At 48.6% G+C, this 57,671-nt stretch carries 54 protein-coding genes, 2 tRNA genes and 2 other annotated features (1 of these 58 running past the window's edge); of the genes, 51 read left to right on the plus strand and 5 right to left on the minus strand.

The window, feature by feature from the left end; genetic code table 11:
• Positions 1 to 354 precede the first annotated feature (354 nt).
• From QJ036_RS09680 to QJ036_RS09715, 7 genes are all read left to right on the plus strand, one after another.
• Positions 355 to 425 (plus strand) — tRNA-Gly (locus QJ036_RS09680).
• A gap of 161 nt (positions 426 to 586) precedes the next feature.
• The gene (gene ispF, locus QJ036_RS09685; protein ID WP_283231186.1) at positions 587 to 1,165 is read left to right on the plus strand and encodes a 2-C-methyl-D-erythritol 2,4-cyclodiphosphate synthase; all 579 of its coding nucleotides are present in this window, start codon (positions 587 to 589) and stop codon (positions 1,163 to 1,165) included.
• Between the two features lie 55 nt (positions 1,166 to 1,220).
• Positions 1,221 to 1,467: a binding site (T-box leader), on the plus strand.
• A gap of 39 nt (positions 1,468 to 1,506) precedes the next feature.
• On the plus strand, positions 1,507 to 2,913 hold the full coding sequence (gene cysS, locus QJ036_RS09695) for a cysteine--tRNA ligase (RefSeq protein WP_283231188.1): 1,407 nt from the start codon (positions 1,507 to 1,509) through the stop codon (positions 2,911 to 2,913).
• Entirely contained in the window at positions 2,898 to 3,356 is a 459-nt protein-coding gene (locus tag QJ036_RS09700) for a Mini-ribonuclease 3 (RefSeq protein WP_283231189.1), read from the plus strand. Before cysS ends, QJ036_RS09700 begins: the two co-directional genes overlap by 16 nt.
• Before the next feature lie 2 nt (positions 3,357 to 3,358).
• Positions 3,359 to 4,102, plus strand: a complete 744-nt coding sequence (gene rlmB, locus QJ036_RS09705; protein ID WP_283231190.1) for a 23S rRNA (guanosine(2251)-2'-O)-methyltransferase RlmB — start codon at positions 3,359 to 3,361, stop codon at positions 4,100 to 4,102.
• Between the two features lie 15 nt (positions 4,103 to 4,117).
• Positions 4,118 to 5,134, plus strand: a complete 1,017-nt coding sequence (locus tag QJ036_RS09710; RefSeq protein WP_283231191.1) for a uroporphyrinogen decarboxylase family protein — start codon at positions 4,118 to 4,120, stop codon at positions 5,132 to 5,134.
• A complete protein-coding gene (locus tag QJ036_RS09715; protein WP_283231192.1) occupies positions 5,118 to 6,137 on the plus strand; it encodes a Gfo/Idh/MocA family protein in 1,020 nt (339 codons plus the stop codon). The genes QJ036_RS09710 and QJ036_RS09715 overlap by 17 nt, the downstream gene beginning before the upstream one ends.
• Positions 6,138 to 6,271: 134 nt before the next feature.
• On the opposite strand, the gene QJ036_RS09720 is transcribed toward QJ036_RS09715, so the two are convergent.
• Both QJ036_RS09720 and QJ036_RS09725 read right to left on the minus strand, forming a co-directional pair.
• Positions 6,272 to 6,344 (minus strand) — tRNA-Thr (locus QJ036_RS09720).
• 79 nt (positions 6,345 to 6,423) lie between these two features.
• Complete coding sequence (locus tag QJ036_RS09725) at positions 6,424 to 7,419, minus strand: LacI family DNA-binding transcriptional regulator (RefSeq protein WP_283231193.1); 996 nt, start codon at positions 7,417 to 7,419, stop codon at positions 6,424 to 6,426.
• Positions 7,420 to 7,621: 202 nt separating this feature from the next.
• On the opposite strand from QJ036_RS09725, the gene QJ036_RS09730 reads away from it, so the two are divergent.
• From QJ036_RS09730 to QJ036_RS09865, 28 genes are all read left to right on the plus strand, one after another.
• Positions 7,622 to 8,905: a galactokinase gene (locus QJ036_RS09730; protein WP_283231194.1), complete on the plus strand. Its 1,284-nt coding sequence runs from the start codon at positions 7,622 to 7,624 to the stop codon at positions 8,903 to 8,905.
• A gap of 57 nt (positions 8,906 to 8,962) precedes the next feature.
• Positions 8,963 to 9,955 carry a UDP-glucose 4-epimerase GalE gene (gene galE / locus QJ036_RS09735; protein WP_283231195.1) on the plus strand — a complete coding sequence of 331 codons (993 nt, stop codon included), beginning with the start codon at positions 8,963 to 8,965 and terminating at the stop codon, positions 9,953 to 9,955.
• A 10-nt stretch (positions 9,956 to 9,965) separates the two neighbouring features.
• Positions 9,966 to 11,456: a UDP-glucose--hexose-1-phosphate uridylyltransferase gene (gene galT / locus QJ036_RS09740; protein ID WP_283231196.1), complete on the plus strand. Its 1,491-nt coding sequence runs from the start codon at positions 9,966 to 9,968 to the stop codon at positions 11,454 to 11,456.
• 78 nt (positions 11,457 to 11,534) lie between these two features.
• A complete protein-coding gene (buk, locus tag QJ036_RS09745; RefSeq protein ID WP_283231197.1) occupies positions 11,535 to 12,641 on the plus strand; it encodes a butyrate kinase in 1,107 nt (368 codons plus the stop codon).
• A 36-nt stretch (positions 12,642 to 12,677) separates the two neighbouring features.
• Positions 12,678 to 12,924 (plus strand) — a binding site (T-box leader).
• A gap of 44 nt (positions 12,925 to 12,968) precedes the next feature.
• Positions 12,969 to 15,383 (plus strand): leucine--tRNA ligase, encoded by a 2,415-nt coding sequence (leuS, locus tag QJ036_RS09750; protein WP_283231198.1) that lies wholly within the window; start codon positions 12,969 to 12,971, stop codon positions 15,381 to 15,383.
• A 212-nt stretch (positions 15,384 to 15,595) separates the two neighbouring features.
• The gene (pckA, locus tag QJ036_RS09755) at positions 15,596 to 17,200 is read left to right on the plus strand and encodes a phosphoenolpyruvate carboxykinase (ATP) (RefSeq protein ID WP_283231199.1); all 1,605 of its coding nucleotides are present in this window, start codon (positions 15,596 to 15,598) and stop codon (positions 17,198 to 17,200) included.
• 267 nt (positions 17,201 to 17,467) lie between these two features.
• A complete protein-coding gene (locus QJ036_RS09760) occupies positions 17,468 to 19,180 on the plus strand; it encodes an ammonium transporter (RefSeq protein WP_283231200.1) in 1,713 nt (570 codons plus the stop codon).
• A gap of 86 nt (positions 19,181 to 19,266) precedes the next feature.
• Positions 19,267 to 20,253 carry an ornithine cyclodeaminase family protein gene (locus QJ036_RS09765; RefSeq protein ID WP_283231201.1) on the plus strand — a complete coding sequence of 329 codons (987 nt, stop codon included), beginning with the start codon at positions 19,267 to 19,269 and terminating at the stop codon, positions 20,251 to 20,253.
• Between the two features lie 175 nt (positions 20,254 to 20,428).
• Positions 20,429 to 21,583: a transketolase C-terminal domain-containing protein gene (locus QJ036_RS09770; RefSeq protein WP_283231202.1), complete on the plus strand. Its 1,155-nt coding sequence runs from the start codon at positions 20,429 to 20,431 to the stop codon at positions 21,581 to 21,583.
• 1 nt (position 21,584) lies between these two features.
• A complete protein-coding gene (locus tag QJ036_RS09775; RefSeq protein ID WP_283231203.1) occupies positions 21,585 to 22,394 on the plus strand; it encodes a thiamine pyrophosphate-dependent enzyme in 810 nt (269 codons plus the stop codon).
• A gap of 13 nt (positions 22,395 to 22,407) precedes the next feature.
• The gene (locus QJ036_RS09780) at positions 22,408 to 22,965 is read left to right on the plus strand and encodes a 2-oxoacid:acceptor oxidoreductase family protein (protein WP_283231204.1); all 558 of its coding nucleotides are present in this window, start codon (positions 22,408 to 22,410) and stop codon (positions 22,963 to 22,965) included.
• Positions 22,966 to 22,974: 9 nt separating this feature from the next.
• The gene (locus QJ036_RS09785) at positions 22,975 to 24,096 is read left to right on the plus strand and encodes an ATP-grasp domain-containing protein (protein ID WP_283231205.1); all 1,122 of its coding nucleotides are present in this window, start codon (positions 22,975 to 22,977) and stop codon (positions 24,094 to 24,096) included.
• 3 nt (positions 24,097 to 24,099) lie between these two features.
• A complete protein-coding gene (gene sucD / locus QJ036_RS09790; protein WP_283231206.1) occupies positions 24,100 to 24,969 on the plus strand; it encodes a succinate--CoA ligase subunit alpha in 870 nt (289 codons plus the stop codon).
• A 69-nt stretch (positions 24,970 to 25,038) separates the two neighbouring features.
• Positions 25,039 to 25,236 (plus strand): 4Fe-4S binding protein, encoded by a 198-nt coding sequence (locus QJ036_RS09795; protein ID WP_283231207.1) that lies wholly within the window; start codon positions 25,039 to 25,041, stop codon positions 25,234 to 25,236.
• Positions 25,237 to 25,292: 56 nt separating this feature from the next.
• The gene (gene cuyB, locus QJ036_RS09800; RefSeq protein WP_283231208.1) at positions 25,293 to 26,003 is read left to right on the plus strand and encodes a cysteate racemase; all 711 of its coding nucleotides are present in this window, start codon (positions 25,293 to 25,295) and stop codon (positions 26,001 to 26,003) included.
• A 19-nt stretch (positions 26,004 to 26,022) separates the two neighbouring features.
• Positions 26,023 to 27,207, plus strand: a complete 1,185-nt coding sequence (locus QJ036_RS09805) for a pyridoxal phosphate-dependent aminotransferase (RefSeq protein ID WP_283231209.1) — start codon at positions 26,023 to 26,025, stop codon at positions 27,205 to 27,207.
• Between the two features lie 31 nt (positions 27,208 to 27,238).
• Complete coding sequence (locus tag QJ036_RS09810; protein ID WP_283231210.1) at positions 27,239 to 28,855, plus strand: N-acyl-D-amino-acid deacylase family protein; 1,617 nt, start codon at positions 27,239 to 27,241, stop codon at positions 28,853 to 28,855.
• A 335-nt stretch (positions 28,856 to 29,190) separates the two neighbouring features.
• On the plus strand, positions 29,191 to 29,952 hold the full coding sequence (locus QJ036_RS09815) for an ABC transporter ATP-binding protein (protein WP_283231211.1): 762 nt from the start codon (positions 29,191 to 29,193) through the stop codon (positions 29,950 to 29,952).
• 3 nt (positions 29,953 to 29,955) lie between these two features.
• On the plus strand, positions 29,956 to 30,663 hold the full coding sequence (locus tag QJ036_RS09820; protein ID WP_283231212.1) for an ABC transporter ATP-binding protein: 708 nt from the start codon (positions 29,956 to 29,958) through the stop codon (positions 30,661 to 30,663).
• 58 nt (positions 30,664 to 30,721) lie between these two features.
• The gene (locus tag QJ036_RS09825) at positions 30,722 to 31,867 is read left to right on the plus strand and encodes an ABC transporter substrate-binding protein (RefSeq protein WP_283231213.1); all 1,146 of its coding nucleotides are present in this window, start codon (positions 30,722 to 30,724) and stop codon (positions 31,865 to 31,867) included.
• Between the two features lie 82 nt (positions 31,868 to 31,949).
• Positions 31,950 to 32,789 carry a carbon-nitrogen hydrolase family protein gene (locus QJ036_RS09830; RefSeq protein WP_283231214.1) on the plus strand — a complete coding sequence of 280 codons (840 nt, stop codon included), beginning with the start codon at positions 31,950 to 31,952 and terminating at the stop codon, positions 32,787 to 32,789.
• Between the two features lie 52 nt (positions 32,790 to 32,841).
• Positions 32,842 to 33,714 carry a branched-chain amino acid ABC transporter permease gene (locus tag QJ036_RS09835; RefSeq protein ID WP_283231215.1) on the plus strand — a complete coding sequence of 291 codons (873 nt, stop codon included), beginning with the start codon at positions 32,842 to 32,844 and terminating at the stop codon, positions 33,712 to 33,714.
• A gap of 18 nt (positions 33,715 to 33,732) precedes the next feature.
• A complete protein-coding gene (locus QJ036_RS09840) occupies positions 33,733 to 34,764 on the plus strand; it encodes a branched-chain amino acid ABC transporter permease (protein WP_283231216.1) in 1,032 nt (343 codons plus the stop codon).
• A gap of 104 nt (positions 34,765 to 34,868) precedes the next feature.
• Entirely contained in the window at positions 34,869 to 35,549 is a 681-nt protein-coding gene (locus tag QJ036_RS09845) for a GntR family transcriptional regulator (RefSeq protein ID WP_283231217.1), read from the plus strand.
• A 32-nt stretch (positions 35,550 to 35,581) separates the two neighbouring features.
• On the plus strand, positions 35,582 to 36,541 hold the full coding sequence (locus QJ036_RS09850; protein WP_283231218.1) for an aminopeptidase: 960 nt from the start codon (positions 35,582 to 35,584) through the stop codon (positions 36,539 to 36,541).
• A 331-nt stretch (positions 36,542 to 36,872) separates the two neighbouring features.
• Positions 36,873 to 37,376 (plus strand): flavin reductase family protein, encoded by a 504-nt coding sequence (locus tag QJ036_RS09855; RefSeq protein ID WP_283231219.1) that lies wholly within the window; start codon positions 36,873 to 36,875, stop codon positions 37,374 to 37,376.
• Positions 37,377 to 37,412: 36 nt separating this feature from the next.
• Positions 37,413 to 38,303, plus strand: a complete 891-nt coding sequence (locus QJ036_RS09860) for a YitT family protein (protein ID WP_283231220.1) — start codon at positions 37,413 to 37,415, stop codon at positions 38,301 to 38,303.
• A gap of 309 nt (positions 38,304 to 38,612) precedes the next feature.
• Positions 38,613 to 39,311 (plus strand): flavodoxin family protein, encoded by a 699-nt coding sequence (locus QJ036_RS09865; RefSeq protein ID WP_283231221.1) that lies wholly within the window; start codon positions 38,613 to 38,615, stop codon positions 39,309 to 39,311.
• A gap of 85 nt (positions 39,312 to 39,396) precedes the next feature.
• Here QJ036_RS09865 and QJ036_RS09870 read toward each other — a convergent pair whose 3' ends face one another.
• Complete coding sequence (locus tag QJ036_RS09870) at positions 39,397 to 39,654, minus strand: pyridoxamine 5'-phosphate oxidase family protein (RefSeq protein ID WP_283231222.1); 258 nt, start codon at positions 39,652 to 39,654, stop codon at positions 39,397 to 39,399.
• Between the two features lie 809 nt (positions 39,655 to 40,463).
• Between QJ036_RS09870 and QJ036_RS09875 the strand changes: the two genes are divergently transcribed.
• From QJ036_RS09875 to QJ036_RS09920, 10 genes are all read left to right on the plus strand, one after another.
• On the plus strand, positions 40,464 to 41,210 hold the full coding sequence (locus tag QJ036_RS09875) for an N-acetyltransferase (protein WP_283231223.1): 747 nt from the start codon (positions 40,464 to 40,466) through the stop codon (positions 41,208 to 41,210).
• Positions 41,211 to 41,332: 122 nt separating this feature from the next.
• Positions 41,333 to 42,037, plus strand: coding sequence for a hypothetical protein (locus QJ036_RS09880; RefSeq protein WP_283231224.1), 705 nt, complete (start codon positions 41,333 to 41,335; stop codon positions 42,035 to 42,037).
• A 72-nt stretch (positions 42,038 to 42,109) separates the two neighbouring features.
• On the plus strand, positions 42,110 to 42,655 hold the full coding sequence (locus QJ036_RS09885; RefSeq protein WP_283231225.1) for a hypothetical protein: 546 nt from the start codon (positions 42,110 to 42,112) through the stop codon (positions 42,653 to 42,655).
• Between the two features lie 2 nt (positions 42,656 to 42,657).
• The gene (locus tag QJ036_RS09890) at positions 42,658 to 43,005 is read left to right on the plus strand and encodes a CDP-alcohol phosphatidyltransferase family protein (RefSeq protein ID WP_283231226.1); all 348 of its coding nucleotides are present in this window, start codon (positions 42,658 to 42,660) and stop codon (positions 43,003 to 43,005) included.
• Positions 43,006 to 43,083: 78 nt separating this feature from the next.
• A complete protein-coding gene (locus QJ036_RS09895) occupies positions 43,084 to 43,593 on the plus strand; it encodes a prolyl-tRNA synthetase associated domain-containing protein (protein WP_283231240.1) in 510 nt (169 codons plus the stop codon).
• Between the two features lie 350 nt (positions 43,594 to 43,943).
• Entirely contained in the window at positions 43,944 to 44,504 is a 561-nt protein-coding gene (locus QJ036_RS09900) for an RNA polymerase sigma factor (protein WP_283231227.1), read from the plus strand.
• Positions 44,501 to 45,670: a hypothetical protein gene (locus QJ036_RS09905; RefSeq protein WP_283231228.1), complete on the plus strand. Its 1,170-nt coding sequence runs from the start codon at positions 44,501 to 44,503 to the stop codon at positions 45,668 to 45,670. The genes QJ036_RS09900 and QJ036_RS09905 overlap by 4 nt, the downstream gene beginning before the upstream one ends.
• Positions 45,671 to 45,941: 271 nt before the next feature.
• Entirely contained in the window at positions 45,942 to 46,940 is a 999-nt protein-coding gene (dhaK, locus tag QJ036_RS09910) for a dihydroxyacetone kinase subunit DhaK (protein ID WP_283231229.1), read from the plus strand.
• Between the two features lie 30 nt (positions 46,941 to 46,970).
• On the plus strand, positions 46,971 to 47,615 hold the full coding sequence (gene dhaL / locus QJ036_RS09915; RefSeq protein ID WP_283231230.1) for a dihydroxyacetone kinase subunit DhaL: 645 nt from the start codon (positions 46,971 to 46,973) through the stop codon (positions 47,613 to 47,615).
• A 34-nt stretch (positions 47,616 to 47,649) separates the two neighbouring features.
• A complete protein-coding gene (locus tag QJ036_RS09920; RefSeq protein WP_283231231.1) occupies positions 47,650 to 49,371 on the plus strand; it encodes a sigma 54-interacting transcriptional regulator in 1,722 nt (573 codons plus the stop codon).
• Positions 49,372 to 49,435: 64 nt separating this feature from the next.
• Here the strand turns inward: QJ036_RS09920 and QJ036_RS09925 are convergent, their stop codons facing one another.
• A complete protein-coding gene (locus QJ036_RS09925) occupies positions 49,436 to 50,173 on the minus strand; it encodes a hypothetical protein (protein WP_283231232.1) in 738 nt (245 codons plus the stop codon).
• A 226-nt stretch (positions 50,174 to 50,399) separates the two neighbouring features.
• Between QJ036_RS09925 and carB the strand changes: the two genes are divergently transcribed.
• The 4 genes from carB to pdxR are packed head-to-tail and all read left to right on the plus strand — an operon-like array spanning position 50,400 to position 56,149.
• The gene (carB, locus tag QJ036_RS09930; RefSeq protein WP_283231233.1) at positions 50,400 to 53,627 is read left to right on the plus strand and encodes a carbamoyl-phosphate synthase large subunit; all 3,228 of its coding nucleotides are present in this window, start codon (positions 50,400 to 50,402) and stop codon (positions 53,625 to 53,627) included.
• Positions 53,624 to 54,103 carry a 23S rRNA (pseudouridine(1915)-N(3))-methyltransferase RlmH gene (gene rlmH / locus QJ036_RS09935; protein WP_283231234.1) on the plus strand — a complete coding sequence of 160 codons (480 nt, stop codon included), beginning with the start codon at positions 53,624 to 53,626 and terminating at the stop codon, positions 54,101 to 54,103. The genes carB and rlmH overlap by 4 nt, the downstream gene beginning before the upstream one ends.
• Positions 54,100 to 54,729, plus strand: coding sequence for an SGNH/GDSL hydrolase family protein (locus QJ036_RS09940; protein WP_283231235.1), 630 nt, complete (start codon positions 54,100 to 54,102; stop codon positions 54,727 to 54,729). Before rlmH ends, QJ036_RS09940 begins: the two co-directional genes overlap by 4 nt.
• On the plus strand, positions 54,722 to 56,149 hold the full coding sequence (pdxR, locus tag QJ036_RS09945; protein ID WP_283231236.1) for a MocR-like pyridoxine biosynthesis transcription factor PdxR: 1,428 nt from the start codon (positions 54,722 to 54,724) through the stop codon (positions 56,147 to 56,149). The genes QJ036_RS09940 and pdxR overlap by 8 nt, the downstream gene beginning before the upstream one ends.
• Positions 56,150 to 56,250: 101 nt before the next feature.
• Here pdxR and QJ036_RS09950 read toward each other — a convergent pair whose 3' ends face one another.
• The gene (locus tag QJ036_RS09950) at positions 56,251 to 56,619 is read right to left on the minus strand and encodes a hypothetical protein (protein WP_283231237.1); all 369 of its coding nucleotides are present in this window, start codon (positions 56,617 to 56,619) and stop codon (positions 56,251 to 56,253) included.
• Positions 56,620 to 56,887: 268 nt separating this feature from the next.
• On the opposite strand from QJ036_RS09950, the gene QJ036_RS09955 reads away from it, so the two are divergent.
• Together QJ036_RS09955 and groL are read left to right on the plus strand one after the other, a co-directional pair.
• Entirely contained in the window at positions 56,888 to 57,160 is a 273-nt protein-coding gene (locus tag QJ036_RS09955) for a co-chaperone GroES (protein WP_283231238.1), read from the plus strand.
• 26 nt (positions 57,161 to 57,186) lie between these two features.
• Positions 57,187 to 57,671, plus strand: the 5' end (the start) of a protein-coding gene (groL, locus tag QJ036_RS09960; protein ID WP_283231239.1) for a chaperonin GroEL. Its footprint extends 1,138 nt past the window's final position; only the first 485 of its 1,623 coding nucleotides appear in the window; its start codon is at positions 57,187 to 57,189; the stop codon falls past the right edge of the window.

The raw sequence follows: 57,671 nt of genomic DNA on the forward strand, positions 1-57,671 counted from the left end.
TTTTTATACCAAAAGATGCAGACTTGCTCAGAAATAGAAAAATTCATACAAAGAAACGCCAAAACCGACATTTGCCGGAGTTGGCGCTTCTTAATCAGGGACTTATTTTACAGCCCCTTTTTTTAAAATAAAGAGGGGTGCAGGGTATGATTTATGAGTTTTTTACGGGATCTTATGGGCTTTCAGGAAAACAGGGACTCTTACCTTTACAGATTGGAGCGCCGGCCTCGTGCGTCCTTGCTGTGTGTGCAGCTGCGGTGAGACAAGGGTCTGAAACATCTCCAGAATATAATTGATAAATATTAAATCCGCTGCTTGACTATTTGTCCGGCAGCGGATATAATACATTTGTGTGCGGATGTAGTTCATTGGTAGAACACCAGCTTCCCAAGCTGGATAGGCGGGTTCGATTCCCGTCATCCGCTTCAAGGGCCCGAAGAGTGAGGGCTTTTTTCTTTTGCAGCCGGTGAAAGAATGTGCAGATTCCGTCCTTGAAACCGGTTCTTTTTTAGGGGCGCCCTTGCCCAAGTATACCGGTATCTGGTATAATAGAAAAAACAGTCTGACCGGAAAGGATGGTTTTACTATGAGGATCGGAATGGGATACGATGTTCACCGGCTGACGGAGGGACGCGATCTGATATTGGGCGGTGTGAAGATTCCTTACGAGAAGGGGCTTCTCGGCCATTCGGACGCAGACGTTCTTCTGCATGCCATCATGGATGCAATTCTGGGAGCGGCGGCTCTGGGAGACATCGGGAAGCATTTCCCGGATACGGATGAGGCCTACCGAGGGATTTCCAGCCTGAAGCTTCTGGAAAAGGTCGGAGAGTTTCTGGAGGAGCACATGTATTTTGTGGGCAATATCGATGCGACAGTCATTGCCCAGCGGCCGAAGCTGGCTCCCTATCGGGAGGAAATGAGGAAGAATATTGCCGATGCGCTGCATATTTCCGTGAACCAGGTGAGCGTCAAGGCTACTACCGAGGAAGGGCTCGGCTTTACGGGAACAGGAGAGGGGATTTCCGCACAGGCGGTGGCACTTCTGGAGATGGCGGGCAATTACAGCTACGGCTATGACCCGATGGAACCGGAGACGGAGGGGGTTAGCGGCAGGATGGGCTGCCCTGGTGCAGATGGAGGCTGTCCCGGCTGCAGGCAGTGAGAAAATTGGGGTTGACAAATTCCAAAAAACTGCATAGACTGGAAAAAGAAACAGGTGAAAAGCTTTGAAGGAAAGAGTAATCCCGGAGGAAACAGCAGAGAGGATCCGTCACCGGCTGAAAGCGGATCTTGCAGAAACTGGGATGAAGTGCATTCCGGAGCTGGCAGGGCGATGGCAGTGCAGCGAGAAAGAGAGGCTGCAGCAGTAGTCCGGCACGGGTGGTTCCCGTTAAGAACCTTGAGTGAGACCTTTGACAGGTCTTATGAAGAGTGGAACCGCGGAGTTTTAGCTTCGTCTCTTTGGAGACGGAGCTTTTTTAATCATATGTAAGGAGGAAAGAAATGAAGATTTTCAATACGCTGTCAAAAACCAAGGAAGAGTTTGTCCCCCTGGAGCCGGGCAAGGTTAAGATGTATGTGTGCGGCCCTACCGTTTATAATTTCATCCATATTGGAAATGCCCGTCCCATGATCGTCTTTGATACGGTCAGGAGATATTTTGAGTATAAGGGCTATGAGGTCAACTATGTTTCCAATTTCACTGATGTGGACGATAAGATCATCAAGAAGGCCATTGAGGAGGGCGTGGATGCATCGGTGATCTCCGAGCGCTACATCGCTGAGTGCAAAAAGGACATGGAGGCCATGAATGTAAAGCCTGCCACCACCCATCCGCTGGCCACCCAGGAGATCTGCGGTATGGTCGAAATGATCGGAACTTTGATTGAAAAGGGTTATGCTTATGCCGTTTCTGACGGTACTGTGTATTTCCGGACAAGAAAATTCAAGGATTACGGCAAGCTGTCCCATAAAAATCTGGATGATCTTCAGTCCGGTTTCCGTGAGATCAAGGTGACCGGTGAGGAGAAGGAGGATTCCCTCGATTTTGTTCTCTGGAAACCCAAAAAGGATGGAGAACCCTTCTGGGAGTCTCCCTGGTGCAAGGGACGTCCCGGTTGGCACATTGAGTGCTCTGTTATGTCCAAGCGTTATCTGGGAGAAGAGATTGATATCCATGCCGGCGGAGAGGATCTGATCTTCCCTCATCACGAGAATGAGATTGCCCAGAGCGAGGCGGCCAACGGAAAGTCCTTCGCAAAATACTGGATGCACAATGCCTTCCTCAACATCGATAATAAGAAAATGTCCAAATCCCTTGGCAATTTCTTTACGGTCCGGGAGATCAGTGAAAAATATGACCTTCAGGTGCTCCGTTTCTTCATGCTTAGCGCTCATTACAGAAGCCCTCTGAATTTCAGCGCTGAGCTTATGGAGGCCTCCAAAAACGGTCTTACGAGAATCCTGACGGCAGTGGAACGTCTGAATGAGCTTCTGGCTGCTGCCTCCGGGGACGCGCTTACTGCAGATGAGCAGGCTGTCGCAGCACAGGTGAAGGAGTTTGTTGAGAAATATGAGGCAGCCATGGAGGATGACTTCAATACAGCAGATGCCATTTCTGCTGTCTTTGAGCTGGTGAAGCTTGCCAATACCTCTGTGGATGGACAGAGTACAAAGGCGCTGGTGGAATATGTGAAGAAAACCATTGATACGCTGTGCGATGTGCTGGGTATCATTACAGAAAAGAAGGAAGAGCTTCTGGATGCCGATATTGAGGCACTGATCGCAGAACGGCAGCAGGCGAGAAAGGATAAGAATTTTGCAAGAGCGGATGAGATCCGCGACACTCTGGCTGCAAAGGGTATTCTCCTCAAAGATACCAGAGAAGGCGTAAAATGGACGAGAGCATAAAAAACATGGATGGGATCCTGGCACAGGAAAGAGAACTGGTGGGCGGACGGGAGCTTGATATGCGGACCTATTCGCCCCTGACCCTGGCTTTTATCGGAGATGCCGTGTTCAGCCTGTATATCCGCACCGTTGTGGTGGGAAGAGGAAATACGGCTCCCGGAAAGCTTCATAAGCAGTGCAGCGAGCTTGTGAAAGCGGGGACCCAGTCGGCGATGATCCGCGGCATTTTTGAGGAACTTACCGATGAGGAGAAGAGCATTTATAAACGGGGAAGAAATGCTCAGGCCCCCAGCCGCGCCAAGAATGCATCCATGTCGGAATATCGTCACGCCACAGGTCTGGAGGCACTGTTCGGTTATCTGTATCTGACCGGACAGGGACAGCGGATGACTGAGCTGGTGGAAAAATGCCTGGAAAAGTATGAAAGCATTGAGGGAAAATGACTATGCGATACGAAGAGTTTGTAATAGAAGGAAGAAATGCGGTGCTGGAGGCGCTGCGTTCAGGAAAGACCGTGGATAAGCTGTTTCTTCTGAAAGGGTGTCAGGACGGTCCCATCTTAAGCATTGCCAGGCAGGCCAGAAAGGGAGACACCCTGATCCAGTATGTCCCCAGAGAACGGCTGGATCAGCTGTCCAGAACAGGAAAGCATCAGGGCGTGATTGCCTACGCGGCGGCCTACGAATACTCTACCGTGGAGGATATGCTTGAGCTGGCGAGGGAAAAGGGAGAGCCGCCCTTTTTATTCCTTTTGGACGGCATTGAGGATCCCCACAATCTGGGAGCCATCATCCGTACGGCCAATCTGGCCGGAGCTCATGGTGTGATCATCCCCAAACGGCGGGCAGCAGGGTTAACAGCAGTGGTTGCAAAGACCTCCGCAGGAGCCATCAATTATACACCGGTAGCGAAGGTGACCAACCTGACAGCTGTGATGGAGGAACTGAAAAAAACGGGGATGTGGTTTGTCTGCGCCGATATGGGCGGAGATATCATGTATGATTTGGATCTGACCGGTCCTATAGGACTTGTCATCGGCAATGAGGGAGAAGGAGTCAGCCGACTCGTGAAGGAGCGGTGCGATATGATCGCGTCCATTCCCATGAAGGGAGATATCGACTCTCTCAACGCATCGGTGGCAGCGGGAGTACTGGCCTATGAGGCCGTTAGACAAAGATTAAAAAAGTAGTGGGAGGAAAAACCAATGACACCTTATGAGAGAATTAGAGCCATGGTAAACAAGGAGTCGGTGGACAGACCCGGAGCCAGTGCCTGGAAGCATTTTCATGAGGAGGACCGTGTGGTAAACGACCTGGTCAAGAGAACGATTGCCTTTGAGGAGCAGAATCAGTGGGATTTTGTCAAGGTAATGGCCAATGGCGTGTATGTGCAGGATCAGTATGGAGCAGAGATCCAGTGGTCCAGAGACGGAATTGAATTTCCGGCGACGATCCGCCGGGTGATCAACAGCCCCAGAGGCTTCCGTGATCTGAAGATGGTAGATGTAACAACAGGCCCCATCCACAGAGAGGTGGAGGTCGTGAAGCGCCTGATGGATGTATACGGAGGAAAGGTGCCGGTGACGGCCACCGTTTTCACTCCTCTGACCTATGCGCAGGAGCTTTATAATGGCTGGCAGAATCCGTATCCTTTTGTGGATCTGGTCCGTTACTACGGCGATGATCTGAAGGAGGGCTTGAAGGTTCTGACTGAGCTTACATCAAAGATCATTGAAGAATTTGTGAAGGCCGGCGTGGATGGATTCTTTTATTCCACTCAGTTCGGCAACGACCTGCAGATGACACCGGAGCTCTATGATGAATTTGCGGTTTCCTCTGATCTGGAGGCTTTCCAGCCGGCTGTGGGCAACACCTGGTTTAATGTTCTTCATATTCATGGGGATTCCAACCTGTTCTTCGACAAATTCCTGGATTATCCCTTTGAAGCCTTCAACTGGCAGTCAACCATTTCCAATGTAACGTTAAAGGATGCGGCGGAAAAGACGGACAAGATCCTCATCGGCGGTCTGGAGAGAGAATATGATTTCCAGATCGAAGACAGAGACGAGTTAAAGGAGCATATCCGCAAGCTGGTAAAGGAAGCAGTGGCTTCCGTTCCTGCAAACCGTCTGATTCTGGCGCCGGGCTGTGCACTTCCCAACGATGTGCCGGAATTCCGCTTCAATGTGCTTCGTGAGGTGGTGGATGAGCTCTATGATTAATCTTGTGATCATCGGTACCGGCGACATTGCCCGAAAGCGCCATATCCCCGGTATTCTGCAGTCGGCGGATGCAAAGCTTTACGGCTTTTACAACAGAAGCGTAAAGAAATCCGAGGAGGCTGCAAAGACGTATGGAGGAAAGGCTTTTGCAAGTGAGGAAGAGATCTATGCTGATCCGGCGGTGGATGCGGTTTTGATCTCTACCCCGCCTGTTTCCCATAAGGCCCTTGCAGTGAAGGCCCTTCTGGCAGGACGCCATGTCCTCCTGGAAAAACCCATGTCTCTGACCGTGGAGGAGGCAGAGGCCATGAAGGAAGCCTCCGAAAAAACAGGGGCAAAATTGATGCTGCTTCATGTTCAGAGGTTCTATGAGCCTCACAGAAAAGCAAAAGAGCTTCTGGAACAGGGAGAGATCGGAAGGCTTTTGTCCATTCGGACATTTCTCGGGAACGGAGACGCCGATCCGGAAGCCTCCGTGGCAGTGCCGGGCTGGCAGGATGTGCTTTTCAATGTGGCGATCCATCGGATCGATCTGATTCGTTATCTGGTCGGCTCTGAGGTATCTCAGGTGTTTTGCCACAGAAGCAGCCTTCTGGGAATCGTATGTCCTGAGGACGGACAGAAGGAAGAGGACCATATGGTCGGACTTTTCCGGTTTGAAAACGGCGTGATGGGTACGATGATTTCAGCCAGGACCAGCTACGGAGGAGAAGACCGGTCCACGGTGCTTCTTGGTACGGAGGGGACGATTACCACCTATCTGGACGGCCACGGACTGGTGCTGGAAAAAAGGAACGGGGAGCGCAGGGTTTATGATCTGGAGGAAGGAAAAAATCAGAAAATCCTGGAGCTGACTGATATCCATGAACAGTTCTGCCGATGCATCGAGGAAGACACAGAGCCGGCTGTGACGGCAAAGGATGGTGTGGAATCGGTGAAGATTGCGGTGGCCATGGAAAGATCCGACAGGGAAAAACGCTGGGTCGGACTGGAAGAAGTATAAGAATTAATCGCATTGACGTTGTGCCTGCGGGATATCTCTTTTGAGATCGCCTGCAGGCATCTTTTCTCTGCACGAAAAAGACTTTTTGACAAAAAAATGGCACCCGGATTCTCCGGATACCATCTTCTGTACAGAGCTGGCGAGCAGACTCGAACTGCCGACCTCCTCATTACCAATGAGGTGCGCTACCACCTGTGCCACGCCAGCACTCTTTCCGCCGTTTCAGCGGCAACATGAATACTATACTATATAAATGAAAACTTGTCAACTATGAATTTGAGAAAAATTATTTTTTTTGACAGGAATCGCGGATCACCAGCCGGCAGGGCATTTTGATATGAAGAGCGGTGCCGGACGGTTCACGGAGAAGGTGGTAAACGATGCCTGCTCCGTACTGTCCCATTTCATAGGCGGGGGCGTGTACGGTTGTGAGCGGCGGGGATGTCATCTGGCATAAGCTGATGTCGTCAAAGCCGATCAGAGAAATATCGTCCGGTACCCGGAGCCCTTCTTCCCGCAGAGCCTTGAGCGCCCCCAGGGCAATGGGATCGCTGGCCGCAAAGACGGCGGTGGGAAGCTTTCCCGAGGAGATCAGCTCAAGCATCATCCGATAACCGGCTTCGCTGGAAAACTGTTCCTCCCTCAGATAGGGAACATAGCGGATGTCGTGGCTTTCGCAGTAATCGATAAAGGTCTTTTTGCGGCTGTCGGGAAAGAGCGTACCGTCGGCCAGATATTCCAGCCCGCCCAGATAGCCAATATCCCGGTGTCCCAGCTGATACAGATGATCAAGGGCATCTGTGACTGCCTGGTTAAAGTCCAGGGTAATGGAGGAGGTTTCCGGATCATGGGATGCCATGTCAATAAGCAGCAACGAATCAGTCAGCTTTTTAAACCGGAAAACCTCATCCTCGGTAAATTTTCCGATACAGATCAGACCATCCGCCTGGGAGAGCGATTCCATACAGTTCAGATCATTTTTGAAGGTGCGGATCACGTTCAGACAATTGGATGAGCAGAATTCTTCAATGCCCTGGCGGATGGAGAGGTAATAATTGTCCTCCAGCTCCTGCAGGGAAGAAAACCATTGGAGAATGCCCATGGTATAGGCAGATTTCATGCCGGCTTTCAGCTTTTTCCGGTAGCTTAACAGTCTGGCGGCTTCAAGCACCTTCTGTCTCGTTTCCGGGGAAACGGACAGGGACGGGTCGTTATTGAGGATTCTGGAGGCGGCGGCAGAGGAAACGCCGGCTTTGTCTGCGACATCCTTTAAAGTGGCCAAGGTGGCACCTCGCTTCCTTATATAGTGAGTAAAATATGGTCCTTTTCGATTATTATAGCAGAAGGTGAGAAAAATGCCAATGGAATTATTGAATTTTAGTAAAATACTGGAGTAAAATAAATAAAATAATTGGTAAATTAATGTTGAATATTTAGTAAAAATAAGATATACTGTTGGGAGAAGAGAACGCAGGAGGGTATTTATGAAGGAAGGAAAGGTATTTCTTGAGGAACTGAAAAAGGGAGCGTATGACGAACGTCTGCGGGCAATCTACGTGGATGAGACTTTGGTACCCGAACAGAGGGCACGGTATGAAAGGGCTGTTGAGAAATATGAGGAACTTTTCGGTCCCGGGGAGATCGAGATTTACAGTGCGCCCGGCCGCAGTGAGGTGGGAGGAAACCATACGGATCATCAGCATGGCATGGTCCTCGCCACTTCGGTCAATCTTGACGCGATTGCCATTGTGGGACTGAATGAAGACAACTGTATCCGGATCGTATCGGAGGGCTATGATATGATTACCGTAGAGCTTTCCGATCTGTCAAAAAAAGAGGAGGAGGAAGGAACCTCCGCAGGTCTGATCCGCGGTGTGGCGGCTGGTCTCCTTGAACAGGGGTTCCCGGTTAAGCAGGGCTTTCATGCCTACGTGACCAGCAATGTGCTCATCGGAGCAGGTCTGTCCTCGTCGGCGGCCTTCGAAGTCATCGTGGGGACTGTTATTTCCGGTCTGTTCCATGAGATGAAGATCAGTCCGGTGGAGATCGCAAAGGTTGCCCAGTTTGCAGAGAATGTATATTTTGGAAAGCCCTGCGGTCTGATGGATCAGATGGCCTGCTCTGTGGGAGGGCTGATCCACATCGATTTTGCCGATCCGAAGGCTCCTGTGGTCAACCGGGTTTCCGTGGACTTTGATTCATACCATTACAGCCTGTGCATTGTCGATACAAAGGGAAGCCACTCGGATCTGACGGAGGATTACGCGCAGATTCCCGGCGAGATGAAGGCGGTTGCCGCATATTTCGGAAAATCGGTTCTCCGGGAGGTGGACCGGCAGGAATTCTTTGCAAACATTGCGAAGATCCGACAGAAAACGGGAGACCGTGCGGTACTTCGTGCTATCCATTTTTATGCGGAGAATGAGCGGGCGCTGGCAGAGGCGGAGGCCCTTTCCGGAGGACAGTTTGATGAGTTCCTGAGACTGGTGAAGGAATCCGGCAATTCCTCCTTCCAGTTCCTTCAGAACGTCTATACCAGCCGTCATGTGGAGGAGCAGGGAGTTTCTATCGGTCTTGCAGTGAGTGAAAGCATTCTGGGGGATCATGGAGTATGCCGTGTCCATGGAGGCGGCTTTGCCGGAACTATACAGGCCTTTGTGAAAAATGATTTTGTCGGGGAATACAGGCGGGTGCTGGACAGCGTTTTCGGTGCAGGCTCCTGTCATGTGCTGAAGGTGCGGCCTTATGGAGGCATCCGTGTATTGTAAATAACGGTTTGAGGTTTATAAAAATATATGGCTTTTATTCGGGAAGGAAGGATAAGCATGAAGATTTTGGTATTAGGCGGTGCTGGCTACATCGGTTCCCACACGGTGTACGAGCTGATCGATGCAGGCAATGAGGTGGTTATTATTGATAATCTGGAAACGGGACACAGGGAGGCTGTTCATCCCCAGGCCAGGTTTTATCAGGGAGACCTGAGACACAGGGAGTTCGTGGATTCTGTTCTGGAGCAGGAGAAGAATATTGATGCAGTCATTCATTTTGCGGCCAATTCCCTGGTGGGAGAGAGCATGGTAAATCCTCTTAAATATTATGACAACAATCTCTGCGGCACCAAGGTCCTTTTGGAGAGCATGGTTGCCCACGGCCTTGATAAGATCGTATTTTCCTCCACGGCTGCCACCTATGGTGAGCCGGAAAAGATCCCCATTGAGGAGACGGACAGGACAGAACCGACCAACACTTATGGTGAGACCAAACTGTCCATGGAGAAAATGTTCAAATGGACCGGTCTGGCCCATGGGCTCCGATTTGTATCACTTCGGTATTTTAATGCGTGCGGTGCCCATGTGAGCGGAAGGATCGGAGAAGCCCATGATCCGGAAAGCCATCTGATCCCGCTGATCCTTCAGGTGCCCAACGGGCAGCGGGAGGCCATCAGCATTTTCGGTGACGATTACGACACCAAAGACGGAACCTGTGTCCGCGATTATATTCATGTGACGGATCTGGCTCAGGCTCATATTCTGGCCGTGGATTACCTGATGAAGGGCGGAAAAAGCGATATCTTCAATCTGGGCAACGGCGTAGGCTTTACGGTCAGGGAAGTGGTGGAGACCGCACGGAAAGTAACCGGAGATCCCATCAAGGCTGTTATATCTCCCAGGCGTGCAGGGGATCCGGCGAGACTGATCGCTTCCAGTGAAAAGGCAAAGAGGGTACTGGGCTGGAAGCCGGAACACGCGGATCTGGAGGAGATCATTGCGACGGCATGGAACTGGCACAGAAATCATCCTCACGGTTATGCGGAATAAGGAGGCAGTCATGATAAATGAAGCGGTGAAAAAGCTGGTGACCTATGGGCTGGAAACAGGTCTCATTGAGAACGAGGATGTCATTTATACAACAAATGCGATCCTGGAGACACTGGGGATTTCTGAGTATGAGGAGCCTGCATCGGAATGGCAGAATGTGGAGCTGGAGCCGGTTTTGAAGGAGCTTCTGGACTACGCCTGTGATGCGGGTCTGATTGAGAACAACATTGTCAGCCGGGATCTGTTTGATACAAAACTTATGTCCAGACTGGTGGCAAGACCAAGTGCAGTCATTGGAAAATTCCGGGAGCTTTATGAGGAAAGTCCGGAGAAGGCAACGGATTTTTATTACAGATTCAGTCAGGATACGGACTATATCCGTCGTTATCGGGTGAAAAAGGACTTAAAATGGAAATCAGATACTCCATACGGAGAGATGGACATTACCATCAATCTGTCCAAACCGGAAAAGGATCCCAGAGCCATCGCGGCGGCAAAGGCTGCAAAGCAGAGCGGCTATCCCAAATGTCTGCTCTGCATGGAAAATGAAGGCTATGCAGGACGCCTCAATCATCCGGCCAGACAGAATCACCGGATCATTCCGGTGACAGTCAATGGTCATCCCTGGGGTTTTCAGTATTCCCCTTATGTGTATTATAACGAACACTGCATTGTCTTTAATAAAGAGCATACGCCTATGCAGATCAATCGGGACACTTTTTCCAAGCTTCTGGATTTTGTGAGACAGTTCCCGCATTATTTCGTGGGCTCCAATGCAGATCTTCCTATTGTCGGCGGTTCTATCCTGAGCCATGATCACTTCCAGGGCGGCCATTATGAGTTTGCCATGGCAAAAGCACCTGTAGAGGAACCGGTGACGATTCACGGCTTCGGGGATGTGAAGGCAGGAATTGTGAAATGGCCCATGTCCGTCATCCGACTTCAGTCCACGGATACAACACGGCTGGTGGAGACGGCAGATCATATTCTGAGTGGCTGGCGGTCCTATACCGATGAGGAAGCGTTTATCTATGCAGAGACAGAGGGAGAGCCTCACAATACGATCACACCCATTGCAAGAAAACGGGGAGATCAGTATGAGCTGGATCTGGTGCTGCGGAATAATATTACCACGAAGGAGCATCCCCTCGGGGTTTATCATCCTCATAAGGAACTTCATCATATCAAAAAAGAGAACATCGGTCTCATCGAGGTGATGGGTCTGGCAGTGCTTCCTGCAAGACTGAAGGGAGAGATGGAGAAGCTGGCAGACGCTATCGTCACAGGACAGGATCTTCGGGCGGATGAGGCAACGGAGAAACACGCCGATTGGGCGGAGGAGTTTCTGAAAAAATATTCTGATGTAAACATAGAAAATGTCCATGAGATCCTTTATAAAGAGATCGGCATCGTCTTCAGCCGGGTGTTGGAGGATGCAGGGGTCTATAAGAGAACACCGGAGGGCAGAAGGGCATTTCGGAAGTTTATAGAAAGCCTGTAAGTATGCTTGACGGGAGGGGAAACGAGCGCTAAAATGAGTTGGGTAGATCTGGTATAACGGAAAGGAACGGATACGACTATGAATACTTACAGAATTTTAGTGATAAATCCCGGTTCTACGTCAACGAAGCTTTCCATGTTTGAAAATGAAAAGTGTCTCTTTACGCAGGATGTGTTTCATGATTCGTCAGTGTTGAAGGAGTTTCTGACGATCAATGATCAGCTCCCTTACCGGATGGAAGTGGTCAGAAGTTTTTTGAAGGATGGAGCAATCGATCTGCATGGAGTGGATGCGATTGTTGGAAGAGGCGGCGGATGCTATTCTGTGACCGGTGGCGTCTACAGGATCGACGACTGTCTCATTGAAGATACAAGGATGGCCAGAGGAGGGCTGTATCATTCTTCCATGCTGGGGGTTCAGATGGCAGCGGAGCTGAACCGGGAGTACGGAGGAATCATGCTGATGATGGATCCGCCGGTGGTGGATGAGCTCTGCGATCTGGCAAGAGTCACCGGAGTGGACGGTGTTTACAGAACAGCAGTTTCCCACGCATTGAATCTGAAGGCGACGGCCAGAAAGCATGCAGCCTCCATCGGACGGCGCTATGAGGACTGCAACTTTATTGTCTGCCATATTGATGGAGGTATTTCTGTTACAGCCCACCAAAAGGGACGGATGATCGACGGAAATGATGCCGGAGGCGGGGAAGGTCCCTTTACTCCCACGCGTATGGGATCCATGGCAGTGACGGATGTGCTCCGGCTTCTGGACAGTAAAACACGGGAGGAATTTAAATCTCTCTGCAGTCAGACCGGTGGCTTTGGCAGCTATTACGGGACCTCCAATTCGGACTATATCCATGAGCTGGTGAAAGCAGGAGATAAGAAGGCTGTGCGTATCTGGCGTGCAATGATTTATCAGGTGATCAAGTATATCGGATCCATGAGTACCGTTCTGAAGGGAGAGGTGGATGGAATTCTGCTGACCGGCGGTCTGCTCCGTTTCCCGGATGTGGAGGAGCAGATAAAGGAGAGCTGCCAGTGGATCGCGCCGGTAACTGCTTATCCCGGAGAGTTCGAGCAGGAAGCGATGGCTTTGGGAGCACTGCGGGTCCTGCGGGGCGAGGAAGAGGCCAGAACCTATACGGGAAAGCCAGTGTGGGATGGCTTTGAGGATGATGCTTGACAAATGAAAAGCCATGCGCTAATATTATTCCATATGAGAAAAACGCAGAAGAGAAGGAGTAGGGCTTTATAAGGCATCAGAGAGCTGCCGGGTGGTGAGAGGCAGTGCCGGATGAGTCTGAACTGGTCTCAGAGTTCCGCATCTGAACCGGCTGCGGCAGAAAACAGACTGCCGGAGGAGCCAGAGTAGGAGGCGGCGGGATTTCCCGTTACAGAATCAATGAGTGCACAGCACGAGGCTGTGAAGTAGAGTGGTACCGCGAATGAAGCCCTTCGTCTCTATGGCAGAGAGGAAGGGCTATATTTATTGAGAAAGGACGTAGTAACCATGGCAATCCCTTATAATCATAAGGAAATCGAAAAGAAATGGACGAAGAAATGGGAAGAAGATCCCATCAATGTCAATGACGGCAAAAAACCGAAATATTATTGTCTGGATATGTTCCCTTATCCGTCAGGCAACGGCCTTCACGTGGGACATTGGAGAGGCTATGTGATCTCTGATGTATGGAGCCGTTATAAGATGATGAAGGGATATTACATCATTCATCCCATGGGCTGGGATGCTTTCGGTCTTCCGGCGGAAAACTATGCGATCAAGATGGGCGAGCATCCGGCAAAATCTACTGCGGACAATATCAACCGGATCCGTGAGCAGATCAAGCAGATCGCAGCAGTGTATGACTGGGATATGGAGGTCAATACCACCGACCCCAGTTTCTACAAATGGACGCAGTGGATTTTTGTGAAGATGTTTAAGGCGGGCCTTGCCTATGAAAAGGAAATGCCCATCAACTGGTGCCCTTCCTGTAAGACAGGTCTGGCCAACGAAGAGGTCGTAAACGGCTGCTGTGAGCGCTGCGGTGCGCCGGTGACTAAGAAGAACCTGAAGCAGTGGATGCTCAAGATCACAGCCTATGCAGATCGCCTTCTGAACGACCTTGACAAGCTTGATTGGCCGGAGAAGGTAAAGAAGATGCAGACCGACTGGATCGGAAAATCCTACGGTGCTGAGATCGATTTCCAGGTGGACGGCAGAGAGGATTCCATCCGGGTTTATACCACCCGTCCCGATACTCTGTACGGTGCAACCTTTATGGTTCTGGCTCCTGAACACGCTATGGCTGCAGGCCTTGCAACGGCAGAGCAGAAGAAGGCAGTTGATGATTACATTTTCCAGGCTTCCATGAAGTCCAATGTGGATCGTCTTCAGGATAAGGAAAAGACCGGTGTGTTTACCGGAAGCTATGCCATCAATCCCATCAACGGTGCCAAGATTCCGATCTGGCTGTCGGATTATGTTCTGGCAGATTACGGTACCGGTGCCATTATGTGTGTACCTGCCCATGATGAGAGAGACTTTGATTTTGCTAAAAAATTCGGCATTCCGATCATTCAGGTTATTTCTCCTGACGGAAAGGAGAATTCGGATCTGAAAGAGGCTTATGTGAACCCCGGCGTGATGATCAACTCCGGCGAGTTCAATGGAATGAATTCGGAGGAAGCCAAGGCAAAGGTTCCCGACATTATGGAACAGAGAGGTCTTGGCAAGAAAACCACCCAGTACAAGCTTCGTGACTGGGTATTCTCCAGACAGCGTTACTGGGGTGAGCCGATCCCCATTGTACACTGCGAGAAGTGCGGCTGTGTGCCTGTACCGGAGGAGGAGCTTCCTCTGCTTCTTCCCGATGTGGAATCCTATCAGCCGACCGGTACAGGAGAATCTCCGCTGGCAGCCATTGATGAGTGGGTGAATACGACCTGCCCTGTCTGCGGACGTCCTGCCAAGAGAGAGACCAATACCATGCCTCAGTGGGCAGGTTCCTCCTGGTATTTCCTCCGTTATGTCGACAACAAGAATGATAAGGAGCTGGTTTCCAAAGAAAAAGCAGACAAGTATCTGCCTGTGGATATGTATATCGGCGGTGTGGAGCATGCGGTTTTACATCTTCTGTATTCCAGATTCTATACTAAGTTCCTCTACGACATCGGTGTAGTAGACTTTGACGAGCCCTTTAAAAAGCTGTTCAATCAGGGTATGATCACCGGAAAGAACGGTATCAAGATGAGTAAATCCAAGGGAAATGTGGTTTCTCCTGACGATCTGGTACGGGACTATGGCTGCGATTCTCTGAGAATGTATGAGCTGTTTGTTGGTCCGCCGGAACTGGATTCCGAGTGGGATGAGAGAGGCATCGACGGCGTAAACCGTTTCCTGAACCGTTTCTGGAACCTGGTTATGGATAACAAGGATGCAGATATGACTCCCACCAAGGAGATGGAGAAGCTTCGCCATAAGATGATTTACGATATCACCACCCGTCTGGAAAGCTTCAGCCTGAATACCGTAGTCAGCGGATTCATGGAATATAACAACAAAATGATCGATCTGGCAAAGAAGAACGGCGGCATGGATAAGAAGACCCTTGAGACAGCCGTGACCCTTCTGGCACCCTTCGCCCCTCATATCTGCGAAGAGCTGTGGAGCCAGCTTGGTCATGAGACCAGCGTATTTGTTGACAATACATGGCCGGAATGCGACGAAAGCAAGATGGCTGACGATGAGAAGGAGATTGCAGTTCAGATGAACGGCAAGACCCGCTGCGTTGTAACGCTTCCTGTGGATATTGACAAGGAGAGCGCTCTCAAGGCAGGTAAGGAAGCACTGGGAGATAAGCTGTCCGGAACGATCGTCAAGGAAATTTATGTACCCGGCAGGATCATCAACATTGTAGTAAAATAAAGATTGCGAACAAGAAGGGAAGCCGTTGCAAAACAAGCAATGGCTTCTTTTTTTGAGTCCATGATAAAAAGTTTGTGATTTTTTTGTTGATTTTCTTTGATAAACATGTATAATGTAATTTAGGTAAGTAGGGATTCTACTTTAGAAACCTATAACTCCTGCATTTGCAGCTAGTTATCATACAATCATCAAAGAAAAGAGGTAAATGTGAAATGGCAGTAATTGATTTAACCAAGTATGGCATTACCGGAACTACAGAGATTGTTCATAATCCTTCTTATGAGCTTTTGTTCGAAGAAGAAACAAAACCCGGTCTGGAGGGCTTTGACAAAGGTCAGGTCAGCGAGCTGGGCGCTGTTAATGTAATGACAGGCGTTTATACCGGACGTTCTCCTAAAGATAAGTTCATCGTTATGGATGAAAACTCCAAGGATACCGTATGGTGGACCTCTGATGAGTACAAGAATGACAACCATCCCGCAAGTCCTGAGACCTGGGCTGCTGTAAAGAAGATCGCTCAGGAAGAGCTGTCCGGCAAGAAGCTCTACGTTGTAGATGCTTTCTGCGGTGCCAACAAGGATACCCGCATGGCTATCCGTTTCATCATGGAAGTAGCTTGGCAGGCTCATTTCGTAAAGAATATGTTCATTGCTCCCACTGAGGAAGAGCTTGCAAACTTCGAGCCTGATTTCGTTGTTTACAATGCTTCCAAGGCTAAGGTTGAGAATTACAAGGAGCTTGGTCTGAACTCCGAGACTGCTGTTGTATTTAACATCACAAGCCGCGAGCAGGTTATTATCAACACCTGGTACGGCGGTGAGATGAAGAAGGGTATGTTCTCCATGATGAACTACTATCTGCCTCTGAAGGGCATTGCTTCCATGCACTGCTCCGCAAATACAGATATGAACGGCGAGAACACCGCAATCTTCTTCGGTCTTTCCGGTACCGGCAAGACCACCCTTTCCACAGATCCCAAGCGTCTGCTGATCGGTGATGATGAGCACGGCTGGGACGACAACGGCGTGTTCAACTTTGAGGGCGGCTGCTATGCAAAGGTTATCAACCTGGACAAAGAGTCTGAGCCCGACATCTACAATGCCATCAAGCGCAACGCACTCCTTGAGAACGTTACTCTGGATGCTGACGGAAAGATCGACTTCGCTGACAAGAGCGTGACTGAGAATACCCGTGTATCTTATCCGATCAACCATATTGAGAATATTGTACGTCCTGTATCCTCTGCTCCGGCAGCAAAGAATGTGATCTTCCTGTCTGCAGATGCGTTCGGCGTACTTCCTCCCGTATCTGTTCTGACTCCCGAGCAGACCCAGTACTACTTCCTGTCCGGATTTACTGCAAAGCTGGCTGGTACAGAGCGCGGTATCACTGAGCCTACTCCTACCTTCTCCGCTTGCTTCGGCCAGGCTTTCCTGGAGCTGCATCCTACCAAGTATGCAGAAGAGCTGGTTAAGAGAATGGAGAAGAGCGGTGCCAAGGCTTACCTTGTAAACACCGGCTGGAACGGAACCGGCAAGCGTATCTCCATCAAGGATACCCGTGGCATCATCGATGCGATCCTGAATGGCGATATCAAGAATGCACCCACCAAGAAGATCCCTTACTTCAACTTCGAAGTACCTACCGAGCTCCCCGGTGTTGATCCTGCAATCCTGGATCCCCGCGATACCTATGCTGATCCTTCCGAGTGGGAGACCAAGGCACAGGATCTGGCCGGCAGATTCATCAAGAACTTCGCAAAATACGAAGGCAATGCAGCAGGCAAGGCACTTGTATCCGCAGGTCCTCAGAAATAAAATATGCTTTTTTGAGAAGGCGGCGCCGTCAGGCGCCGTCTTTTGCGCCTGTAAATTTTGATGAAATTTTCGTGGGAAAACAGAAAAACCGGGGCGCATTTCACAAAAATGCGAAAAGGGACATAAAAATGATTGACGCGTATAATTTTATAAGGTAAAATGCACACAAATAACAAGGGCGTTACGGAAGCGATTCCGCAGCGTCCTTTTTGTTTTCGAGAGCTGCCATGGAAACTCTCAGATCAAAATGGTAGAGGAGGAACGAGTATGACAGAATTTATGGAAGCAGCGAGTGGTTTGACCTTCGGAGTCTGGTTTTTGATCGGTGCAGCACTGGTGTTCTTTATGCAGTGCGGGTTTGCCATGGTGGAGGCCGGGTTTACGAGAGCGAAAAATGCCGGCAACATCATTATGAAGAACCTGATGGATTTTTGTATCGGTTCTGTGGTCTTTGTGACTTTGGGTTCCGGGCTGATGCTGGCGGAGGATTATATTGCCGGCGTTATCGGTATGCCCAACCTTGATATTTTTACCAACTGGGAAAACTATAACTGGTCGTCCTTTGTGTTTAACCTGGTGTTTTGCGCAACAGCGGCTACCATCGTTTCCGGAGCCATGGCAGAACGGACAAAATTCAGTGCCTACTGTATTTACAGCGCCGTGATCAGCGCTGTGGTATACCCCATTGAGGCCGGCTGGGTGTGGAATACGCAGGGCTGGCTTTATCAGCTGGGATTCATTGATTATGCAGGATCAGCTGCCATTCATATGGTAGGCGGTGTTACCGCTTTGATCGGCGCCGCTCTTTTAGGTCCCCGAATCGGAAAGTATTATGTGGATGAAAGCGGCAAAAAGCAGGCGAGAGCCATTCCGGGCCACTCCGTTACCATCGGAGCCCTCGGTGTGTTTATTCTTTGGTTTGGCTGGTATGGCTTCAACGGCGCAGCGGCCACCGATATGGCGACCCTCGGAAAAATATTTGTGACAACCACATTGGCTCCGGCCTTTGCCTCCTGTGCTACCATGGCTTACACCTGGATCAAGAATGGAAAGCCGGATGTGTCCATGACCCTGAACGGTTCTCTGGCTGGTCTGGTAGCCATAACAGCCGGATGCGCTAACGTAGATGCCCTGGGATCCATCATCATTGGAATCGTGGCAGGTATCTGGGTCGTGGTCATTGTGGAAGTTCTGGATCTGAAGCTTCATATTGATGATCCGGTTGGCGCCGTAGGCGTACACTTTGGAAATGGACTTTGGGGAACTCTGGCTGTAGGCCTGTTCGCCACCGACGGCGGTCTTTTCTATGGCGGCGGGTTCCGGCTTCTGGGTATTCAGGCCCTCGGTGTGGCTGCCATTCTGTCTTATACGGTAGTACTTATGACGATCGTATTTCTTCTGATCCGGAAATTCCATGGTCTGCGTGTATCGGAGGAGGAAGAGATCGGCGGTTTGGATTCTTATGAGCATGGTCTGGAAAGTGCTTATGCAGGCTTTTCCTTTGTGGCAGAGCCTGTTCCCGGAGAAGCCATGCCGGAGACAGCTGCTGCGGCAGAGCCGAAGGTCACTGTTATTTCAAAATCAACAGAAGCTGTTTCGGAACAGGGCAGTGGCTGCAAGATGACAAAGATCGATATTATCTGCAAAGAATCGCGGTTTGAAGCGTTAAAGAGTGCCATGAACAGCATAGGAGTCACCGGTATGACGGTTACCAAGGTTCTCGGCTGCGGAATTCAGAAGGGCAAGGATACCTACTATCGTGGTGTTAAAATGGAATCCATGGATCTGAAGCCCAAGGTACAGATCGAGATCGTAGTATCCAGTGTTCCCGTAAGAACTGTGATCGAGGCTGCAAAGAAGGTGCTCTATACAGGTAAGATCGGAGACGGAAAGATCTTCGTATACGATGTGGAAAACGTAATAAAGGTTAGAACCGGTGAGGAGGGCTACGATGCTCTTCAGGGAGACGACCAGTTCTGATCCTGCTTTTCCTTGACAGATGCTTCGGAAAACGGCACAATATAATAGGAAGAAATCCGAAGCAAATGTAAGGGAGGAGAGTATTAATGGACATCGGGAGAGAGGTGCTTTATCTGAGTCAGGCTGACGTGAAGGCTGTGGGGCTCACGATGAAGGACTATATTGATACCATGGAGGAGGCGCACAGGGATAAGGGAAACGGAGACATCGTCATGCCTCCCAAGATTACCGTGCAGCCAAATCCGGATCTGTTTATGCTGGGCATGGGCTGTGCAGTGAACCGGACAAAGGCGGCAGGCATTAAGTGGCTGTCCGGCTGTGCCACAAACCGGGACAAAGGGCTTCCACGGTTCACTGGTTTCGTCATTATCAATGATATGGAGACAGGAGCTCCGGTCTGTATTATGGATGCCACTTATGTGACTGCTATGCGGACGGCGGCTGTCAGCGGCCTGGCTCTTCGGTATCTGGCCAATCAGGACAGTGAGACAGTGGGGGTTTACGGCTGCGGCATGGAGGGACGGACCAATCTGGAGGCCGCTCTGTGTGAATGCCCCGGGATCCGGAAGGTGTATGCCTGGGCGCCCAGAGCAGTGACAGTCGATGCCTATGTGAAGGAGATGAGCGAACGGTTCCCGGAGGTGTCCATAGAGGCCTGCCGGGATCCGGAGAAGGTCATGCGGGAAGCAGATATCTTTCTCGGAAGCTCGCCGGTGACACATGGGGATGAGTTTAAGCTGGTGAAGGCGGACTGGCTGAAGCCGGGGCTCACAGCAGTTCCCGTCAATGCAGAATCGCATTTTTACGATGAGGCAGTGGAACAGTTTGACAAGATTTATATCGACGATACGACCATGTATGATCTTTGCAGAAGCATCGGCCATTACAGGACCCTGAGGGAGACGCCGCCGGAGCTTTCTGCACTGGTAACAGGAAGGGCTCCGGGACGGGAGCGAAAAGAGGAGCGGATCATTACCTTTACCGAGGGGATCGGACTCAACGATGTGGCCTGCGGGGAGAAGATCTTCCGTCTTGCCATGGAAAAGAAAATCGGAACAATGCTTCCTTTATAGGAAGAAACTGGGATGCAGTCCATATTCTGGGCTGCATCCTGTCTGATTTGACGAAAGACGGAAAGATCTTTAAAAGAAAATTGTGAATAATGCTTGACGTGGAATTGTCGACAATATATAATGTACAAAAGAGAACAATTCGGGTGATACCCGTTAACGAGAAAGGAGAACTTATATGCCAGTCGTAAAAGCATCAAAGGATCGTGTAAAAACCGGTGTACATTTTATGCTGGGGAATTACGCACTTGTAGAAGGCGCCATCAGTGCCGGATGTAATTTCTTTGGCGGTTATCCCATTACACCTGCCAACGAAATTTCAGAGAGGATGTCACAGAGACTCCCGGAGGTGGGCGGCAAGTTTGTACAGGGCGAGGACGAGCTCTTTTCCATTTTTGCATGTACCGGTGCATCTTTGGCAGGCGGTAAGGTTATGACGGCTACGGCAAGTGCCGGTTATAACTATATGCAGGAGGGCCTTGGCTACGCTTACACCATCGAGGCTCCGCTGGTCGTGGCAGACGTACAGAGATGCCGCGGTGAGAACTATGCCAGCCAGGCAGACGTATATCAGATGAGATACGGCGCCAGCGGCGATTATGAAGCTATTGTTGTATGTCCTTCTTCTGTACAGGAGCTCTATGATTATACCATCTGGGCCTTCAACCTGGCAGAAGAATACAGAAACCCCGTTATCATCATGTCCGAGACGACCATCGCCCTGATGCGTGAGCGTCTTGATATTCCTGAGGCATCTCAGATCGACCTTTACAACAGAAATTATACTACCCTGTCACCGGAGGAGTATCAGCCCTTCGCAGCGCCTGAGTTTGGCTGCCCTGATTTTGCACCTCTGGGAGAGGGCTACAAGACGATCTACTCCCTGAATCCCCACGATGAAAAGGGAAGCATCGACTGGGATCCCGTTGTATTTGACAGACTGTATAAGAGAGTATGCGGAAAGATTCGTGAAAACGCGGACAAGATCTGCCGTACTGAGACCTTTATGATGGATGATGCAGACTATGCCATCGTTGCTTATGGCAGCGAGGTTCGTCCCTCCATCGAGGCTGCTGAAAAGGCAAGAGAGTGCGGAATCAAGGTTGGCGTTCTCAAGCTCTGCAACGTATGGCCCGTTCCGGAAAAGGCCATTGCTGAGGTGGCAAAGAATGTTTCCAAGATCTTTGCAGTGGAAATGAACATGGGCAAGTATGTCAATGAGATCGCAAGAGTGGCAAACGGTGCATGCGAGGTCATTCCCGTAACCAAGAATCTGGGTCTTGTACATACCGGCTATGAGATTTTAGAAGAGATCAAGAAGGGGGTTAAATAAGATGAGCGAGCTTAAAATCAATCCCAGAAGAAAATATTTAAGACCGGAAAAGCTTCCGCACTTCTTCTGCTCCGGCTGCGGCTGCGGACAGGTGCTGAATTATTACATGCAGGCTCTGGAAGAGCTTGATATGGACCCTCAGAAAATGATCCATATCGCAGGCGTTGGCTGCACAGCCAGAATTCCTGTTTATATTAAGACAGATATGTTCCACGGCGTACACGGAAGAACTCTGGCATGGGCTACCGGTGTCAAGATGATGAAGCCGGATACTCCCGTTGTGATCTTTGCCGGTGACGGCGACATCGCTTCTATCGGCGGAAATCATCTGATCCATGCGGCAAGACGTAATCTGGATGTGACCGTTGTGATGGTAAACAACATGAACTTTGCCATGACCGGCGGGCAGGTGGCACCTACCACTCCGGAAAAATCCAGAACGATGACGACTCCTTACGGAAGCGCAGAACCCAGATTTGACGTTTGTGCTCTGGCACAGGCAGCAGGAGCTACCCACGTGGAACGCTGGACAACGGCTCAGCCGGCACAGTGCAAAAAGGCCATGGAGAGAGCTCTGCAGCATAAAGGCTTCTCCCTGATCGAGATCGTGTCTCAGTGCCCGACTCATTTCGGACGTTATGCTCTTAAGACCGGCGATCCTGTGGCTGTACAGAAATGGATCAAGGAGCACACCTATACCGACGCTCAGGCCAAGAAGATGGCTCCCGAAGAGCTGGAAGGCAAGCTTCGCTGCGGCGAGTACATCTGTGTGGACAGGCCCATCTATGAGGGCACCAACGAGTTAATGTAAGGAGGACAAGAAAATGGTTGCATATCCCCAGAGAATTACCTTATGTGGTTTTGGTGGACAGGGAATCATTCTGTCCGCAGTGATCTTAGGAACGACTGCCGTTACAAAGGGAAACAAGTACGCCGTTCAGACCCAGTCTTACGGTTCCGAAGCCCGCGGCGGCCAGTGTCAGGCAGAGCTCATCATTGATGAGAGAGCCATCAATTCCCCGGTAGCGGAGAAGAAGAACCTGCTGGTAGCCATGTTCCAGACAGCCTATGAAAAATACATCCCCACCTTAGAGGAGGATGGTGTCCTTGTCATTGATCCCGGTCTGGTAACGAATATTACCCGTCCTATCAAGAACACCTTTGAAGTACCTGCAACCCAGATCGCAGTTGATATTGGAAACCGTATGGCAGCCAACATGGTTATGCTGGGCTTTTTAAGCGAGGCCCTCGGTATCATTGGTCATCAGGATCTTCTGGATGTGGTAAAGGATACTGTAAATCCCAGATTTGTAGAGCTTAACTTCAAGGCAGTAGAGGCCGGCGCCGCTTATGCCAAGGAGCATAACCTGTACTATAAATAAGGAGCAGCTATGAATTTATTTGAATATGAAGGCAAGCAGATGATGCGGGAATACGGGATTCCCGTGCCGGAAAGCCATCTGATCACTTCTGAGGACGCACCTGCGCCCATGGCCTATCCCTTCGTACTGAAGGCACAGGTCATGACAGGAGGAAGAGGAAAGGCCGGCGGCGTGAAGGTCTGCGAGAATGAGGCTGATTACAAGAAATATGCCCACGACATCCTGAATATGGAGATCAAGGGACACAAGGTACACGGACTTCTGGCGGAACAGATGATGAAGGCAGAGAGAGAGCTGTATCTTTCCATTACGCTCCAGGGAGTGGCAAAGCCCACCCTCATTGCCAGCCGCATGGGCGGAATGGACATTGAGGCGGTTTCCAGAGACAATCCGGAAGAAATCGTTAAAATGGAGATCGATCCCTTTACCGGGCTCAAGGGCTATCAGTTAAAATACCTGGCCAAGAAGCTTCAGGTGGAGGATAAACAGGACCTGTTTGCTCTTGTCAAGAAGGTACAGGATGCTTTCTTCAAGGCAGGGGCTCTTCTGGTGGAGATCAATCCTCTCGGCGTGGTGGACGGAAAGCTCGTTGCTATGGACTCCAAATTTGTCATTGACAATCATTCCCGTCAGATGCAGGCGAAAATGGAGGAGCTGGAGGCTGCAAGGCAGAGTCTTCATGCCTATGAAACTCCTTTCAAGGAGGAGACCACCATCACTTACGTTCCTCTGGACGGCGATCTGGGCCTGATCTCCGACGGCGCAGGCACCGGTATGCTGACTCTGGATCTTCTGAATGACGCGGGCGGCCATGTTGCCAGCTTCTGCGAGCTGGGCGGCATGACCACCGAGGAGGTTATGTACAGAGCCATGGATCTGACCCTTACCGGCCATCCGGAGATCAAGGGTGTCATCATCGTGCTGATCGGCGGATTCAACCGTATGGACAACATGGCTCTCGGCATTACAAAATATGTGAAGGAGCACAACGTTACCATTCCGATCTTCACAAGAATGTGCGGAACCATGGAGGAAGTGGGTCTGGAAACTATGAAGGAAGCCGGAATGCCCACGTACAACATCCTGTCCGACACAGTAAAAGAATTTGTACATCAGGTAGAGGGGGTGTAGGGAATGTCAATTTTGATCAATAAAGATTCAAAGGTGCTGGTTCAGGCCATTACGGGTAAATCCGGTTCCCTGCAGACCAAGGTGATGCTGGAGGCAGGCACCAACATTGTGGCAGGCGTTACCCCCGGAAAGGGAGGCCAGGAGGTTTACGGAGTTCCCGTCTACGATTATGTTTCCGAGGCAAAGGCGCATCATGATTTCGATACGGTCATCAGCTTTGTGCCCCCCGCAGGAGCAAAGGATTCCTGCTTTGAAGCCATTGATGCCGGTATTAAGGTTCTCGTTCTGACCACGGAGGAGATCGCTCTTCACGATGTGGTAGAGATCATTGCCTATGCAAAGGCTCACAATACGATTCTGGTCGGACCCGGCTGCGCAGGCGTCATTGCACCCGGCGTATGCAAGGTAGGTGCTCACCCCATCCGCTTTTTCAAAAAGGGACGTGTCGGCGTTGTATCCAAGAGCGGCGCTCTGTCCTATGAGATCGGCAAGACCCTGACGGATGCAGGCATCGGCCAGTCCTCGGTAGTAGCCATCGGCGGCGGTCCCATCTGGGGCTTTACCCAGAAGGACGCGGTAGCTCTCTATGAGGAGGATCCGGAGACGGATGTGATTGTGCTTCTCGGCGAGATCGGCGGCGGGTCTGAGGAGGATGCGGCAGCCTTTATCAAGGAGCATGTGAAGAAACCGGTGGTTTCCCTGATCGTGGGACGCAACGCCCCTCAGGGCAAGAGCCTGGGCCATGCGGGAGCCATTGTGAGCGGCAATGTGGGAACAGCAAAGACAAAGATCGCTGCCCTTGAGGACGCCGGTGTCCATGTGGTGAAAAATCCTGTGGAGATGGTGGAGACGATCCGGTCTCTGCTTAAATAAGTCAAATACTGCGGGCGTTATAGGGCCCTTTGGCCCACCGCCCGCGTAAAAGAAAGAGAGGAAACTGCCATGGCGGTATATATTGATAAAGAGCTTTGCAAGAGCTGCAAGATCTGCATGAGCATCTGCCCGAAAAATGTGTTTGAGATCACTCATCACGTAAACAAAAAGGGCTACAACTATGTGGAGGCTGCCAGAGAAGAGGACTGCGTAAAATGCGGTCAGTGCGAGACCTCCTGTCCTGATTTTGTAATTCATGTTGAATAAACCCGGAGATAGGTTTATACTCTAAAACAAAAAGCAACCGGGAAAGGAAAAGCATCATGAAAAAGACAATTGGTATCGTAGGCGGTATGGGACCGCTGGCAACATGTGATTTGTTTAAAAAGATTGTGGAGATCACCGACGCAGCCTGTGACCAGGATCACGTGCGGGTGTGCATCGACAGCAACACAGAGATTTCTGACAGAACGGCGGCCATCTTAAGCGGCGGGAAAAATCCCGTCCCTGAGATGGTAAAAAGTGCCGTAAGGCTTCAGGGAATGGGCGCGGATGTGCTCATTATGCCCTGCAATACGGCCCATTATTTCTATAACCAGATCGTGCCCTTTGTGGATACCCCCTTCCTCAACATGCTTGAGGAGACTGCAAAGGAGATCAAACGGAGAGGAATCAAAAAGGTCGGACTTTTAGCCACTGACGGAACCTGCCAGTCGGGCGTTTACAAGACTGTTTTCGATGCCGCGGGAATCGAGATGCTTTCTCCTTCTCCGGTCGGACAGCAGGCTGTGATGGATGTGATTTACAAAGGCGTAAAAGCCGGAAATCTGTCCATCGATCTGTCCGGCTTCAACAAAGCGATGGATGAACTTTTTGAGGCCGGAGCCGAAGTCCTTGTGCTGGGCTGCACAGAGCTTCCCGTAGCCTTTGAGCTGTTCCATATTGACAGGCCCAACATTGACCCCACCCTTGTACTGGCAGCGGCGGCAGTGCGTTTTGTCGGTGCAAAGGTCAAGGAAGAGGTCGGATATTAAAGAGAACAGGAGGATTGTCATGTTAAGCAAGATTGCTCAGAATATTACCCCGTCTGCAACCTGCGAGCTGGAGGGCGTTGTAGCCGATATGAAGGCAGCGGGCGTGGATGTGATCGGCATGAATGCCGGTGAACCTGATTTTGATACCCCGGAGAATATCCGTGATGCCTGTAAGAAAGCACTGGATGAAGGAAAGACCAGATATGTGAACGTGCCTGGTATCGCTGTCCTTCGTCAGGCTATCTGCGAGAAGCTGAAAAAAGACAACAACGTGGAATATACCCCCGCTCAGATCTGTGTATCCACAGGCGCAAAGCAGGCCCTCAACAACGCCGTTATGGCTGTTGTCAACGCCGGCGATGAAGTTATTATCCCCATGCCCGGCTGGGTAAGCTATGTGGAGATCGTAAAGCTGGTAGGCGGCGTTCCCGTATGTGTGGACACGAAGGAGGATTTCCAGCTTGACCTGGAGGCCATTGAGAAAGCCATTACCCCCAAAACTGCCGCAATCATGATCAACACGCCCAACAACCCCACCGGTGCTGTTTACACAAGAGAAAGCCTGGAAAAGCTGGCTGATCTGGCGGTTAAGCATGATTTCTACATTATTTCCGATGAAGTTTACGAGAAGCTCATCTACAACGGCAAGGTTCATGAGTGCGTCGCTTCCTTCTCCGAGGACGCTTATAACCACACCATTCTGATCAACGGTATGTCCAAGGCATACGCCATGACCGGCTGGAGATGCGGCTATACAGCTGCTCCTGCTGAGATCGCAGCCGGCATCAATGCCATTCAGGGGCACACCACCTCCAACGGCACCACCTTCGTTCAGTGGGCTTCCGTGGAAGCGCTCAGGAACAATGATGAGAGCATCAAGGCCATGGTGGGAGAGTATGCCAAGAGAAAGGATTATACCTTTGGACGTCTGACTGCCATGGAGGGCATTACCTGTGCCAACGTGGACGGCGCATTCTATCTGCTGCCCGATGTGAGCTACTATTTTGGCAAGAAGGATGGCGACAAGGAAATCAAGGATTCCTTCGATTTCTGCAGCTACATTCTGGAGAAGGCTCATGTGGCCATCGTGCCCGGAGGTGCTTTCAATGCGCCCAAGTGCGTGAGAATCGCCTACACCAATTCCATGGAGAAGATCGTGGAAGGTATGGACAGGATCGAGAAGGCACTTTCTGAGCTGAAGTAAGTATACTATTGGCAAAAATGGAGATTAGAAGATGAGTAAAGAATATTCCCTGCTGATTAAAAACGGCCGTATTATTGATGGAAACAATAAGCCAGCTTTTTCAGGGGACATTTTGGTCAAGGGAGATAAAATCGCACAGATTGGCGGACCCTTTTCGGAAGAACTGGCGGACTGCGTGATCGAAGCTGCGGGGCATGTGGTTTCGCCTGGACTTATTGATCCACATTCCCATGCCGATCTGGATTTACTGAAGAATCCCAGGCAGGATTTTGATCTGTGTCAGGGTGTGACCACAGAGGTTGTTGGTCTGTGCGGACTTGGATTTGTTCCTCTTGAAAAGGAGCGGCTTGATGAGAATATGAAATACAGTGCAGGTCTGTTTGGCTATGATCCTGCATTGCTTGAGCATGACTTTTCTTCTTTTGAAGGTTACATGAAAGAGGTTGAGGGAGCCGGTATCAATGTGGCTGTGGCGGCAACTCATAATGCGGCGCGTATTGCAGCTTCCGGTTTTTATAACCGGGATGAGGACAAAGAGCACCGTCTCTCCGTTATGGGAGAGATCATTGATGAGGCTATGGCTGCAGGATGCGTCGGAATGTCCACGGGTCTTTCGTATTATCCTTGTACCTATGCTGATTTTGATGAGCTTGTTTATCTGGCAAAGAAGCTTAAGGAACACGATGGAACGTTTTTGACTCACATTCGTTATCCCAAACAGGGTGAGCCAGGCAGCGCTATCGATGAGATCATCAGGGTTGGCCAGGAAAGCAAGGCGCGTATTCATATCCTCCATTACCGGACGAAATATCCGTACGATTATGGTCACCCAGAGCTTCTTCTTGATAAGATGACAAAGGCCAACGAAAACGGCTGTGATTTTACTTTGGAAACGCTGCCGTATTTGTCCGGCAGTACGTTTATTCATGCGATTCTTCCCGGCTGGGCTGTTGAGGGGGGTTTTGAGAAGACTTTGGAAAATTTAAAAAATCCGACACTCAGAGCCCGTATCATCGAGGAGATGCAGTATCTTCTCGGAATTACTGCCATGGGCAACGGAAAGCCGCCGCGTTTTGGCCATGTAGGAGGTCATCCGGAATACAGCGGAAAATTTATCCGGGATGTCCAAGCTTTAAGAGGACAGGATCTCAATGAGATGCTTCTTGACCTTCTTGTGGAGTCGGAACTGGATATCAATTATGTGGGAAATGAGGCGGAAGAGGATCCGGAAATTGCCCGTATTCTGATGAGCGATACAATGACGATGCTGCAATCTCCTTTGTATCTGTGCGGAGGAGATGCCATGCCTTACGGAGAATATCCTCATCCTCGCACATACGGCTGCTATGCGAAAATGCTTCGCCTTTCCAGAGAAATGGAGATTCCGCTGGAATTCATGATTGCCAAGCTGACGTCCTGTGTGGCAGATCGCTTTCATCTGGACAGCATTGGAAGGCTGGAACCCGGAAAACGGGCGGATATTATTATTTTTGATCCTGATACAGTTACAGACAGGGCTACTTTTGAGGACCCTACAGCTACGGCGAAGGGTATGAGTTTTGTCATCGTGGGCGGAAAAGTCGCTTTGAAGGATGATCAGCCTACGGGAGTGCTGAATGGAACAGTAATTCGAAAAACAAACCGTTAATAAAATTAGTTGTTGACAAAAGACAAAAAAACGATTATTATAACAACAGATTAGCAAAGGCGCTATTCCTGAAGGGGAGTGGCGTCTTTTACTATTTTACATATATTTGTTTTATACAGTATATTCGTTTTAAAGCATTTGGTGAAATTACACAAAACAGTTGACAAACTGTAGGGTTATATATTAAAATTGATGCATCATAGATAGAAACAAGCTGTTAAAACGGATACTGGTAGTCAAAAATGATGAAAGTATCTTTTTTATAAACAACTAATTGTATACAATTTACAATATACTAAAGCGGTAGAAAGTCCAATAAACAGGGAGGTATCGGAATGTTATCTGTGAATCAAGTATCTATGCACTTTGGCGGCCTGGTGGCTCTGGATGGAGTCAATATGACTGTGAAGGACGGAGAAATCAGAGGCCTGATCGGACCAAATGGTTCCGGGAAGACCACATTGATCAATGTAATTACCGGATTCTATGCTCCGACGAAAGGTACCGTGGAGATGGACGGGCAGGTTATTTCCGGAAAAACACCAAACGCAGTGGCGAAAGCAGGTCTTTGCCGGACATTTCAAAACATCAATCTGTTTTCGGAAATGAGTGCTCTTGAAAATGTAGTTACTGCGTCTTGTACCCATCAGACGGTGAATTTGGGATCGGCAATATTCCAGACTAAGGCTTTGAAGGTGCAGGAAAAGGAATGCTACGATAAAGCAAGAGAGCTTTTGGAATTCGTTGGACTTGCCGGAAAAGAGAATATAAAAGCAACTAACCTTCCATATGGACAGCAGAGACTTTTGGAGATTGCCAGAGCATTGGCTACAGAACCTAAGCTGCTGCTTTTGGATGAACCGGTAGCAGGTATGAATGAGCAGGAAAGCGATGAAGCTGCACAGTTGGTACATAAGCTTAGAGAAAGCGGAAAGACGATTCTCCTTATCGAGCATCACATGAAATTTGTTATGTCCCTCTGTGATAACCTGACTGTACTTAACTACGGAAAAGTTATTGCCGAGGGAACACCTTCAGAGATCCAATCCAATGAAGATGTTATCAGCATTTATCTTGGTAAAAAAAGGGGGAAATAATTCATGTTAAAGATCGAAAATCTCAGTTGTCATTATGGCGTGATTCAGGCCCTTCATGAAGTAAATATCAACATTGAGAAAAAGGGTATTTATGCGATCATCGGTGCCAACGGCGCAGGAAAATCCTCCCTGATTAACGTTCTCTCGGGACTTGTACCGGCATCTTCGGGACGAGTGGTATTTGAAGGCGTGGAAATTACGGATCTGCAGCCCCATGAGATCATAAAAACAGGAATTTCGGTTTGTCCTGAGGGAAGAAAAATTTTCAAAAGCGTATCGGTCTATGAGAATCTTCTTGCCGGAGCCTATATCATGAAGGATAAGGCGGAGATCCAGAAAAATGTTGAAATGGTCTATGACTTTTTCCCCAGATTGTCTGAACGGCGTAAACAGCTTGCCGGAACATTATCCGGCGGTGAACAGCAGATGCTGGCCATTGGAAGAGCATTGATGTCAAATCCCAAGCTTCTTCTTCTGGATGAGCCGTCCATGGGTCTTGCACCGAATCTGATCGATTTTGTGTTTGAAACGGTAGTAAAGATTTATGAAGAAAAGAGTCTGCCGTCTATTATCGTGGAGCAGAATTCAGAAATGGCTCTCAGCATAGCTGACTATGCATATGTTCTCGAGGTTGGTCATCTGACTATGGAGGGAACAGGTGCAGAACTTCTTGCCAGCGATGAAGTACAGAAGAAATATCTCGGCGCATAAAAGAGAAACTATTGGCTCAGATTGAGCCTGTAGCATAAAAACAAAAGGAGGAACACGTATGAAGACATTGAAAAAAGCAGGTTGTCTGGCATTGGCACTGGCTATGTGCGTATCCATGATCGGATGCGGCTCAAAGAAGGATGAGACAATCAGAATTGGTGCAGTTGGCCCTCTGACCGGCGACAGCTCCAACGGCGGTACCGACGAGCTGGAAGGAAAGCAGTTAGCTGTGGAGGATTTCAATGCAGCTGGCGGTATTGATGGAAAGAAGGTAGAGCTTTTCTACGAAGATGACGCTTCTTCTGCATCTCAGTCTGCATCTGCTGTTACTAAACTGATCAATCAGGATAAAGTAGTAGCTATCGTAGGTGCTCATAACAGTGCTTGTACACTGGCTGACCTGGAAGTAATCAACAAATATAAGATTCCTATGATCACTCCCGGATCTTCTGCAGAGGCCGTATTAACCTCAGGCTGTGAGTGGATCTCCAGATCCTTCCCTGGTGACGGACTGCAGTGTTCTGCATTGATCAACTACATTACTACTACCGGATCTCCCAAGAAGATCGGCGTTATCTATTCCAACGACGATTTCGGACAGGGTGGTTTGAACTCTATCACCGAGGCTGCAACTGCAAAAGGACTTGAGGTCGTTTCTGAATCTTTCGCAAATGAAGATAAGGATATGACTACCCAGCTCAGCAAATTAAAGAGTGAAAATATTGATTGTCTGTTTATCTGGTGCCAGTACACTCCCGGTGCTCTGATCATGAAGCAGGCAAGAGGTCTTGGATGGGATATTCAGTTCTACAGCGGCACAGGAACTATTCATTCAGATACCTTCTCTCTGTCTGACGGTGCATATGTAGGCTGCATCAACTCCGTACCTTTCACTTCCACCAGTACAGATCCGAAGGTACAGGATTTTGTAAAGCGTTATAAAGAAAAATTTGGTGAAATTCCTTCTCAGAACTCCGCAAGAGCTTATGATGCAACGATGATTCTTCTGAACGCAATCAAGACGGCCGGTTCTACCGACGCTGCCAAGATTCAGGAAGCAATCCGCAATACCAAGGATCATGACGGTATGCAGGGCAACATTTCTATTGATCCGGCAACCGGTGAATACATCGGTGATGTTATGATCGTTCAGGCTACAGACAACAACGATTGGGAATATCTTGATTCCGCATCGACTAACTAAAGCATTGTATCCGGCAGGGGATCTCCCCTGCCGGACATAAAGATGGAAGGGTCAATATTGTATGTTGGAGGGAGAAAAAACGATGAAAGAAAAAGTAGTGGTAGCAGCGGTTCAGATGGATATCGTTCTTTTTGACATGGCAGCGAACCTGAATTATATGGAAAATGCCGTAAAGAAGGCAAAGGAAGAAAAAAATGCAGATTTAGTGGTGTTTCCGGAACTTTGCAGCATTGGATATATCCGTGAGAGAAATAAGGAATTCGGACACAATTATGTAATGTGTGCCGACAAGGTTCCCGGAGAATTCACGGAAGCACTCGGTGAGATTGCAAAGAAATATGATGTGTATATTATTTCCGGAATGACAGAGGCTCATCCGCAGATTCCTGCAACTCTCTATAATTCAGCAGTGCTGATTGCCCCCACAGGAAAGATCGTGGGCGTGCACAGAAAAGTACATATCCCCGGCTACGAGAAGCATTACTTCATCCCGGCCAATACAAATGATGTATTCCAGACTGATATCGGAACAATCGGTATGGGAATCTGCTACGACAATCAGTTTGCAGAGCTTACAAGGAATTACGCACTGAAGGGTGCAGAGATTCTGGTTATGCTCTGGAATATGCCCAGGTTCTCAAATCAGCCTGAAATGCTTCATCGACTGACTTCCACAAGAGCCTTTGAAAACAGATTCTATGCAGTGTCCTGCAACAGAATCGGAGAAAACAGCGGAATGGAATTCTTTGGTCACAGTGCCATCGCAGATCCGTTAGGTGAACTGATCGCGACGGCAGGAGAAGAGGAAACGATTATCTACGCAACGTTAGAACGGTCCATGCTCCTCACGGAGAGGGCACAGATGCCCGTGTTCAGAGACAGAAGGCCGGATCTTTACGGCGAGTTGGTAAAACCTCTGTAGATTCAGAACGCAGCTTGAATCTGCAGTTTCAGAAAATGAACGAGGTGAGAGAATGGGACTTTTAGGTTTACAGATTGTCAATGGTATAACCATCGGCATGATTTATGGATTAGCTGCCCTTGGATTTACGATGGTATTCAAGGCACTGGGGTATTTGAATTTTTCACATTCCAATACCATAACAATCGGCGCATTTGTAATTTATACCGTGGTGATCAGCTGTAATATCCCCTTTATACTTGCGATGCCGATCGTTACTCTGTTTATGCTCTTTTACGGTTTTGTACTGGAAAAGGTTCTTTTCAAACGGTTTAGAAATGCATCGGCACTGACTTTTATGCTGGTTTCGATTTCTCTGTCGACCGTCGTAAGTAATACCTGTTTGCTGATATTCGGGCCGCAGCCGAGAGCTTTGACCAATGTATTTCCTTCAACCAGAATTGCCATTGGGCCGGTGTCGATTCCCTTTAATAATATATGCATCTTCGTCATCGCAGTGGCGTTCCTGGTGATCCTTCAGCTTTTCTTCTCAAAAACAAAGTTTGGACTTTCTTTGAGACTTGCATCTGAGGATCCCTCTACAGCCAGCCTGATGGGAATCAAGGTATTCAATACGAGAGCAGCTACATTTGCTATCACAGCGGCTTTGGGTGGTATTGCAGGTATGCTGGTATCTCCTCTTTATTCTGTTACCATCGAGCTTGGATCCTCTCTGGCGCTGAAAACATTTATTTCGGCAGTAGTAGGAGGTCTTGGAAACTTTATCGGTGCAGTAGTCGGCGGACTCTTGGTTGGTTTGACAGAGACTATGGCTGCCACCTATATCTCTTCTGCATACAAGGATTTGATCGTGTACGTAGCAGGCATTGTGATTCTGGCGTTTTTCCCTTATGGAATTTTCCGCCGTGTCAAGACAAAGCATTAATCAGGGAAGGAGAACGACATGAATATGATAAAAAAGTATGGAAAATATATCGTAATGGTCATTCTGCTGGCCCTGGTGATTTATCTTTCCTTTAACAGCTATTTTGTATTTGTAGGCATCAATGCTCTGATCAATGCCATTGCGGTAATGGGAATCGTAATTATTTCCGGATATGCAAAACAGCTCCACTTAGGGCAGTCGGCATTCATGGGAATCGGTGCTTATACTTCAGCGATTCTGATGACAAAGGCGGGACTGAATTTCTGGCTGACGATTCCTGTAGCTATGGTGATCTCAGGTCTGTTTGGCTGGGTTCTTTCTATTCCAACCCTGAAGCTTAAAGGCGGTTCCTACCTGGCTCTTGTGACTCAGACCTTTGGTGAGATTATTTATGTGCTTCTTTTAAATATGGTATGGCTGACAAACGGACCTTTCGGTATCTCCGGTATTAAGGCTCCGACAATAGGTCCCATTGATTTCACAGGGCTTCAGCCGTATTTCTTCCTTTGTATGGCAATTCTGATCATTGTATACATTGCATTAAAACGAATTGTTAAGGTGAAGTTCGGTCGTTTCTTCATTTCCATCAGAGAATCTGAGGAAGCAGCTCAGTCCATCGGAATCAATACAAGAAAGTATAAGATGGTGGCGTTTGTCATTGCAACCTCCATTGCTGGTCTGGCCGGCGTTCTCTATGGACCCTTTATCGGATATTTAAGCCCGGAACAGTTCCGCTGGCAGCCGTCTCTGATCCTTGTATCTATGGCTATCGTTGGCGGTCTTTACAGTCTGGAGGGAGGAATCATTGGTGCGATCCTTCTGACTTTCCTTCCGGAACTCCTTCGTTCCACAGATCAGCTTCGTATGATCTTATACGGAGTGATCGTAATATTGACACTGGCGTTCCTTCCTGATGGTATTGTTTCTCTTTTTGGAAAGAAACCGAAGGAAATCAAGAAGATGCTGAGTGCTCAATGGGATATGCTTTCTGATAAGACTTTACGCAGAAAAAAGAAAAAAATTAAGGCAGCGAGAATGTCGGGCAAATAATAAAGAAGAAAGATTTTTTTGAACTATTGCTAAAATTTGACAACCCTGCCAATTTGTGATAAAAACAAAAGTAGAATTTAAATTTTGGTCGGGGGTGACATCATATGGCAACGTCAAACTTTGGGGCGAATCCATCACTGAAACAGCTGGTGTACGATAATTTAAAAGAGCGGATTATTCACGGGGAATTAAAGCCGGGTGTCCGTCTTCGTGAAGAAGACCTTTCTACGGAGATGAATATCAGCAGAGCCCCGATCCGTGAGGCCCTGAATATGCTGGAGCGTGATGGGTTTACGACGATCGTTCCAAGGAAAGGTGCTCTTGTTGCAGAGGTTAAAAAGGAAGATATCCGTTATATCTGGGAAATGAGGGCGCTTTTGGAGCCATATGCGGCAAAACTGTCCACCTTGAGTATACCTGATAAAAAGATTCAGGAGGCCAAAAAGAATGTATCCTGGGTCCTTGATAATCCGGAGGATATGGAACAGTATATAAGCTCTGACCTTGAAGTCCATGAGATGCTGGTGGATTATCTTGATAACCGGTTTTTAAAGTCAACGCTGCAGAACATGAAAGCTCATTCGCTGCGGCTTCGGTGGGCTGCAGAATATGACAATGCAGAAGCAAAGAAGGAAATCATCGTTGTCGCAACGAAAGAGCATTTAGAAATTGTACAGGCATTGGAACAAAAAGATGAAGATCTGGTATATGAGACGGTGAAACATCATGTGGAAAACAGTGCTAACCGCCTTACCAATGCAAATTACAGAAACTATAATAATTAGAGGCTGAAAGAAGGCCTCGAAAAGGAGGCTTTATGAGCGAAAAAGCAATGAAGGGCTGCGAAATTCTCCTCCACACCTGCGGTGAGGTAAAAAAGGGAGAACGTGTCCTTGTAATTACGGATAATACGAGCAAAGAAATCGGAGAAGCGATGTATAAATGTGCAGCAGCATTTACCGATACCACTTTAGTCTGCATGCCTGATCGTTCTACCCACGGCGAAGCACCTACCGATGCGATCGCGGCAGCAATGAAGGAGTCGGATGTGATGTTTTCTGCAACCACATTCTCTCTGTATAACAGCAGTGCAAGAATTGAGGCGTGTGAAGCCGGCTCCCGTTTTGTGAATATGGCTGACTATTCCATGGAAATGCTGGAGGAGGGCTGTCTGTTTACAGATTGGGGTGAGATCCGTAAAATTGTAGATGATTTAAAAACAAGAATTGTGGGCAAGGAGCTTTCTATTACAACGCCTGCAGGAACGAATTTCCATACATCCATTGAAGGGCGTCATGCCGATACAGGTTACGGTGTCTCCAGAGAAAAAGGAGAGGCTTCCTCACCGCCCGATGCCGAGTGTGCCGTCGGTCCTGCTGACAATTCCGCAGAGGGTGTATTGGTTATTGACGGAAGTATTCCGCTTCCCGGTATCGGACTCATTGAAACACCGATCACTCTTAAGGTGGAAAAAGGTTATATTACTTCCATTGAAGGCGGAAAAGAGGCTGATGTGCTCAGAGAAACCCTGGCAGGTTTTAATGATCCCCGCGTATACAATGCGGCAGAGGTTGGATTTGGTTTGAACCCTGCCGGAAAATTAAGCGGTCGTATGCTGGAGGATGAGGGAGTTATGGGTACCATGCATATCGGTATTGGTAACAATCTTGCTTATGGTGGCACCTGCAATACCCCGGTTCATATTGACCTGATCATGAAATGTCCGACCTGTATCATTGACGGTGTATGCGTGATGAAGGACGGAAAGCTTCAGTAATGATGACAGAGAATTTGAATTAAAGAAATGTGGCTGAACAGCAATCATCTTATAGTATTGATATAGTATGTTTGTTCAACATGGGTGCTTTATAACTAAGTGATTTAGTTGTGTAGCACCCTTTTTGAGTTTGACAAATAATTTGACATTATTTTCCTTAAAATACTCTGATGACTTTGAAGAGGGCATCCCCATACAAAATGGTATTCGTTTTGTGTGGGGGTGTCTTCTGTATATAAAGTAAAATTTTAGGATACAGTTATTTGGAGGTGTTGTACTTCCAGGATTCCTGTGTTATGATTCCAGTAAGAAGATTAAAGGAGGCTGCATAATGAAGCAGATAAAACCAGAAGAGCTTACAAGAAATCCTTTTCAGATGATCGGAAAGGATTGGTTGCTGATAACGACAAAAAAAGGAGATAAAGTTAATACTATGACTGCTTCCTGGGGCGGTGTAGGAGTGATGTGGGGAAAGCCGGTGGCGTATCTTGTGATTCGAGATTCCCGCTATACAAAGGAATTTGTGGATGCCGGAGATCGGCTGTCCGTTTCGGTGCTGAATGACTGTCACAGGAAACTCTTGTCCTATTTTGGCAGTGTTTCGGGACGGGATGAAGATAAAATTGCAAAATCAGGACTTGTTCTTTCAGAAGAGGAGGGTGTTCCTTATTTTTCGGATTCTGAGATTGCTTTTCTGTGTCGCAAGCTATATGCGCAGCCGATGAGTGCCTCTTTTCTTTTGGAGCAGGAGATCGATAAACTCTGGTATCCCAATGGAAACTGGCATACCATGTATATTGTAGAGATAGAAAAACTTCTGGTGAAGGAACAGTAACGGCTTTGTGAAAGAGGGAAAACTGAGGGAAAAGTAATGAAAAATGTAGAAGAATATATGCAGGAAAATCGGTGGATGCGCTATTTTATGTGTGTGGTGGGCGCCCTTATTTATTCTTTTGGAATGAATACTTTTGTATCCTCCATGGGATTTTATGCCAGCGGCATTATGGGCATCAGCCAGATAACCCAATCGGTGCTGGTAGATAAACTGCAGATCGACCCGGGGAATATCAATATCAGTGCCGTATTATACTTCCTTCTGAACCTTCCGCTTTTCATTCTGGCGATGAAGAGCATCGGAAAACGCTTCCTTATTAAAACCGGAATCAATGTCATTTGTGTTACGTTATTCCTGAGTATCATTCCGGTGCCTAAAACTCCAATTATTGAAGACCGGCTTACCTGTACGCTGATTGGCGGAATCATCTGTGGAGCAGGCGGAGGACTGACGCTGCAGGCAGGCGGCAGCGGCGGCGGCCTCGATATTCTGGGAGTATATCTGGCAAAGAAAAGCAAAGGGTTCAGTGTCGGAAAGCTTTCCATGCTGATCAATGCGGTGATTTATGGAGTCTGTATTTTCCTGTTCGATGTGTCGGTAGCTGTTTATTGTATCATTTATGCGGTATTTTCAGCAATGATCGTGGACAAAGTACATACCCAGAGCATCACCGTTCAGGCGATGATCTTTACAAAGACTGACGGAAAGCAGATATGTGACCGTATCATTCGTGAATTAAACAGAAGTGCTACGATCTGGGATGGTGTAGGTGGATATACGGAAAAAGATGTTACCATTATTTATTCTGTGCTCTCCAAGTATGAAGCGACGATTTTGAGGCGGCTGGTACGGGAGGAGGATGAGCATGCCTTTGTAGTATTTAACGAAGGATGCCGGATATCCGGTAATTTCCAGAAACACCTGTGATATTTGTTTGACCGGCAATGGATTCTGATCCGGATGGTTATTTATAAAGAAGATAATTCAACAAGATGCTCCCTTCTGAGCGGCAAGTATTCCATAAAATGCCTGTTCAGAGGGGAGCATCTTGTTTATCGCACGCACAAAAATTACGCACACACATTAGCAGATATAAAACATAGTATCTATAAAACGAACACATATAGGTGAAAAAACAACCTATAAAATGCCGGAATACTCTTATAGAATATAAGTGCAAATTGAGAGTGATCTCAGATATTCAGAATAATATGTACCAGAGTGAGGGATGAGAAAATGAAAATTACTATGATCCACGGACAGAATCATGAAGGAAATACCTGCATGGTAGCAAGAGAACTTGCCAATAAAGTGGGAGGGGAAATTCGGGAATTTTTCCTGCCGCGGGATTTTAATAAGCCCTGTCTCGGCTGCTATACCTGCTTCAAAACGGATCTTAGCAACTGTCCCCATTACAGGGAACTGGAACCGCTGATTGCGGCCATGCTGGAAGCGGATCTGCTGATTCTTGACAGTCCGGTTTATGTTTACCACGCTGCAGGTCCTATGATGAGCTTCCTGGATCATTTTGGAACCTGGTGGATGGTTCACAGACCATTGCCGGAAATGAGCAGAAAGCAGGCAGTTGTCGTAGCAACTGCTGCAGGCGGCGGGATGAAAAGCACTGTACAGGATATGGCAGACAGTCTGGAAATGTGGGGCATCCGTAAGGTGTATAAACTGGGCTTAGGCGTGCAGGCAGTAAAGCCTGATGAGATACCGGGCAGGATCCTGAACAGCATTCATAGAAAAACAGATCGACTGTCCCGTCGGATCAAAGAAAATGCAGGAAGAAACGGCAGCAATATCCGGGCAAAGAAGTGGTTTTATCTGATGCGTTTTGCCCAAAAACATTTCCAGCCGCCAATGGAACCGGATTACGGCTATTGGGAAAAGAACGGCTGGCATGGGAAAAAACGGCCCTGGAAGCAATGAGAGGAGAGGCACAGCATCAGTCCGGCCCTTACAGATTTTGATGAAGAGTGTCAGAGAATTGAAAAATGTATTCTTAAAAACGTTCTTAAAAACGCCGCCAAGTGCGGTAGTTGAAAAAGCAGATCTTGTCACATGCTTTCAGGCAATCCACCTTATAGCCTGCTTTCGCACCATGAAAAATAATTTTATTTGAAGCTTCATCATAAAGATAATTGATCGGAATGACATAGGGATAACCGTCATTACCATTAACAGCCAGAATACCGCGGCGGGAACAACGAAGCAGCGCTTTTGCAGCGTCTACCGTGATTTCATTTTTCTTTTTACGAATTGCTCTGAACATAAAATCATCCTCCACGAATCCTCTGTCCAACACAGAAAAAATGGAGCATATGAATTCAGCAGCAGAAAATAGAACAGAAATTACATATCCGGGACTGACTGCTCATCGACAATGCCCGAGGATCTTCTCGGTTCAGAGCAACACTTGTAAGCGCCTTCAGACATTTAGCTGCGTGTTCTGCGCCTTCGGGGGAAATGTTCTTTCGTAAAAGATGATCCATGTTGTAAAAGATGTCCCTGAAAGAGCATATTAATACTTTACAGGTATTGAAACTGTGATCATATATGTATTTTACTATTGTCCCTCCTGGTGGTATAGTTAAACCATCAAAAGGAAATACAAATTTTCCACAATAAATAATAAGGAGGACAAAGCTATGTTGAAGAAATTAGAGATGTTTCTGGAAGAGTACTACAAAGAATGCGCACGTAAATAAAGCAATCATGGCAGAATTTCCGGAAGTTTATCTGGTTAAAGAAACGGAGGAATGTTTATGAAGAACGTATGGAAGAAGATCGAAGAGTTTCTGGAAGCATATTATGAGAGAATAATCTGATCGACAAATACAAGTAAATAAGAGGGATGTATGATACGATATGTTAAGTGAAGCACCGGCTGGTACATGGGATGATGTAGAGCCGGTGCTTGTTTTATGGGCTTATAACATGATCGTCCAAAACGGAAAATAACGTGACGATTCCTGTTCTATCTATTGACTACCGAACGATAGGACATCTATTATATAATAAAGGATGCTTCAGAATCTGTCAGTTGAAAGAGTGGAAACACAGGGAGGAGGAATAAACAGGATGAACTATTTGAGAATTACGAAGGAAAATATTGATAAAGAGCATATTTGCTGTGCCATGTCCAACAAGCAGAGCATTGTAAAAAAGGAATGGCTCAGGAAACGGTTTGAGGAAGGCCTTGTCTTTTACAGGAGCGAAGAAAGGGGTAAGTGCTTTATTGAATATATTCCGGCGGAGAACGCGTGGATGCCGATCTGTGCAGAGGGATACATCTATATCAATTGCCTGTGGGTCTCCGGCTCTATGAAGGGACATGGTTATTCCAGTGATCTGCTGGATGAGTGTATTCGTGATGCGAAAGAGAAGGGACGGAAGGGGCTTTGTATTCTTTCTTCTGAAAAGAGGAAAAAAGAGTTTCTTTCCGATCCGGGATACCTGGTTCATAAAGGCTTTTCCGTTGCGGACACCTCAGCAAACGGGATCACGCTCATGTATCTGCCCTTTGACCTGGATGCAAAACCGCCAAAGTTCAAGGAATGTGCCAGGTACCCCAAAGTGGAGGAAGAGGGATTTCTTCTTTATTACACCGATCAGTGTCCTTTTACATACTATTGGGTACCGAGAGTGGAAGCGGCGGCCAGAGAACATAATATCCGTTTTAAGGCGATCCATATTACCGACAGGGATTCTGCACAGAATGTACCTGCTCCCGTCACGACATATGCGTTGTTTCGGGATGGGAAGTTCGTGACGCAGGGAATACAATCGGATAAAAAATTTCTGGCCCTTGCAGGAGTGAAAATTTGAGTTTGAGGACCTGCTGGTGGAAAAGCACCTATAAAACAGACACATATGGATATAAAAACTGCCTATATGCGAAGGCGGCCATTTTGTAAAATAGAAGGAGAAAACGCTGGGCGGGATTCCGTGTGAAATTATTGAAGAGAACATTGATTGTGCTGCTGGTCATTGCGGTAATTTTGACGGCAGTGTTTCTTGCCGGACGTTATGGGTGGAAGCTGGGCGGATTCCGTTCCTGCCAGAGCGCAGGAATTACCTCTGTGGAGGTGAATGACAAAAACGTTCGTATCACAGGGTTCTTTCCGGGCTCTTTTCCTGAAGGATTTTGCGGATATTACAGCGAAGAACGGGATGGAACGCTCTATGTAGGGTTTCGGTTCAGTGCCGTGTTCGGCTTTTTTGAGACAGGAGACTTTGACATCACGATCCCGGTCGAGGGAGAGGTCAACGAGGTGATTCTGAAAACCAGACTTTATGAAACGTCCATCTGGAAGGCCGGGTCAGGCTTTCTCAGTCAGTCGGAGCAGTATGGCGTGTATGTGAAGTTGGAACGAAACGATGTATATTCCGTTTCCATGTCTTACGATTCCGGCGGCGGTGGAGTGGTCAATGCGGACAATACGGCCATGGAAAGCGGAGAATACATCTTTATGGATAACGATATCATGCAGGTTGCCAAGGATGCCCTGGACGTTCCGGTGAACTTTACCATCACCGTAAAAGATGCGCAGGGAAATGTGGTGGCGTCAGGTGAATTTTCTTTTGACGTTGACATGGAAAAAATGTATCTGACTGTCACGGCGGACGGCAGGATTTTGGAGGACGGAGATTAAGACAACTCAGGGTGATGCTTTTGAGATCCGGTTTGAAACAGAAAAATCAATATTCAGCTTGGGGGGGAGGTGATGAAATCTTTGAATACTATTCAGAAGACCTTTCGGGTTTTTCAGATTCTCACGAAAATTGCAACTGTTTTCTGCATCGTTGGCGCGTCGTTTTGTGCCGTAGGTGCTTTGTGTGCTTTAGCATGGCATAGCGGAGGGAAGGTTTTCAGTATATTCGGTGAGGAGATCAAGTTAAACTTTGGAGGTGCCACTTTCAATGGGGCGATGGCTGAGCTGCTTTCCAATATGGTATTTCTGGTTACAGAATCTATTCTGTTGACTTTTGCTTATCGGTATTTAAAAACCGAGCAGGCGGAGGGGACTCCTTTTACGGAAAACGGAGCAGCACAGCTCAGGAGACTGGGCATTCGCTGTATCTATATGCCCATCGTGGCTATTGTAATTGTAGCTGTTATTACGGTTTTCCTGGGCGTGGAGAGAAGCGGCGACATCAGTAATCTCCTCAGCGTGGGTACGGGCATCGTTCTGATCATGGCATCCCTCATCTTCCGCTACGGCGCTGAACTGGAGCGGGGAGATCAGGCGCGGATTACTGACGGAGGCTGATTATGCAGGTACAATTACGACCGGAAACGGAAGGAAAGGTGGAAGGGAAAAGAACGCAGGCACATCAATGGAATACGGCTGATACCATCACATCTGTGCGGATCGCCGCTTCTCTTGTTCTGTTGTTTCTTTCTCTGGACTATACCTGGTTTCTTATAATTTACACGATTACGGGATTGACAGATGCACTGGATGGCTGGCTGGCAAGAAGGACAGGGACAGCCAGCGAGTTCGGTGCAAGGCTGGACAGCATAGCGGACCTGCTGTTTTACGGTGGTCTGTCTGCTTGCCCTTGCCGCGTCGGTGGAGGAACTGCTGATCCATCTATGCTGTCAGGAATACTGCGCTGACAGGAAATCGATCTTTCAGAGGGAAACAGAAGGCTGACGACGGCCCGTCCCTCCGGGCTTTCCATTTTTTGCTGATCGATTATCGGGGGATCATCATGGAAAAGGATAAGAACATATGATTTTCTTGACAGCCTTGGGATCGAATATGAGCGTGTTGACCATGACGCCGTAGAATCTATGGAAGCGTGTGCGGAAATCGATAAGATTCTTGAACCGGCAGTCATATGTAAAAATCTGTTCCTGTGTAATTCGCAGAAGACGAAGTTTTATCTGCTGGCAATTCTCGGAGATAAGAAATTTAAAACAAAAGAAATATCACATCAGATCAATAGCTCCAGCTTATCATTTGCGCCTCCCTGTTTCATGGAGAAGTATCTTGATATTACGCCGGGATCTGTGAGCGTACTGGGACTTATGAATGATATCGAAAACCATGTAAAACTGATCGTGGACAGGGACATACTCAAAGAGAAATATTTTGCGTGTCATCCATGTATCAACACATCAAGTCTGTGGCTGAAAACAGAAGATGTTTTTGGCAGATTTTTGAGAGCTGTTGATCATGATTATCTGATAGTTACATTGTAGGATGGACAGCAGCCGCGGCCGAATTCGTGGAGGTGAAGCAATGGTTACAGGATTTGTTATTTGGAGTATGTCAGCCCGGAAAACCTCGCCAGCATACTGAAATGGTATGGAGAGGAACGGTAACTTGTCGGAAAAACGTGATCTTCCCGGACATGCCGCCTTAACTGCGGCGTGTCCTTTTGCATTCAGGTAAATAAAGTCGAGAAATGCTGTCCGATTTGCTGTATGCTTAAATGGAAAGCAGGAGAATGATAGATAGTATCTTATAGTTCATAAAACCTGAATCGTTTTTTTACGGGATATATAGGGAAGGAATCTGTAAAACAGCAAACCGGAAGGGAGGTACGCCTGTGAAGGATACGGAGATCGTTGCCTTGTACTGGGACAGAAACGAAGACGCGATTTGCCAGACGCAGCAGAAGTATGGAGCATATCTGTCGAAGATCGCATACAATATTGTCTCCGATTTTGAGGACAGTCGTGAGTGTGTCAATGATACATATCTGAAAGCATGGAATTCCATGCCGACACACAGACCGGATGTCCTTTCCACCTATCTGGGAAAGATTACGCGGCAGCTGTCCATCGATGTGTTCCGCAAAAAGCACAGTGCAAAGCGCTATGCTTCAGAGTATGCCATTTCCCTGGATGAGCTTGGAGACTGCTTCTCAGATGGTAACACACCGGAGAAGGCGCTGGATGCCAAAATGCTGGGCGAAGCGATCAATCGTTTTCTGCGTACACTTCCGGACGATGCGAGGAATACCTTCATTGGCAGGTACTATTTCTTTGATCCTCTGAAGGATGTGGCTGCATACTGCGGCATGAGTGAGTCAAAGGCCAAGAGTATGCTGTACCGCACCCGTCAGAGCCTGAAAGCATATCTCGTAAAGGAGGGGTTTGATTTATGAGTAAAGACAGAGTGATCGATTCTTTGGGAAGGATCGACGATGATATGGTGCAGAGCGTGGATGCCCTGCGCCGGAAAAAGAAGCGGACTGTTTGGAAAAGGTGGGTGGCTGCGGCTGCCTGTCTGTGCCTGCTGGCAATGGGGACAATGCTTTTTCTGACGCATGGAAACGATAAAACCCCTGTTTTGACGTGGTCAGAGAGCTTCCGGGCAGAAAATTATTTTAAGTACAATGCTGGCGGCGGGGATATGGCTTCGTCGAAATCCATTGCTGACAGCGAAATTGCTTATGCGGCTTCCCGGTACTTCTCGGACGAACGCAGCCGGATGGAGACCGGAGGCGTGATCCCGGAAATGCCGGAGCATCCTCTTTTTTTCTGCGTCGCCCACTACAATGAGGACGGAACGCTTTACAGCGTGACCTTCTCCTGGCATCAGCGCGGCGAATCCTACAGCGACCTGTCCATCACGGCCGGGTATCAGGAGGTGGAGCAGATTCAGGACTGTATTGCTGTTGAGGTGGATAAGGACGGGAATATCATTCCGCCTTCTGTAACGGTAACAGAACGGGACGGGATCCGGATCACAGCATACGGGAATGAGAAGAGCAGCAAGACGATCACATTCCGGAAAGACTCGGCATGGTATCAGATCGCCGGATCCGGGTGGGACAGCTGCAGTGCCATGGCGGAGCTTCTGGATTGGGTATGGGAGCACCCGATCGATTTTGAGATGTTCCCGATGGATAAAGGATCGGAGATTACCAATGTCAGCCTTGAGGACTACCCCGATGCCTTTGTCGGCCAGATCCCTGATTTTGAGGGTATCGGTTATTTCCTCGGCGAATATTATCTGCAGCTGAAGGATGGTGAGCCGTACGCCTTTGAAGGACATTATTATAAAGGAGTCACACCGGAGCAGGTGGAGGATGGCAGCTGCTATGGGATGGAAGGCTGGACAGAGATCCATTGGTGCATTGATGCGCAGCCTGACTGCTACGATTTACAGGACTGCATGGGCGATATCTCAGAACTGACGCAGGATCAGGTCATAAAAGCGCTGACGGAAACAGGCAGTTTTTCCTTTATGATGAATGATGTTTTTATCAAGGTCTATTGCAAAGATGCTGCGGAGGCATGGAAAACGGTTGAGATTCTGAAAAGCTGAGATTTGAATGTTGAAGAAGGCAAATTGAACTTTTTAAAATGTATCATAATGAGACATGCGAAAAACGAAAAGATCTGCAATGGTGAGATTTGACGGCCTCTTTGGCGGGGATGAAAAATAATCTGGAAAAATTCACAAGAAGAGGAAAATACTATTGCGAAAATACGATGATATGTTATAATGAAAGCGTATTTAGAATGTATTATTATGATACAAATAGAACCGTGCTGCTGTATGGCGGAGGGTGTAGCGGAAAGAAAGGAGAAAAACATTGAAAAAAATCATCAACAAACCGGAAAACGTAGTAGAGGAGATGCTTCACGGACTGGCGATGGCCAATCCTGCAGTGATCCACAGTGAGGGCCTTGGCGTTATCTCCAGAAGAGAGAAGAGTGAGAAAGTCGGTATCGTATCCGGTGGCGGAAGCGGACATGAGCCCGCACATGCAGGTTATGTCGGCAAAGGTATGCTGGATGCAGCAGTATCAGGAAACGTATTTTCCTCTCCCGATCCCGAGAGAATTCAGGAAGGTATCAATCAGGCAAACGGCGGCAAGGGCGTTCTGCTTGTTATTAAGAATTATTCCGGTGATAATATGAACTTTACCATGGCTGCTGAGTTGGCTGAGATGGACGACATTGAGGTTGACTGGGTAGTTGTGAAGGATGACGTTGCCGTTGAGGACAGCACCTATTCCACCGGACGCCGTGGAATTGCCGGTACCGTATTCGTACATAAGATCGCAGGTGCAAAGGCTGAGGCAGGCGCTTCCCTTCCCGAGGTAAAGGCTGCTGCTGAAAAGGCTATCAAGAATCTGAGAAGCATGGGTATGTCCATGAGCGCATGCACCATTCCTGCAGTAGGAAAGCCCGGATTTGTTCTTGGCGAGAATGAGATGGAAGTAGGTATGGGTATCCATGGCGAGCCCGGTATCGAGAAGAGCGAGATCAAGGAATCCAAGGAGATTGCAAAGATCCTTCTGGATAAGATCCTGGATGATTACAAGGCTTCCGGTATTGAGATGGAAGGCGCTGAAGTGGCACTGATGGTGAACGGTCTGGGTTCAACTCCTCTGATGGAGCTTTACATCCTGAATGGTGATGTGCAGGCTTACCTGGCAGAAAAAGGCATCAGGATCTACAAGACCTTTGTCGGCAACTACATGACCGCCCTTGAGATGGCCGGCTGCTCTCTGACGCTTATGAAGCTCGATGACGAGCTGAAGGAGCTTCTGGATGCTCCAAGCGAGGCACCTGCATTCCGCGTTTAATTAGGAAAGAGATAAGAGGAGGAGATTACCATGGGTTTTGAACTGACAAGCAAGGATTATGTGGAATATCTGAAAAAAGCATATGTGAAGATTCACGAGAGCGGTGATTACATCACAGAGCTGGATGCAGCTACCGGTGACGGCGATCATTGGGCCAATATCAACAGCGGCTTCGGAAAGCTCAATGAGCTGGCTGATTCTCTGGAAACCATGAATCTGTTTGAGCTTTTCAAGCAGATCGGCAAGACCATGATGTCCGTGATCGGCGGTTCCTCAGGTGTTCTTTACGGCAGTGCTTATCTGGCAGCTGCCAAGACTCTGAAGGATAAGGAAACCATCGACAACGAAGGTCTCTGCGGTGTGCTCGCAGCCATGCTGGATGCTATCATGTCCAGAGGCAATGCTCAGCCCGGCTGGAAGACCATGATCGACAGCCTTCATCCTGCAGTAGAATGCTATAAGGCATGCATTGCAGACGGCGTATCTGAGGCTGAGACGGTTGAGAAGGTGAAACAGGCTGCCATTGATGGTGCGGAGAGCACAAAGGCCATGGAGGCTGTAAGAGGCCGTGCGACATATCAGACCGATAAGGGGGTAGGCCACCTGGATCCCGGTGCTGTTACCATGTCCTATCAGATTGAAACTCTGATGGATTGTGTAAAGGAGAAGCTGTAAAACTATACCTGTTATATAGAAGCGGAGCGATGAAATGGGACGAGAATTGATGCCGGTGAGCCAGACACTTCTGGAAACGATTCAGGATTCGGTGCAGCAGTTTGCAGAGGCCATTGCGAAGACCATGGATGCCGATGTGCTGATTGTGGACAATAATCTCAATGTGATCGGGAAAACCGGGTTCTATTTCCGTCTGTATTCGCCGGTGGATATAAACTGTGTGGTCGGTCAGGTGCTGCTTGGCCAGAAAAATATTATAATCAAGGATCGGAAGAGCTATGAGCCCTGCAGGCGGTGTCCGGCTTATGAGGAATGCCAGATTGCAGGTCTCATCGGCGTACCGATCTTTCATGAGACCAGGGCGGTGGGAGTCATCGCCCTGGTGCTTCCCGGACACCGGATCGCGGAGACCTTCCGGGAGGGCTGCCGTGCAGTCAGTTTTCTTGAAAACATGGCAGAGCTTCTTTCCGGCATGTTAAACTACAATGACGAGTATACGGCGGCCAGGCAGATGGGACTGGAGCGGGAGCAGGTTCTGGACTGCCTTGAAGAGGGCGTTGTCTGTACAGATAAGAGCGGAGTCGTTCTGTATTATAATCAGGCCTTTGTTTCCATGTTTGGCTTTCATGAGAATCTTAGAGGAGAAAACCTTCTTGCACTGCTTCCTCACCGTATTTTGCGGGAGTATCTCCAGAACAGGACGGCGATCCGGAATCTGAAGATTTCTCTGGAGCATGGGAAGCGTCAGTTCTATGGATTTCTTTCCTGCCGGGAGCTCTCGGCCTGTGTGGACGCGAAGCGTCTTGTGTTCAGCTTTCGCTCCGTCAGCAACATCTGGGCGGATGCAAGCGCGGCCGGTGACGGTTCCATGGTTACGTTGGAATGGTGCCGTGGATGGCTCCTCAACGAGGAGGTCATCGACAGGGCCAAAAGCCTTGCCGTGACGGATGCTCCCGTTTTGATCGAGGGCCCTGACCTCAGCCTGAATGAGATTGCCGCCAAGGGAGTGTGCAATTATTCGGACAGAAGCGCCATGGGCATGGTGAGCGTTTTCTGCAATAATATTTACCGGGAGTTCTTTGAGCAGTTCCTGTTCAGCCGGTTCGGTGAGATCCAGAGAGCGAATCACGGGACACTCCTCTTTCATGACGTGGAAAATCTGCCCCTGTATCTTCAGGAAAGACTGCTGGATTTTATGAAAACAAAGGAGATCATTCTTGACAATTCCGAGGTGATAAAGAGTGATGTGCGAATCGTTTTCACCACCACCAGAGATTTGAAAGAGATGTCGGAACAGGGCTTTTTCCTGGAGGAGCTTTATTACCGGCTGGCGGATAATAAGATTCAGCTGTCGCCGGTTCAATGTGACCGGACAAGGCTGGCTGCCATGCTGGATTCCGGATTGGAATTCTATAAAGCCAGATATGGAAAACCTTCTGTTTACCTGAGCAAGGGAGTGAAGCTGAGGCTTTTAAACAGGTCCTGGGAAAAGAATCCCAACGAGATCGATAAGGTTCTGGAACGGATCGTGAGAAGCGGGGATGGGCAGGTGACAGAAAAGGATCTTGCGGCAATGGGCATTTTCCATAACGGAAACGATACGGTTTCAGCCATCAGTGAGATGGAAAAAGAGAAGATCGAAAAGCTTTTGAATTCCGGCTACAGTAAGGTGGAGATCGCCAGAATGCTGGGCATCGGGCGGGCGACTCTTTACCGGAAAATGGCAGAATATCATTTAAATGAAAACAACAAATAATAGAAAAGGCGGCATTCCAGGGGGCATATCACATCAATTGCCCGGCCGGGAAGCCGCCTGTTTTTTATTCTTCAAATAATTTCTGGTAAATGATCTCGCTGAGACTGTCCGCATGGTTTTCCGTCAGGGAAGAGAATTCCCGCAGAAGATAATCGCGGATCAGGGAAAGGCGCTTGAGACAGAGGACCTCGGCGCGGGGCAAAGTGCCTTCGCTGGCTTCGATGGTATGATCAAGCTCTTTGGCTGTATAGGTTTTTAAAAACCAGTCAATGGCTGTTTTCTCCAGGTCCGCTTCTGTCTTGATATGGGCCTTGTAGGCATTGGCCTTTTTTAAAGAGAGAAGGCCGATGATGAGAAAAACGACAGAGATCAGTGCAAGGGCCGCAAACATAATGGGCTGTTCTCCCAGGGTGAGAGGGAAGGGCAGGATATGAAATGCGCAGAGTATGAGGACAACGATCACCAGAGCGCCTACAGTCAGGAAAGCGAAAGCGGAGGAAGAGGTATCCTTATACTTTTCTTCACTTCCGACAAAGCTTCCGTAAGATCCGGTCAGCTCCGGCTCGGGCTCCTCCTCCGGTTCGTCCGGCTCCTGCTCCATGTAGATCTTAAGAAGAGCGGTGGCTTTGTCATACTGGCTGTCCGGCACGGAAAGCTGATAAATATCGGACTCCTCGTCGAATTTTTTTTCGGCATCAACGCCGGAATAGGTTAAAAATTCAAGGATCCGGGAGATCCGGTCGGATTCGTCGGAAATGAGAATACTCATGGTTTCTTTTTTGTCATCATTTTGCAAACTCATATATTTCAAAACCTTTCTGTATGGTTTTCACTGCTAGTCTACATTATATTATAATCAGTTATCCTTGGCAATATTTATATTGCATGGAAACCGAATATCTTGTCGGATTCTGGTTGCGGACCTGCTTCTTTTTAGGTATAATGATAAACGGCAGAGTCAGTGTTCAGTTATGTTGTCTATTACGCTGGTTCCAATATTATAACGTGAGAAAGCAGAGGGAAAACTAATGTCTCAGAGAAAGGATATTCATAAGGTATTGATTATCGGCTCCGGCCCTATTATTATCGGGCAGGCGTGTGAATTCGACTATTCCGGTACGCAGGCGTGTAAGGCTCTTCGGAAGCTGGGCTACGAGATTGTTCTGGTGAATTCCAATCCCGCCACAATTATGACGGATCCGGAGATTGCAGACGTTACCTATATAGAACCGCTCAACGTGGAGCGGCTGGAGCAGATCATTGCAAAAGAAAGACCTGACGCGCTGCTTCCCAATCTGGGAGGACAGTCCGGTCTGAATTTGTGCTCGGAGCTTGCCAAGGCGGGAATTCTGGATAAGTACCATGTGCAGGTCATTGGTGTTCAGGTGGATGCCATTGAGCGGGGGGAGGACCGGATCGAATTCAAGCATGCCATGGAAAAGCTGGGGATCGAAATGGCAAGAAGTGAGGTGGCCTATTCGGTGGATGAGGCACTGGCGATCGCAGATAAGCTGGGGTATCCGGTGGTGCTCCGTCCTGCCTATACCATGGGCGGCGCCGGCGGCGGCCTGGTTTATAATGTGGATGAGTTAAAGACGGTCTGTGCGAGAGGTCTGCAGGCAAGCCTTGTCGGCCAGGTTCTGGTGGAAGAGTCGATCCTTGGCTGGGAGGAGCTGGAGCTTGAGGTGGTCCGCGATGCCAAAAACAATATGATCACGGTCTGCTTCATTGAAAATATTGATCCTCTCGGTGTACACACAGGCGATTCCTTCTGCGCTGCGCCCATGCTTACCATTTCTGAGGAGGTGCAGAAGCGCCTTCAGGAAAAATCCTATAGAATTGTGGAATCCATCGAGGTGATCGGCGGGACCAATGTGCAGTGGGCCCATGATCCCAAAACAGATCGGGATGTGATCATCGAGATCAATCCCAGAACCTCCCGTTCTTCCGCGCTGGCGTCCAAGGCTACCGGTTTCCCCATCGCCTTTGTGTCAGCCCTTCTGGCTGCAGGACTGACTCTGGAGGATATTCCCTGCGGAAAATACGGAACTCTAGATAAATATGTGCCGGACGGCGATTATGTGGTGATCAAATTTGCCCGCTGGGCCTTTGAAAAATTCAAGGGAGTAGAGGACAAGCTGGGTACTCAGATGCGCGCGGTGGGCGAGGTGATGAGTATCGGCAAAACCTATAAGGAAGCTTTCCAGAAGGCCATCCGAAGCCTGGAGACGGGCCGTTACGGACTCGGTCATGTGAAGGATTTCGGTGAGAAATCGAAGGAAGAGCTTTTAAGACTTCTTGCCCATGCATCCAGCGAGCGCCATTTCCTCATGTATGAGGCTCTGCGCAAGGGAGCTTCTGTGGAGGAAATCTATGAGATCACAAAGGTGAAGACCTATTTTATACAGCAGATGAAGGAGCTTGTGGAGGAAGAAGAAGCGCTTATGGCTTTCAAGGGGCAGCTTCCTTCTGATGAAGCGCTGATTTCCGCCAAAAAGAATGGGTTCTCCGATAAATATTTAAGCCAGATCCTCGATGTGAGCGAGGCGGACATCCGGGAGAGGAGAATTGCCCTCGGAGTTGAGGAGGCCTGGGAGGGTGTCCATGTGAGCGGTACGCAGGACAATGCCTACTATTATTCCACCTACAATGCAGAGGATAAGAATCCGGTGAATTCCGATAAGCCCAAGGTTATGATCCTTGGCGGCGGCCCCAACCGGATCGGTCAGGGTATTGAGTTCGATTACTGCTGCGTGCATGCTTCTCTGGCCCTTAAAAAGCTGGGCTTTGAGACGATCATCGTAAACTGCAATCCTGAGACTGTGTCCACAGATTATGACACCTCCGATAAGCTTTACTTTGAGCCTCTTACTCTGGAGGATGTACTCAGTATTTACAAGAAAGAGAAGCCGGTTGGCGTTATTGCCCAGTTTGGCGGACAGACGCCTCTGAATCTGGCAGCCGATCTGGAGAAGAACGGTGTGAAGATCCTGGGAACAGCTCCCGCAGTTATCGATCTGGCAGAGGACAGAGATCAGTTCCGCGCTATGATGGATAAGCTTGAGATCCCCATGCCGGAATCCGGAATGGCAGTCAATGTGGATGAAGCCTTAAGTATCGCGGACAGGATCGGTTATCCGGTCATGGTTCGCCCCTCCTACGTCCTTGGCGGACGCGGCATGGAGGTGGTTTATGATGCCCAGAGTATGGTCGGCTATATGAATGCGGCGGTGGGCGTTACTCCCGACAGACCGATCCTCATTGACCGGTTCCTGGTTCATGCAACCGAATGTGAGGCCGATGCCATCAGCGACGGAAGCCATGCCTTTGTGCCGGCAGTTATGGAGCATATTGAGCTGGCAGGCGTTCATTCCGGAGACTCTGCCTGCATCATTCCGTCGAGACATCTGTCTGAGGACAATGTAAATACCATTAAGGAATATACCAGAAGGATCGCTGAGGAAATGCATGTCAAGGGCCTTATGAATATGCAGTATGCCATTGAGAACGGCAAGGTCTATGTGCTGGAGGCCAATCCGAGAGCATCCAGAACCGTGCCGCTTGTGTCCAAGGTGTGCAACATCCGGATGGTGCCGCTGGCCATTGACATTGTGACTTCCGAGCTGACAGGCAGACCGTCACCGGTTCCGGCTCTGAAGGAACAGGATATTCCTTATTATGGGGTGAAGGAGGCGGTGTTCCCCTTCAATATGTTCCAGGAGGTGGATCCTGTTCTGGGACCTGAAATGCGTTCCACCGGAGAGGTTCTGGGGCTTTCCGAATCCTGGGGCGAAGCGTTCTACAAGGCTCAGGAAGCAACACAGACCAGGCTTCCGTTGGGAGGAACCGTGTTAATCAGTGTCAGTGACAAGGATAAGCCGGAGGCAGTAGAGGTGGCAAAGGAATTTGCCGCTGCAGGCTTTAAGATCATTGCATCCAGAAATACCTGCGCACTGCTTCGGGAGGCAGGACTTGAGGTCGAGATGATCAATAAGCTGCAGGAAGGCCGTCCCAACATGCTGGATCTGATCACCAACGGAAAAATCGATGTTATCGTCAATACGCCGGTAGAAAAGGAACGGAAGATGGATGACAGCTATCTGAGAAAGGCAGCCATCAAAAAGAAGGTTCCCTATGTGACTACCATGGCTGCAGCCAAGGCGACCATCAATGGGATCCGGTTCATCAAGGAACATGGAAACGGCCAGGTGAGATCCCTTCAGGAGCTTCACGGGGCAATTAAGGATAAAGCATGAAGATCACAGTTCTGGCAGTGGGAAAAATAAAGGAACGGTTTTATACAGATGCTGTTTCGGAATATGCCAAACGGCTTTCTCGTTACTGCAGGCTGGAGATCGTTGAGGTGGCCGATGAGAAAACGCCGGATGGTGCCGGGGAGGCCATGGAGCGAAAGATCAAGGAGAAGGAAGGCGAACGCCTTCTTTCTCATATAAAGGACAATATGTACGTCATTGCCCTGGCCATTGAGGGAAAGGCCCGAAGCTCGGAGGAGCTTTCCGGGCGGCTGAATACTCTGGGACTGCAGGGAATCAGCGATATTGCTTTCGTCATCGGCGGCTCTCTGGGGCTTTCGGAGGCCGTTTTAAAGCGGGCGGACGAGGCGCTCAGCTTTTCCAGAATGACATTTCCCCATCAGCTGATGCGGGTCATTCTGCTGGAACAGATTTACAGGAGCTTTAAAATACAGCATGGGGAGCCGTATCACAAATGAAACGTTTGGTATTCATTGGCGACAGTATTACAGACTGCGACCGGCTTTGGGACGAACGGCCGGAAGGGCTGGGCTTCGGTTTTGTCAGGATGATTTATGACTGGTTTCAGGAATCCGGACAGGTAAAAGAGCCTGTTCGGATTTTTAACAGGGGAAACAACGGATTCACAGCATTTCAGGTCAAAGCTCATCTGGAGGAGGACTGCCTGAAGCTTAAGCCGGATGTGGTGACTCTTTTAGTGGGAATCAATGATCTGTACATGCACATCGGAGGAGCGGGCGGTTATGGTGCGGAGGGTTACGGCCGCTGTCTTGAGACCATTCTTCAGGTCATAAAGGAGAAGAACGGTGCTGCCGTGATCCTGATGGAGCCATTTGTGTTTCCGAAGCCGCTGGAATATGCGGCCTGGGAAAAACCTTTAGGTGCCTTCCGGAACGAATTGCGCCGATTGGCAAAAACATACGAAACCGGCTTTCTTCCGTTGAGCGATTATTTTCAGGCTCTGGGCCGGCGGTATTCTCTGGATGAGCTGACGGTTGACGGAATCCATTTGACTGAAAAAGGCCATGAGCTTCTGGCAGCAGCATGGATTTCTTCTTATATGGAAGGAAAGGAATATGTATGAACTGACGATCCCTCTCAACGGGGCTGAGCCCCTTTATGAACAGATCTATGCATATATCAGGAACCAGATCAAGGAGAAGCGTCTTTTGGCAGGGACGAGACTTCCTTCCACCAGGAAGCTGGCGGAACATCTGGGGGTCAGCAGAAGCACGACTCAGCTGGCCTATGATCAGCTTCTGGCAGAGGGATATCTGGAGTCGGAGCCTTGTCGGGGATATTATGTGGCGGAGCTGGAAACGCTGTTTGACCTGCAGCCTGACAAGAAACAGCTGCAGCCGGAGGTGAGCGAAAAAAAGAAACCGTGGCTGGTTGATTTTTCTCCCCGGGGAATTGATCTGGAGAGCTTCCCCTACGGAATCTGGAGAAAGCTCTCAAAAAGCATTTTGAATGACGATAATCGGGAACTCTTTTCGGCAGGGGAAAATAAAGGGGATTATGAACTGAGAAAAGCCATTTGTACCTATCTGTACGGAGCGAGAGGTGTGATCTGCCGCCCGGAGCAGCTGATCGTGGGAGCAGGAAATGAATATCTGCTGATGCTCCTGCATCAGATTCTGGGCAGTCAGGTCATTGCCATGGAGACGCCGACCTACCGACAGGCCTACCGGGTCTTTGAGCGTTTGGGACATCAGGTCGTTCCGGTGGAAATGGATGGGAGCGGGATGCAGGTCCGAAAGCTGAACGCTTCCGGGGCAGACATCGCCTATGTGATGCCGTCCCATCAGTTTCCCATGGGGATCGTCATGCCCATCCGGAGAAGAATGGAGCTTCTTTCCTGGGCAGCAGTCCGGGAGGACCGGTATATCATTGAAGACGATTACGACAGTGAATTCCGTTACCGGGGCAAGCCCATTCCTTCTCTGCAGAGTGCCGATGCCAAGGGACGGGTGATTTATCTGGGAACCTTTTCCCGGGCCATCGCACCTGCCATTCGAGTCAGCTACATGATGCTGCCGCAGTCGCTTCTGGAAATCTATGAGAAGACCTGCAGCTTTTACGCCTCTACGGTTTCCAGAATCGATCAGAGGATTCTGGCGGAATTTTTGAGCGGCGGTTATTATGAGCGACATTTAAACAGAATGCGAGGAATCTACAAAGCGAAGCACGATGAGCTTCTGGCTGCACTTTCCCTACTTTCAGAGGAGTTTTCTGTCAGCGGGGAGCATGCCGGCATTCACCTTCTTCTGACCAGCCGGCGGGGGCTTGCGGAGAAAGAGCTGGTTTCCAGGGCAGAGTCTGTTGGAGTGCGGGTTTATGGACTTTCTGAATTCGACATTGGGGAGAAGGAAAGAATCAGGAAGGGAAATGATGAGAGGGCCGGGACTGTGCTTCTCGGTTATGCCAGTCTGGAGCGCAGAGAGATCAAGGAGGGAGCAGCTCTTTTGGCAAAGGCCTTTGGTTTTCCTGCCTTCCTGAGATAATAAAATTTCATTTCAGATAATAAATCGGGACAGAAGCCGGATCGCTTCTGTCCCATCTTGAATTTAACATTGGATCGTTCTGAACTGCCCTGTAAAGCCGCTTATTCGTCAGCTTTCTCCTCGGAAACAGTACTGTCTGCCTCGGTTTCCTCGGCATCGTCACATTCACAGCAGCAGTCGGAATCGTCACAGCAGCACTCCTCCGCCGGTTCGGATTCTTCCGCTACGGACGCTTCTTCTTTCTCTTCAGAAACAGCCTCTTCCTGACCATGGGAGAGAGGTACATAATTTCTGGAGGCGTTGTCGCAGCAGTCAGATTCATCGCATTCACTGCAGTCATCATCACAGAAGCAGTCCTCAGAATAGGTATCCTTTTTTTCCTTTTTTAATTTTGAAATAAGGAGTATAGCACCTCCTGCGAGAGCAGACACGGCCAAAAGCTTTCCGAGAATGTTTTTACCCTTGCACATATAAAAACTCCTTTCTTTACCGAAATAATCTGGTATTATTGTAATCCTTTTTTAAAAATATGAAAAGGGATATTTTTACGAAAATGAAAAAATATAGAAAAAACAAGTATTGACGAGAAAAACAGAGATAATATGAAATAATATAGAAAAATACAGAAAATTAGAGGCGAAAACGACGTTGCATTTTATAATCAAATTATATAATATAGTAACAGTCAGTTAGCACTCGAATGGAGTGAGTGCTAATAATTGAATAGGAGGAATAAAAATGAAATTAGTACCTTTAGGCGACAGAGTCGTATTAAAACAGGTTGAAGCAGAAGAAACTACAAAGTCCGGAATCGTTCTTCCCGGTGCAGCAAAGGAAAAACCCCAGCAGGCAGAGGTTGTGGCTGTTGGCCCCGGAACTGAGGAAGTGAAGATGGAAGTGGCTGTCGGCGACGCAGTTATTTATTCCAAATATGCAGGAACTGAAGTGAAGCTTGACGGTGAGGAGTATATCGTTGTTAAGCAGAATGATATTCTGGCGATCGTGAAATAACTATAATAAAAGGAGATTGATTAGCTATGGCAAAGGAAATTAAATTTGGTGCTGACGCAAGAGCAGCATTGGAGGCCGGTGTAAATAAGCTGGCAGATACAGTTCGTGTGACCCTTGGACCGAAAGGAAGAAACGTTGTTCTGGATAAATCCTTCGGAACTCCCCTGATCACCAATGATGGCGTGACCATCGCAAAGGAAATTGAGCTGGAGGATCCTTTTGAGAATATGGGCGCTCAGCTCATCAAGGAAGTTGCTTCCAAGACAAATGATGTGGCAGGCGACGGCACCACCACTGCAACTGTTCTGGCTCAGGCTATGGTACATGAGGGCGTTAAGAACCTGGCAGCAGGTGCAAATCCCATCGTGTTAAGAAAGGGCATGAAGAAGGCTACTGATGCAGCTGTTGCAGCAATTGCATCCATGAGCGAGCCCATCACCGGAAAGAATCAGATTGCAAGAGTTGCAGCCATTTCTGCCAGCGACGATGCAGTAGGTGAGATGGTAGCAGA

Source organism: Fusibacillus kribbianus, from assembly GCF_030053595.1.
GTDB classification, from domain to species: domain Bacteria; phylum Bacillota; class Clostridia; order Lachnospirales; family Lachnospiraceae; genus Lientehia; species Lientehia kribbiana.

What these genes read in the sequence shown, in the direction of transcription:
- ispF (WP_283231186.1), top strand. Translation starts at nt 587, where the DNA reads ATGAGGATCGGAATGGGATACGATGTTCACCGGCTGACGGAGGGACGC.
- cysS (WP_283231188.1), top strand. Translation starts at nt 1,507, where the DNA reads ATGAAGATTTTCAATACGCTGTCAAAAACCAAGGAAGAGTTTGTCCCC.
- QJ036_RS09700 (WP_283231189.1), top strand. Translation starts at nt 2,898, where the DNA reads ATGGACGAGAGCATAAAAAACATGGATGGGATCCTGGCACAGGAAAGA.
- rlmB (WP_283231190.1), top strand. Translation starts at nt 3,359, where the DNA reads ATGCGATACGAAGAGTTTGTAATAGAAGGAAGAAATGCGGTGCTGGAG.
- QJ036_RS09710 (WP_283231191.1), top strand. Translation starts at nt 4,118, where the DNA reads ATGACACCTTATGAGAGAATTAGAGCCATGGTAAACAAGGAGTCGGTG.
- QJ036_RS09715 (WP_283231192.1), top strand. Translation starts at nt 5,118, where the DNA reads ATGAGCTCTATGATTAATCTTGTGATCATCGGTACCGGCGACATTGCC.
- QJ036_RS09730 (WP_283231194.1), top strand. Translation starts at nt 7,622, where the DNA reads ATGAAGGAAGGAAAGGTATTTCTTGAGGAACTGAAAAAGGGAGCGTAT.
- galE (WP_283231195.1), top strand. Translation starts at nt 8,963, where the DNA reads ATGAAGATTTTGGTATTAGGCGGTGCTGGCTACATCGGTTCCCACACG.
- galT (WP_283231196.1), top strand. Translation starts at nt 9,966, where the DNA reads ATGATAAATGAAGCGGTGAAAAAGCTGGTGACCTATGGGCTGGAAACA.
- buk (WP_283231197.1), top strand. Translation starts at nt 11,535, where the DNA reads ATGAATACTTACAGAATTTTAGTGATAAATCCCGGTTCTACGTCAACG.
- leuS (WP_283231198.1), top strand. Translation starts at nt 12,969, where the DNA reads ATGGCAATCCCTTATAATCATAAGGAAATCGAAAAGAAATGGACGAAG.
- pckA (WP_283231199.1), top strand. Translation starts at nt 15,596, where the DNA reads ATGGCAGTAATTGATTTAACCAAGTATGGCATTACCGGAACTACAGAG.
- QJ036_RS09760 (WP_283231200.1), top strand. Translation starts at nt 17,468, where the DNA reads ATGACAGAATTTATGGAAGCAGCGAGTGGTTTGACCTTCGGAGTCTGG.
- QJ036_RS09765 (WP_283231201.1), top strand. Translation starts at nt 19,267, where the DNA reads ATGGACATCGGGAGAGAGGTGCTTTATCTGAGTCAGGCTGACGTGAAG.
- QJ036_RS09770 (WP_283231202.1), top strand. Translation starts at nt 20,429, where the DNA reads ATGCCAGTCGTAAAAGCATCAAAGGATCGTGTAAAAACCGGTGTACAT.
- QJ036_RS09775 (WP_283231203.1), top strand. Translation starts at nt 21,585, where the DNA reads ATGAGCGAGCTTAAAATCAATCCCAGAAGAAAATATTTAAGACCGGAA.
- QJ036_RS09780 (WP_283231204.1), top strand. Translation starts at nt 22,408, where the DNA reads ATGGTTGCATATCCCCAGAGAATTACCTTATGTGGTTTTGGTGGACAG.
- QJ036_RS09785 (WP_283231205.1), top strand. Translation starts at nt 22,975, where the DNA reads ATGAATTTATTTGAATATGAAGGCAAGCAGATGATGCGGGAATACGGG.
- sucD (WP_283231206.1), top strand. Translation starts at nt 24,100, where the DNA reads ATGTCAATTTTGATCAATAAAGATTCAAAGGTGCTGGTTCAGGCCATT.
- QJ036_RS09795 (WP_283231207.1), top strand. Translation starts at nt 25,039, where the DNA reads ATGGCGGTATATATTGATAAAGAGCTTTGCAAGAGCTGCAAGATCTGC.
- cuyB (WP_283231208.1), top strand. Translation starts at nt 25,293, where the DNA reads ATGAAAAAGACAATTGGTATCGTAGGCGGTATGGGACCGCTGGCAACA.
- QJ036_RS09805 (WP_283231209.1), top strand. Translation starts at nt 26,023, where the DNA reads ATGTTAAGCAAGATTGCTCAGAATATTACCCCGTCTGCAACCTGCGAG.
- QJ036_RS09810 (WP_283231210.1), top strand. Translation starts at nt 27,239, where the DNA reads ATGAGTAAAGAATATTCCCTGCTGATTAAAAACGGCCGTATTATTGAT.
- QJ036_RS09815 (WP_283231211.1), top strand. Translation starts at nt 29,191, where the DNA reads ATGTTATCTGTGAATCAAGTATCTATGCACTTTGGCGGCCTGGTGGCT.
- QJ036_RS09820 (WP_283231212.1), top strand. Translation starts at nt 29,956, where the DNA reads ATGTTAAAGATCGAAAATCTCAGTTGTCATTATGGCGTGATTCAGGCC.
- QJ036_RS09825 (WP_283231213.1), top strand. Translation starts at nt 30,722, where the DNA reads ATGAAGACATTGAAAAAAGCAGGTTGTCTGGCATTGGCACTGGCTATG.
- QJ036_RS09830 (WP_283231214.1), top strand. Translation starts at nt 31,950, where the DNA reads ATGAAAGAAAAAGTAGTGGTAGCAGCGGTTCAGATGGATATCGTTCTT.
- QJ036_RS09835 (WP_283231215.1), top strand. Translation starts at nt 32,842, where the DNA reads ATGGGACTTTTAGGTTTACAGATTGTCAATGGTATAACCATCGGCATG.
- QJ036_RS09840 (WP_283231216.1), top strand. Translation starts at nt 33,733, where the DNA reads ATGAATATGATAAAAAAGTATGGAAAATATATCGTAATGGTCATTCTG.
- QJ036_RS09845 (WP_283231217.1), top strand. Translation starts at nt 34,869, where the DNA reads ATGGCAACGTCAAACTTTGGGGCGAATCCATCACTGAAACAGCTGGTG.
- QJ036_RS09850 (WP_283231218.1), top strand. Translation starts at nt 35,582, where the DNA reads ATGAGCGAAAAAGCAATGAAGGGCTGCGAAATTCTCCTCCACACCTGC.
- QJ036_RS09855 (WP_283231219.1), top strand. Translation starts at nt 36,873, where the DNA reads ATGAAGCAGATAAAACCAGAAGAGCTTACAAGAAATCCTTTTCAGATG.
- QJ036_RS09860 (WP_283231220.1), top strand. Translation starts at nt 37,413, where the DNA reads ATGAAAAATGTAGAAGAATATATGCAGGAAAATCGGTGGATGCGCTAT.
- QJ036_RS09865 (WP_283231221.1), top strand. Translation starts at nt 38,613, where the DNA reads ATGAAAATTACTATGATCCACGGACAGAATCATGAAGGAAATACCTGC.
- QJ036_RS09870 (WP_283231222.1), bottom strand. Translation starts at nt 39,654, where the DNA reads ATGTTCAGAGCAATTCGTAAAAAGAAAAATGAAATCACGGTAGACGCT.
- QJ036_RS09875 (WP_283231223.1), top strand. Translation starts at nt 40,464, where the DNA reads ATGAACTATTTGAGAATTACGAAGGAAAATATTGATAAAGAGCATATT.
- QJ036_RS09885 (WP_283231225.1), top strand. Translation starts at nt 42,110, where the DNA reads ATGAAATCTTTGAATACTATTCAGAAGACCTTTCGGGTTTTTCAGATT.
- QJ036_RS09890 (WP_283231226.1), top strand. Translation starts at nt 42,658, where the DNA reads ATGCAGGTACAATTACGACCGGAAACGGAAGGAAAGGTGGAAGGGAAA.
- QJ036_RS09905 (WP_283231228.1), top strand. Translation starts at nt 44,501, where the DNA reads ATGAGTAAAGACAGAGTGATCGATTCTTTGGGAAGGATCGACGATGAT.
- dhaL (WP_283231230.1), top strand. Translation starts at nt 46,971, where the DNA reads ATGGGTTTTGAACTGACAAGCAAGGATTATGTGGAATATCTGAAAAAA.
- QJ036_RS09920 (WP_283231231.1), top strand. Translation starts at nt 47,650, where the DNA reads ATGGGACGAGAATTGATGCCGGTGAGCCAGACACTTCTGGAAACGATT.
- QJ036_RS09925 (WP_283231232.1), bottom strand. Translation starts at nt 50,173, where the DNA reads ATGAGTTTGCAAAATGATGACAAAAAAGAAACCATGAGTATTCTCATT.
- carB (WP_283231233.1), top strand. Translation starts at nt 50,400, where the DNA reads ATGTCTCAGAGAAAGGATATTCATAAGGTATTGATTATCGGCTCCGGC.
- rlmH (WP_283231234.1), top strand. Translation starts at nt 53,624, where the DNA reads ATGAAGATCACAGTTCTGGCAGTGGGAAAAATAAAGGAACGGTTTTAT.
- QJ036_RS09940 (WP_283231235.1), top strand. Translation starts at nt 54,100, where the DNA reads ATGAAACGTTTGGTATTCATTGGCGACAGTATTACAGACTGCGACCGG.
- pdxR (WP_283231236.1), top strand. Translation starts at nt 54,722, where the DNA reads ATGTATGAACTGACGATCCCTCTCAACGGGGCTGAGCCCCTTTATGAA.
- QJ036_RS09950 (WP_283231237.1), bottom strand. Translation starts at nt 56,619, where the DNA reads ATGTGCAAGGGTAAAAACATTCTCGGAAAGCTTTTGGCCGTGTCTGCT.
- QJ036_RS09955 (WP_283231238.1), top strand. Translation starts at nt 56,888, where the DNA reads ATGAAATTAGTACCTTTAGGCGACAGAGTCGTATTAAAACAGGTTGAA.